At 69.6% G+C, this 57,671-nt stretch carries 53 protein-coding genes (2 of these 53 only partly in view); 13 read left to right on the plus strand and 40 right to left on the minus strand.

Annotated features, from left to right (window positions below; all coding sequences use genetic code 11):
* A protein-coding gene (locus tag DC434_RS14530; protein WP_116636027.1) for an alpha/beta hydrolase crosses the window boundary here: on the plus strand, positions 1-732 show its 3' portion. It extends 111 nt beyond the left edge of the window; 732 of the gene's 843 nt are visible here — the last part of the coding sequence; its start codon lies beyond the left edge, outside the window; its stop codon occupies positions 730-732.
* Between the two features lie 99 nt (positions 733-831).
* On the opposite strand, the gene DC434_RS14535 is transcribed toward DC434_RS14530, so the two are convergent.
* From DC434_RS14535 to DC434_RS14625, 19 genes are all read right to left on the minus strand, one after another.
* Complete coding sequence (locus tag DC434_RS14535; protein WP_116636028.1) at positions 832-1,791, minus strand: siderophore-interacting protein; 960 nt, start codon at positions 1,789-1,791, stop codon at positions 832-834.
* The gene (locus DC434_RS14540; protein WP_116636029.1) at positions 1,781-2,581 is read right to left on the minus strand and encodes an ABC transporter ATP-binding protein; all 801 of its coding nucleotides are present in this window, start codon (positions 2,579-2,581) and stop codon (positions 1,781-1,783) included. Before DC434_RS14540 ends, DC434_RS14535 begins: the two co-directional genes overlap by 11 nt.
* On the minus strand, positions 2,578-3,651 hold the full coding sequence (locus tag DC434_RS14545; protein WP_116636030.1) for an iron chelate uptake ABC transporter family permease subunit: 1,074 nt from the start codon (positions 3,649-3,651) through the stop codon (positions 2,578-2,580). The genes DC434_RS14540 and DC434_RS14545 overlap by 4 nt, the downstream gene beginning before the upstream one ends.
* Entirely contained in the window at positions 3,648-4,691 is a 1,044-nt protein-coding gene (locus DC434_RS14550) for an iron ABC transporter permease (RefSeq protein WP_116636031.1), read from the minus strand. Before DC434_RS14550 ends, DC434_RS14545 begins: the two co-directional genes overlap by 4 nt.
* 32 nt (positions 4,692-4,723) lie before the next feature.
* Positions 4,724-5,749 (minus strand): iron-siderophore ABC transporter substrate-binding protein, encoded by a 1,026-nt coding sequence (locus tag DC434_RS14555; RefSeq protein WP_116636032.1) that lies wholly within the window; start codon positions 5,747-5,749, stop codon positions 4,724-4,726.
* Positions 5,750-5,936: 187 nt separating this feature from the next.
* Positions 5,937-6,140, minus strand: a complete 204-nt coding sequence (locus DC434_RS14560; RefSeq protein ID WP_017831237.1) for a cold-shock protein — start codon at positions 6,138-6,140, stop codon at positions 5,937-5,939.
* A gap of 74 nt (positions 6,141-6,214) precedes the next feature.
* The gene (locus tag DC434_RS14565; protein WP_165808083.1) at positions 6,215-9,094 is read right to left on the minus strand and encodes an AAA family ATPase; all 2,880 of its coding nucleotides are present in this window, start codon (positions 9,092-9,094) and stop codon (positions 6,215-6,217) included.
* Positions 9,095-9,177: 83 nt separating this feature from the next.
* Positions 9,178-9,474 (minus strand): hypothetical protein, encoded by a 297-nt coding sequence (locus DC434_RS14570; RefSeq protein WP_116636034.1) that lies wholly within the window; start codon positions 9,472-9,474, stop codon positions 9,178-9,180.
* Between the two features lie 163 nt (positions 9,475-9,637).
* On the minus strand, positions 9,638-10,093 hold the full coding sequence (locus DC434_RS14575; protein ID WP_116636035.1) for an SRPBCC family protein: 456 nt from the start codon (positions 10,091-10,093) through the stop codon (positions 9,638-9,640).
* 89 nt (positions 10,094-10,182) lie between these two features.
* Positions 10,183-11,730, minus strand: a complete 1,548-nt coding sequence (locus DC434_RS14580) for a hydantoinase/oxoprolinase family protein (RefSeq protein WP_116636036.1) — start codon at positions 11,728-11,730, stop codon at positions 10,183-10,185.
* Positions 11,730-12,866 (minus strand): DUF917 domain-containing protein, encoded by a 1,137-nt coding sequence (locus DC434_RS14585; protein WP_116636037.1) that lies wholly within the window; start codon positions 12,864-12,866, stop codon positions 11,730-11,732. The genes DC434_RS14580 and DC434_RS14585 overlap by 1 nt, the downstream gene beginning before the upstream one ends.
* On the minus strand, positions 12,863-14,212 hold the full coding sequence (locus tag DC434_RS14590) for a cytosine permease (protein ID WP_116636038.1): 1,350 nt from the start codon (positions 14,210-14,212) through the stop codon (positions 12,863-12,865). The genes DC434_RS14585 and DC434_RS14590 overlap by 4 nt, the downstream gene beginning before the upstream one ends.
* Before the next feature lie 87 nt (positions 14,213-14,299).
* Positions 14,300-15,061: an aspartate/glutamate racemase family protein gene (locus DC434_RS14595; protein ID WP_116636039.1), complete on the minus strand. Its 762-nt coding sequence runs from the start codon at positions 15,059-15,061 to the stop codon at positions 14,300-14,302.
* Complete coding sequence (locus DC434_RS14600; protein WP_116636040.1) at positions 15,061-15,852, minus strand: aspartate/glutamate racemase family protein; 792 nt, start codon at positions 15,850-15,852, stop codon at positions 15,061-15,063. Before DC434_RS14600 ends, DC434_RS14595 begins: the two co-directional genes overlap by 1 nt.
* Positions 15,853-15,902: 50 nt before the next feature.
* On the minus strand, positions 15,903-16,481 hold the full coding sequence (locus DC434_RS14605; protein WP_165808084.1) for a TetR/AcrR family transcriptional regulator: 579 nt from the start codon (positions 16,479-16,481) through the stop codon (positions 15,903-15,905).
* Positions 16,482-16,566: 85 nt separating this feature from the next.
* A complete protein-coding gene (locus tag DC434_RS14610; RefSeq protein ID WP_116636042.1) occupies positions 16,567-17,838 on the minus strand; it encodes a Gfo/Idh/MocA family oxidoreductase in 1,272 nt (423 codons plus the stop codon).
* Complete coding sequence (locus DC434_RS14615; RefSeq protein ID WP_116636043.1) at positions 17,835-18,653, minus strand: carbohydrate ABC transporter permease; 819 nt, start codon at positions 18,651-18,653, stop codon at positions 17,835-17,837. Before DC434_RS14615 ends, DC434_RS14610 begins: the two co-directional genes overlap by 4 nt.
* Complete coding sequence (locus tag DC434_RS14620; RefSeq protein WP_116636044.1) at positions 18,650-19,573, minus strand: sugar ABC transporter permease; 924 nt, start codon at positions 19,571-19,573, stop codon at positions 18,650-18,652. The genes DC434_RS14615 and DC434_RS14620 overlap by 4 nt, the downstream gene beginning before the upstream one ends.
* A 3-nt stretch (positions 19,574-19,576) precedes the next feature.
* Positions 19,577-20,899, minus strand: coding sequence for an extracellular solute-binding protein (locus DC434_RS14625; protein ID WP_116636045.1), 1,323 nt, complete (start codon positions 20,897-20,899; stop codon positions 19,577-19,579).
* Between the two features lie 123 nt (positions 20,900-21,022).
* Here DC434_RS14625 and DC434_RS14630 point away from each other — a divergent pair, with 123 nt between their 5' ends.
* The 7 genes from DC434_RS14630 (at position 21,023) to DC434_RS14660 (ending at position 29,649) form a co-directional block, all read left to right on the plus strand.
* Positions 21,023-22,129 carry an ROK family transcriptional regulator gene (locus DC434_RS14630; protein WP_116636046.1) on the plus strand — a complete coding sequence of 369 codons (1,107 nt, stop codon included), beginning with the start codon at positions 21,023-21,025 and terminating at the stop codon, positions 22,127-22,129.
* A 94-nt stretch (positions 22,130-22,223) separates the two neighbouring features.
* Positions 22,224-23,522: a glycoside hydrolase family 16 protein gene (locus DC434_RS14635; RefSeq protein ID WP_165808085.1), complete on the plus strand. Its 1,299-nt coding sequence runs from the start codon at positions 22,224-22,226 to the stop codon at positions 23,520-23,522.
* A gap of 52 nt (positions 23,523-23,574) precedes the next feature.
* Entirely contained in the window at positions 23,575-24,216 is a 642-nt protein-coding gene (locus DC434_RS14640) for a hypothetical protein (protein WP_116636048.1), read from the plus strand.
* Positions 24,217-24,261: 45 nt separating this feature from the next.
* Entirely contained in the window at positions 24,262-25,299 is a 1,038-nt protein-coding gene (locus DC434_RS14645) for an FUSC family protein (RefSeq protein ID WP_116636287.1), read from the plus strand.
* Positions 25,300-25,454: 155 nt separating this feature from the next.
* Entirely contained in the window at positions 25,455-26,123 is a 669-nt protein-coding gene (locus tag DC434_RS14650; RefSeq protein WP_116636049.1) for a DNA alkylation repair protein, read from the plus strand.
* Positions 26,124-26,136: 13 nt separating this feature from the next.
* Complete coding sequence (gene deoD, locus DC434_RS14655) at positions 26,137-26,850, plus strand: purine-nucleoside phosphorylase (protein ID WP_116636050.1); 714 nt, start codon at positions 26,137-26,139, stop codon at positions 26,848-26,850.
* A 165-nt stretch (positions 26,851-27,015) separates the two neighbouring features.
* The gene (locus tag DC434_RS14660; protein ID WP_116636051.1) at positions 27,016-29,649 is read left to right on the plus strand and encodes a DEAD/DEAH box helicase; all 2,634 of its coding nucleotides are present in this window, start codon (positions 27,016-27,018) and stop codon (positions 29,647-29,649) included.
* Here the strand turns inward: DC434_RS14660 and DC434_RS14665 are convergent.
* The 13 genes from DC434_RS14665 to DC434_RS14725 all read right to left on the minus strand — a co-directional run bounded on the left by DC434_RS14665 (position 29,646) and on the right by DC434_RS14725 (position 43,480).
* The gene (locus DC434_RS14665; protein ID WP_116636052.1) at positions 29,646-31,121 is read right to left on the minus strand and encodes an amidohydrolase family protein; all 1,476 of its coding nucleotides are present in this window, start codon (positions 31,119-31,121) and stop codon (positions 29,646-29,648) included. The two genes, DC434_RS14660 and DC434_RS14665, sit on opposite strands and share 4 nt — an antisense overlap.
* 10 nt (positions 31,122-31,131) lie before the next feature.
* Entirely contained in the window at positions 31,132-32,160 is a 1,029-nt protein-coding gene (locus DC434_RS14670; protein WP_116636053.1) for an ornithine cyclodeaminase, read from the minus strand.
* Positions 32,157-32,795, minus strand: a complete 639-nt coding sequence (locus tag DC434_RS14675) for an FMN-binding negative transcriptional regulator (RefSeq protein ID WP_116636054.1) — start codon at positions 32,793-32,795, stop codon at positions 32,157-32,159. The genes DC434_RS14670 and DC434_RS14675 overlap by 4 nt, the downstream gene beginning before the upstream one ends.
* Complete coding sequence (locus DC434_RS14680) at positions 32,795-34,438, minus strand: ABC transporter ATP-binding protein (RefSeq protein WP_116636055.1); 1,644 nt, start codon at positions 34,436-34,438, stop codon at positions 32,795-32,797. Before DC434_RS14680 ends, DC434_RS14675 begins: the two co-directional genes overlap by 1 nt.
* A gap of 3 nt (positions 34,439-34,441) precedes the next feature.
* Positions 34,442-34,954 carry a MarR family transcriptional regulator gene (locus DC434_RS14685; protein ID WP_116636056.1) on the minus strand — a complete coding sequence of 171 codons (513 nt, stop codon included), beginning with the start codon at positions 34,952-34,954 and terminating at the stop codon, positions 34,442-34,444.
* Between the two features lie 40 nt (positions 34,955-34,994).
* Entirely contained in the window at positions 34,995-35,921 is a 927-nt protein-coding gene (locus tag DC434_RS14690) for an ABC transporter permease (protein WP_165808086.1), read from the minus strand.
* Positions 35,914-36,846, minus strand: coding sequence for an ABC transporter permease (locus DC434_RS14695; protein WP_116636058.1), 933 nt, complete (start codon positions 36,844-36,846; stop codon positions 35,914-35,916). Before DC434_RS14695 ends, DC434_RS14690 begins: the two co-directional genes overlap by 8 nt.
* The gene (locus DC434_RS14700) at positions 36,831-38,237 is read right to left on the minus strand and encodes a M14 family zinc carboxypeptidase (RefSeq protein ID WP_116636059.1); all 1,407 of its coding nucleotides are present in this window, start codon (positions 38,235-38,237) and stop codon (positions 36,831-36,833) included. The genes DC434_RS14695 and DC434_RS14700 overlap by 16 nt, the downstream gene beginning before the upstream one ends.
* Positions 38,238-38,262: 25 nt before the next feature.
* Positions 38,263-39,873 (minus strand): ABC transporter substrate-binding protein, encoded by a 1,611-nt coding sequence (locus DC434_RS14705; protein ID WP_116636060.1) that lies wholly within the window; start codon positions 39,871-39,873, stop codon positions 38,263-38,265.
* A gap of 221 nt (positions 39,874-40,094) precedes the next feature.
* Positions 40,095-40,646, minus strand: coding sequence for a GNAT family N-acetyltransferase (locus DC434_RS14710; RefSeq protein ID WP_116636061.1), 552 nt, complete (start codon positions 40,644-40,646; stop codon positions 40,095-40,097).
* 85 nt (positions 40,647-40,731) lie between these two features.
* Positions 40,732-41,694, minus strand: coding sequence for a D-alanine--D-alanine ligase (locus tag DC434_RS14715; RefSeq protein ID WP_116636062.1), 963 nt, complete (start codon positions 41,692-41,694; stop codon positions 40,732-40,734).
* Entirely contained in the window at positions 41,691-42,815 is a 1,125-nt protein-coding gene (gene alr / locus DC434_RS14720) for an alanine racemase (RefSeq protein ID WP_116636063.1), read from the minus strand. Before alr ends, DC434_RS14715 begins: the two co-directional genes overlap by 4 nt.
* Positions 42,812-43,480, minus strand: coding sequence for a M15 family metallopeptidase (locus DC434_RS14725; protein WP_116636064.1), 669 nt, complete (start codon positions 43,478-43,480; stop codon positions 42,812-42,814). Before DC434_RS14725 ends, alr begins: the two co-directional genes overlap by 4 nt.
* Before the next feature lie 87 nt (positions 43,481-43,567).
* Here DC434_RS14725 and DC434_RS14730 point away from each other — a divergent pair, with 87 nt between their 5' ends.
* Together DC434_RS14730 and DC434_RS14735 are read left to right on the plus strand one after the other, a co-directional pair.
* On the plus strand, positions 43,568-44,239 hold the full coding sequence (locus tag DC434_RS14730) for a response regulator transcription factor (RefSeq protein ID WP_116636065.1): 672 nt from the start codon (positions 43,568-43,570) through the stop codon (positions 44,237-44,239).
* A gap of 10 nt (positions 44,240-44,249) precedes the next feature.
* Complete coding sequence (locus DC434_RS14735; RefSeq protein ID WP_116636066.1) at positions 44,250-45,326, plus strand: HAMP domain-containing sensor histidine kinase; 1,077 nt, start codon at positions 44,250-44,252, stop codon at positions 45,324-45,326.
* Positions 45,327-45,510: 184 nt separating this feature from the next.
* On the opposite strand, the gene DC434_RS14740 is transcribed toward DC434_RS14735, so the two are convergent.
* Positions 45,511-46,515 carry a LacI family DNA-binding transcriptional regulator gene (locus DC434_RS14740; RefSeq protein WP_116636067.1) on the minus strand — a complete coding sequence of 335 codons (1,005 nt, stop codon included), beginning with the start codon at positions 46,513-46,515 and terminating at the stop codon, positions 45,511-45,513.
* Between the two features lie 152 nt (positions 46,516-46,667).
* Between DC434_RS14740 and DC434_RS14745 the strand changes: the two genes are divergently transcribed.
* Positions 46,668-47,603, plus strand: a complete 936-nt coding sequence (locus DC434_RS14745) for a dihydrodipicolinate synthase family protein (protein ID WP_207769977.1) — start codon at positions 46,668-46,670, stop codon at positions 47,601-47,603.
* 154 nt (positions 47,604-47,757) lie between these two features.
* Entirely contained in the window at positions 47,758-48,990 is a 1,233-nt protein-coding gene (locus DC434_RS14750; RefSeq protein ID WP_116636069.1) for an Nramp family divalent metal transporter, read from the plus strand.
* Between the two features lie 243 nt (positions 48,991-49,233).
* On the opposite strand, the gene DC434_RS14755 is transcribed toward DC434_RS14750, so the two are convergent.
* Entirely contained in the window at positions 49,234-49,890 is a 657-nt protein-coding gene (locus DC434_RS14755; RefSeq protein WP_116636070.1) for an NAD(P)H-dependent oxidoreductase, read from the minus strand.
* 76 nt (positions 49,891-49,966) lie between these two features.
* On the opposite strand from DC434_RS14755, the gene DC434_RS14760 reads away from it, so the two are divergent.
* A complete protein-coding gene (locus DC434_RS14760; protein ID WP_116636071.1) occupies positions 49,967-50,305 on the plus strand; it encodes a helix-turn-helix domain-containing protein in 339 nt (112 codons plus the stop codon).
* A 182-nt stretch (positions 50,306-50,487) separates the two neighbouring features.
* On the opposite strand, the gene DC434_RS14765 is transcribed toward DC434_RS14760, so the two are convergent.
* The 6 genes from DC434_RS14765 to DC434_RS14790 all read right to left on the minus strand — a co-directional run.
* The gene (locus DC434_RS14765) at positions 50,488-52,056 is read right to left on the minus strand and encodes an SDR family NAD(P)-dependent oxidoreductase (RefSeq protein WP_243408945.1); all 1,569 of its coding nucleotides are present in this window, start codon (positions 52,054-52,056) and stop codon (positions 50,488-50,490) included.
* 150 nt (positions 52,057-52,206) lie between these two features.
* The gene (locus tag DC434_RS14770; RefSeq protein WP_116636072.1) at positions 52,207-52,965 is read right to left on the minus strand and encodes a glucose 1-dehydrogenase; all 759 of its coding nucleotides are present in this window, start codon (positions 52,963-52,965) and stop codon (positions 52,207-52,209) included.
* A gap of 20 nt (positions 52,966-52,985) precedes the next feature.
* Complete coding sequence (locus tag DC434_RS14775; protein WP_116636073.1) at positions 52,986-54,335, minus strand: NAD(+)/NADH kinase; 1,350 nt, start codon at positions 54,333-54,335, stop codon at positions 52,986-52,988.
* Positions 54,332-55,945 (minus strand): aminomethyl-transferring glycine dehydrogenase subunit GcvPB, encoded by a 1,614-nt coding sequence (gene gcvPB / locus DC434_RS14780; protein WP_116636074.1) that lies wholly within the window; start codon positions 55,943-55,945, stop codon positions 54,332-54,334. The genes DC434_RS14775 and gcvPB overlap by 4 nt, the downstream gene beginning before the upstream one ends.
* Positions 55,942-57,336, minus strand: coding sequence for an aminomethyl-transferring glycine dehydrogenase subunit GcvPA (gene gcvPA / locus DC434_RS14785; RefSeq protein WP_116636075.1), 1,395 nt, complete (start codon positions 57,334-57,336; stop codon positions 55,942-55,944). The genes gcvPB and gcvPA overlap by 4 nt, the downstream gene beginning before the upstream one ends.
* On the minus strand, positions 57,333-57,671 hold the 3' portion of the coding sequence (locus tag DC434_RS14790) for a beta-galactosidase (RefSeq protein WP_116636076.1). The gene runs 1,761 nt beyond the window's last position; 339 of the gene's 2,100 nt are visible here — the last part of the coding sequence; the start codon falls outside the window, past its right edge — the gene reads right to left on this strand; it ends in the stop codon at positions 57,333-57,335. The genes gcvPA and DC434_RS14790 overlap by 4 nt, the downstream gene beginning before the upstream one ends.

Here is a 57,671-nt window from a genome sequence, read left to right on the forward strand (position 1 = left end):
CACAGCTGGGAGCGCCAGACCCGCGAGCTCCTCGCCCAGGGCTACCGCGTCATCACCTACGACCGCCGCGGCTTCGGTCAGTCCTCCAAGGTGAACGTCGGCTACGACTACGACACCTTCGCCGCCGACCTCAACACAGTCCTCGAGACCCTCGATCTGCGCGACGTCGTGCTGGTCGGATTCTCGATGGGCACCGGAGAGCTCGCCCGCTACGTCGCGAAGTACGGCCACGAGCGCGTCGCCAAGCTCGCGTTCCTCGCCTCGCTCGAGCCCTTCCTCGTGCAGCGCGACGACAACCCCGAGGGTGTTCCGCAGGAGGTCTTCGACGGCATCGAGGCAGCCGCCAAGGGCGACCGCTTCGCCTGGTTCACCGACTTCTACAAGAACTTCTACAACCTCGACGAGAACCTCGGCTCGCGCATCAGCGAGCAGGCCGTCACCGGCAGCTGGAACGTCGCCGTCGGCAGCGCGCCCGTCGCGGCCTACGCGGTCGTCTCCTCCTGGATCGAGGACTTCCGCGGCGACGTGGAAGCCGTCCGCGCGGCCGCCAAGCCCACGCTGATCCTGCACGGCACGAAGGACAACATCCTCCCGATCGACGCGACCGCCCGCCGCTTCCACCAGGCGGTGCCGGATGCCGACTACGTCGAGGTCGAGGGCGCCCCGCACGGCCTGCTCTGGACGCACGCCGACGAGGTCAACGCCGCGCTGAAGGACTTCCTCGCGAAGTAGCATCCGCCCGCGCGTTTCGTCTCGCTGCGCTCGCTCAACGACCGGAGCACACTGCTCTCGGTCGTTGAGCGAGGAGCGCCAGCGACGAGACGAAACGCGTCAGCCGCGCATCGCGACGGCGCGGCGCCAGTAGCCCATGAAGGCGACCTGCGAGCGGTCGATGCCGAGGTCCTTCACCAGGTGGCGACGAAGAGTCGTGACGACGCCGCTCTCTCCCGCGATCCAGAAGTAGCGCTCCGCCGGAGCATCCGCCACCGTGATGTCCTCGCCGAGACCCGAGTAGTCCGGCGTCTCCCAGAGCAGCTCCTCGGTGTCGATGTCCTTCACGCGGATCTCCTCGGCGGCATCCGCGTCACCTAGGTAGCCGAGCACGGCGGGGATGAGCGTCAGTCCGTGCAGCTCACCGGCATCGCGCGGAAGCCAGTGCACCTCGACATCCGACGGCGCGTCGATCGCCAGGATGTCGGCCGGCGTCGGCACCTCGATGAAGGCGACGCCGCGCAGATCGCGCGGAGCGTCCTCGAGGATGCGGGCGATGGCCGGGGCCGCCGTCTCGTCGCCGACGAGCACGACGGAGCGGGCGCTGCCCGGTTCGTACTCGGCGCCGCCGTGCGCATCGGCATCCACACCGCGGCGCGGCCCGACCAGGAACAACTCCTGCCCGACGGCGGCCCGGCTCGCCCACAGCGAGGCGGGGCCGGTCAGCCCCGGCTCCAGATGCAGCACGAAGTCCACGACGACCTCGGTGCCGGCCTCGGTCACCCGCAGCTCGCGCACGGAGTAGGTGCGCATCGAACCGCGCTCCTCCTCCGGAACGGCGAGGTACGAGCCCCACCAGTCGTGCGAGGACCGATCGATCGGAGGCAGGATGCCGGATGCCGGCGGGAAGACGAGCTTGATGCGGGAGTCGAAGACCTCGCCCGGCGTGCCGAACTCGGACAGCTCGTCGCCCCCGAACGTCACCCGGACGAAGGAGGGCGAGACGCGATCGACCGCGCGCACCTCGGCGCGGGTGAGGATGTAGGTGGGGCGGTCGGTGGTGGTCGTCTCAGCGGACATGATGCCTCCCGATAGGTGTGACCATCGGCTTTCCGGAAACCGGGTCTGTCGTGATCTGGTTGGCGAGGCCGAAGACCTCTTCCACGATGTCGGCGGTGATGACCTCGTGCGGGGCGCCGGTGGCATGCACCCGACCGGCCTTCATCGCGACGAGCTCGTCGGCGTACCGCGCGGCCATGTTGAGGTCGTGCAGCACCATGACGATCGTCGTGCCGCGCGAGACGCTCAGGTCGGTGAGCAGGTCGAGCACCTCGATCTGGTGCGCCACGTCGAGGAACGTCGTCGGCTCGTCGAGCAGCAGGATGTCGGTCTCCTGCGCGAGCGCCATCGCGATCCACACACGCTGGCGCTGTCCGCCCGAGAGCTCGTCGACGCTGCGGTCGGCGAGGTCGGAGACCCCGGTCGCCTCGAGCGCATCCGCCACGACCTCGTAGTCGTGGGCGCTCCACCGGGCGAGTGCCTTCTGATGCGGGTGGCGTCCCCGTCCGACGAGGTCGGCAACGGCGATGCCCTCCGGCGCGATCGGCGACTGCGGCAGCAGGCCGAGGATGCGCGCGACCTCTTTGGTGGGACGCGCGTGCACCGAGGTGCCGTCGAGCACGATCTGCCCCGCCGTGGGAGAGAGCAGACGCGCGAGCGAACGCAGCAGCGTCGACTTGCCGCATCCGTTCGCTCCGACGATGGTCGTGATCTTGCCGGGCGCGATCTGCAGGTCGAGGCCGTCGATGATGGTGCGATCGCCGTAGGCGAGGGTCACCCCCTCCGCCGACAGAGTGTGCGAGACGGTCATAGCGAACCCCCGGAGCGGTTGGTGCGGATGAGGAGATAGATCAGGTACGGAGCGCCCAGCACGCCGGTGACGACGCCCACCGGGTAACGCGTGCCGAGCGCGAACTGCGCGATGAGGTCGCCGCCGAGCACGAGCACCGCGCCGACGAACGCGCTCGGCAGGAGGAGATTCGCGCCGGGGCCGGTGAGGCGTGCGGCGATCGGACCGGCCATGAACGACACGAAGGCGATCGGACCGGTCGCCGCGGTCGCGAAGGCGAGCAGGGCGACGGCGCTGAGGATGAACAGCAGCCGCGTGGAGTTCACGCGCACCCCGAGGCCCGCCGCCGAGTCGTCTCCCAGCTGCATCGCCCCGAGCGCGCGTCCCTGCAGCAGAAGGAAGGGCACGATCAGCGCCGAGGCGATCGCGATCGGCAGGACACGCTCCCAGGAGGCGTTGTTCAGGCTGCCGGTGAGCCACTGCATCGCGACCTGGATGTCCCAGTTCGGCGCACGCGACAGCAGATACGAGATGACGCTCTGCAGCATCAGCGCCACGCCGATCCCGATCAGGATGAGGCGCGTGCCGGCGAAGCCGCCCTTGATCGACAGCAGGTAGATCGTGAGAGCGGTGACGAGGGCGCCGCCGAGTGCGAGCAGCGAGACCACGGGGCCGCCTGCCGAGAGGACGATGATGCCGAACACCGCGGCGGCGCTGGCGCCGTTCGAGATGCCGATGATGTCGGGGGACGCCAGCGGGTTGCGCAGCAGCGTCTGGAAGGCGACTCCCGCGATGCCGAAGCCGATCCCGGTGAGGACCGCCAGGATCGCGCGGGGCAGACGCAGGTCGCCCACCGTGAACGATGCGCCGGGGACGGTCTCACCGAGGATCACGCGGATCACTTCGTCGGGCGTGTAGAACGTGTTGCCGACCATGAGCGCCGTGGCGAACAGCGCGAAGAGCACGGCGCCGAGCACGATCGTCGCCGTCGCATGGCGGCGGTGACGGGCTCGACGGCCCGCCACCACACGCGCGGTGCGGTGCGCAGCCGACTCGTCGGAGCGGTGCAGGGTGTGCTCGGTCGTGCTCACAGCTCACGCACCTTCTGACGACGGACGATCCAGATGAAGAACGGGGCTCCGATGATCGCCGTGATGATGCCGACCTGGATCTCCTCGGATGACGGCGCGATCACCCGCCCAACGATGTCGCTCGCGGTCAGCAGCGCGGCTCCCGCGAGGGCCGAGAACGGCAGCAGCCAGCGGTGGTCGGTGCCGATCAGCATCCGACAGATGTGCGGGACGACGAGCCCGACGAAGCCGATCGGTCCGGCGATCGCGGTGGCGGCACCCGCGAGGATGACGGCTCCCAGAGCCGACATCAGCCGGGTACGGAAGACGTGCTCACCGAGTCCCTTGGCCATGTCGTCGCCGAGAGCGAGCGAGTTCATCCCGCGCGAGCAGAGGAGGCAGATGAGCGCACCGACCGCGAGGACCGGCGCGGTGAGCGCGATGCGCGGCCACTCCGCACCGCCGACGCCGCCGATCTGCCAGGACTGGAAGGTCTGCAGCAGGTCGACGCGCGGGAGCATCACGGCGCTGATGAGGGAGGCGAACGCGGCCGAGGTGGCAGCCCCGGCGAGCGCGAGTTTGAGGGGCGTGGCGCCGCCGCGACCGAGCGAGCCGACGGTGTAGACGAAGACCGCCGCGACCGCCGCGCCGACGATGGCGAAGCCCATCTGCCCGAACGGGTTGCTGAGGCCGAAGAAGGCGATCCCCACCACGACCGCGAGCGAGGCGCCGTTCGAGACGCCGAGGATGCCGGGATCGGCCACGGGGTTGCGCGTCACGGCCTGCATGGTCGCCCCCGAGAGGGCGAGGGCCGCCCCCACGAGGAGCGCGAGCACCGTGCGCGGGATGCGCTTGACGATCGCGGCCTGCTCGATGGTGTCGGTCCGGCCGCCGAGGGCCGCGACGATGTCGTCGAACGTCACGGCGCGCACACCGAAGGAGATCGACAGGATGCTGAGGACGAGCAGGAGTCCGACCCCGGCGAGAAGCCAGAGGGTGCGCACCGGCGCCGGACGCCGCAGATCTGCGGCGTCCGGCGCGATGGCTGTTGCTGAGGTCACTGAAAACTCACTCCGCGGATGCGGACGTGGGATTATGGGGCCAGCGGAGCCGCCAGCAGGGCGAGGTAGTCGCCGAGACCCCACGGGATCGACAGCGGGGACGGGTTGGCGGATGCCGCGATCGGCGAGGAGTCGGGGAGCACCGCGATGCGCCCTTCGGCGATGGCGGGGATCTTCGACAGCAGCGGGTCGGCCTGCAGCAGCGGGATGATCGAATCGTCGCCATAGGTGATGAAGAGGTCGACGTCGTCGAACTTCGCGGCCTCTTCCGAGCTGACCGTGAGGTAGAACTGATCGCTGTCGGCGTTGTCCTCGACGATCGAGGGGAACGGCAGGCCGAGCTCGTGGATGTAGCCCGGGCGCGTGTCGATCGCGGTGTAGTAGCCGACCTGGCTGAGGTCGGTCGGGTCGATGTATGAGAACAGGACCTTCTTGTCCAACAGCGCGCTGTTCGCCTCGAGCGCGGCATCCGCGTCGGCGTGCAGGTCTTCGATCAGCGCCTCGCCCTCGGCCTCGAGGCCGAGTGCCTTCGCGTTCATCTCGATCATCTCGTCGACCGGCGTGCCCCAGGCGACCTCGGGGTAGGCGATGACGGGAGCGATCTTGGAGAGGGTGTCGTACTCCTCCTGGGTGAGTCCGGAGTACGAGGCGAGGATCACGTCGGGAGCGGTGTCGGCCACGGCCTCGTAGTCGATGCCGTCGGTCTCGTCGAAGAGCACGGGCTCCTCACCGCCGAGCTCGTCGAGCTTCTCCTCGACCCAGGGGAGGATGCCGTTGTCGTCATCGTCGCCCCAGGCGGCCTTGCTCATGCCGACGGGCACGATGCCGAGGGCGAGGGGCACCTCGTGGTTGGCCCAGGCGACCGTCGCGACGCGCTCGGGCTTCTTCTCGATGGTGGTCTCGCCGTAGACGTGCTCCACCGTGACGGGGAACGCATCGTCGGATGCCGGGTTGCCGCCGGCGGAGGCGGTCGACTCCGGGGCGTTGGACGAGCACGCGGCGAGGCCGACGGCGAGTGCGGCCGCGGCGCCGATGGCGAGGAGACGGGAGGTGCGCACAGGCGTTCCCTTCGGGTTCGGGATGAGGGGGGTCCGGCGCGGGATCCGCGCCGAGGCTTTGGTAAGCCTGGCCTAATCTAACAGAAAGTTAGGCAAGCCTCAGTCCCGAGGCCGACGTTCGAAGCCGGCGCACGAAAAACCGGCCGGGCCCCGAAGGACCCGACCGGTTCAGGAAGTCAGCGCGCGCTCAGAGAGCGCGGATGTTCGCCGCCTGCATGCCCTTGGGGCCACGCTCAGCGTCGAATTCGACCTTCTGGTTCTCGCGGAGCTCCTTGAAACCGGAGCCGGCGATAGCCGAGTAGTGGGCGAAAAGGTCGTCCGAGCCGTCATCGGGAGCGATGAAGCCGAAGCCCTTTTCCGCGTTGAACCATTTCACAGTGCCAGTGGCCATGTGTTTCTACTTTCTGTTGACTTAGCCGTTCTCACGGCCTACGCCGAGTCGGAACATCCGACACGCGCGCTTGCTCAAGGTACCACGGCTGGCTGACGCGCAGCAGTGAACCTCGGATTCTGTTGGATCAGGGCCGCTTCCGTGCGCGTGCTCACGCCGAGTTTGCGCAGCACCGCCGACACGTGGACGCTCACGGTCTTGACGCTGATGAACAGCCGCTCGCCGATCTGACGGTTGCTCAGCCCCTCGGCGATCAGCTCGAGCACCTGGCGTTCCCGGGCGGTGAGGAGGTCGGCATCCGTCGCGGAGGGAGAGGTGCTGAGCCCCGCAGCGTCGGCGAAGGTCGCGACGGACCGCTGCAGCTGCACGTGCCCGAGGCGATCGGCGATGTCGGCGGCCTCGGCGAGCCCCCGTGCGGCCCCGGTGCGGTCTCCCTCGCTCACGCGCAGGCGAGCGAGCTCGAGCCGCGCCGCGGCACGGAAGACGACCGGCACGTCGTCGCCGTCGGCGAGCGCGACCGCCGCGACGAGCGCCTCGCCCGTGGGCTCCAGGAATGCGTGCAGGATGTCGGACCAGACCGAGACGCGCAGCTCCGAGGTCTGGGCGGCCCACGCCGCGCGGATCGTCTCGACCGCGGCTCCGACGTCTTCGCCGGCGGCACGCAGCTCGGCGATGATCCACCCGGACTGGAGCAGGATCCGACGCTGGTGGAGCAGTGCCGGCCCCTCGTCGGCCAGCATCGCGAGGATCACGTCGAGAGCACCGTCCAGGTCTCCGGCGCTCTCGGCGACGGAGACCTGCATCACGGTGATGTCGTACCAGATCTGCCGTTCGACGGTGCCCGTCTCGCGGAAGGCCGGCAGGGATTCGATGAGCAGCTCGGCGGCTTCCTCGTGTCGTCCGCGCCACGACAGCACACGCACGCGCGTCATCGTGGTGTACATGCGGAACACGCGCAGCGTGCTCTGCGCGAGCTCGCGGGCGAGCATCTCCTCGACGCGCTCGATCTCACCGAGCTCCAGCAGCGGCACGGCCATGTTCTGCGTCATCACCGAGCCGGAGGTGCGTTCGACCCCGTAGGTGCGCGAGCGGGCCAGCCCTTCCTCGGCCAGCTGCACGGCCTCACGGTAGCGACCGAGCAGCGTGAGCAGGTCGGAGTAGTTCACCCGGTACTTCAGTTCGGCGGTCGATCCGCGGCCGAGGGTCCTGGCGAGCTCGTACTCTCGGGAGCCCTCCTCGATGCGGCCCTGGTGCGACAGCGACGCTCCCCGGACGTTCGCGGCGATCGACGCCTCGTCGTCCGACTCCGCACGTCGGGCGATCTCACCGGCCTCGACACCGAGCCGGAAGCTCAGATCGAGGTGACCGGCGATCATGTGCCGACTCGCGAGCGTGTTCAGTATCGTCGCGCGAAGGCGGTCGTCGTCGGCACGGTCGCCGAGCACGGCCAGCGACTCCTGCAGCAGCGGGATCGCCCCTGGACGGCCCAGATTCATCGTGTAGTACGCCTTGTCGCGCAGCAGACGCGCGTGCAGGCGCTGGTCGACGGTCATCGGGTCGAGCTCGCCCAGCGCCAGGTTCACGACCGAGAGCGCACGCTCGCCATCCCCCGCGTTGCGGAGGATCGAGCCGAGCATCAGCAGGAGCTCGAGGCGCTCGATGCCCGCGGCATCCGGAGCATCCGCCACCTGAGGCCACAGCTCCAGGACCAGTTCACCGAAGCGGGCGGCGCTCGCGAAGGCGTACCGGGCCTTCGCATGGCGCATCGCGTGCGCAGCGGCGATGAGCGCGCGACGGTCGTCCTGCGCGAGCTGCCAGTGATACGCCAGGGCCGCGGCGTCGCCGCTGTCGGTGCCCGCACACGCGGCCTCGAGCGTCTCGGCATAGGCGCGGTGCAGCCGGGCCCGCTCGCCCGGGAGCAGATCGTCGTGCACGGCCTCGCGCAGCAGCGCGTGCCGGAACCGGTAGTCGTCGTCGACGACCACGAGGATGCCGCTGCGCGTGGCCTCGCGCAGGGCGTCTTCCAGCCGCAGCTCGGGCAGATCGGCGAGGCGGACGACCAGCGGATGCGACAGGGGCCGCTCGGCACCGGAGACGACCTGCACGACGTGCCGTGCGTCGTCACCCAGGCGGTCGAACCGCGCGAGCAGCAGATCGCGGAGACTGTCGGGCAGCGACCCCTTCGCGCATCCGGCGATCTCCTCGATGAAGAAGGGGACCCCTTCCGCGCGCTCCTGCATGCGCTCGAGGGCGGTCTCGCTGATCGCATGCCCGGTGATCTGCTCGGCGAGCAGGCGCGTGGCGTCTTCGTCGAGCCGGGTCAGGGGCAGCCGCTCGAGCAGGCGCGAACGCGTGGCCTCGCCGATGAAACGGCTCACGGCATCGCCGCGGCGCACGTCGTCGGTGCGGCAGGTGATCAGCAGCAGGATGCGCCCGCGGCTCAGGGCGCGCAGGAGGAAGGAGAGGATGGCGAGCGTGGACTCGTCGGCCCAGTGCAGGTCTTCCACGACGAGCACCTGCGGAGCGGCTTCCGCGGCCGCTTCGATGAGCGAGGCGATCGCGTCGCGAAGGCGCTCCGGACTCGTGCGCTCGCGATCGGTCGGACCCGACGCGAGCTCGGGGAGCAGCATGCCGAGTGCCTCGACGCCCACGCCGACCGCGTCGCGGACGCGCTCGACTCCCATGCGGGTCACTATCGAACGGAGGATGCCGGTGAGCGGGCCGTACGGCGTGCGAGAGGCGCCGAGGTCGAGGCACCAGCCGACGTGCACATCGGCGGTGCGGTCGATCTCGACCCCGAACTCGCGGAGCAGCCGTGACTTGCCGATGCCGGCCTCGCCCTCGACCAGGAGGGCGGCGGGGACGCCGTCGCGCGCGATGTCGAACAGACGGCGCACCTCGGCCAGGTCGGCGTCGCGGCCGACCATCACGACGCTCGGAGCGGACGAGGGCATGGGAACATCGTGCCACTCCCCGGGGACATCCGGGGTCGCGTCCGCTCCCGGCAGAGACGGTGCGCTGACGTCCACCGGAACGGTCACCGCGCTGTCGCGGTCGCCGTCTCGCATCCGACGCGGACGCAGTCCTCGACGGCGCGGGCCTTCGGGGCGCGGGCGCTCCCCGATCGGACGCTCGTGGCCGGCTGCGCCGCGCGCGGCGCCGGATCGGTCCGCCCGGCGACGATCCGGTGCAGCATCCGACGGATCGCGCCCGCCGGACGCGGCACGATCTGGTCGGCGTGCTCTTGCAGGAAGAGACGCCGCTCGGCGGCGCGTACGACCTGCTCCTGCTCGAAGGTGGTGACCTGGTGGCTGAGATACGGGTGCTCGAACATGATTTCTCCTCGGCGGTTCGCTGTATCCCTACACTCCGCTCTGAGGTGCACCGGCCGGATCGGGCGGATGCCCTATCTTTCGGATGCCGATGCCTAGGTGCGCGCACAGAAGAGGCCCGGATGCAGCAGGAAGCTGCAGCCGGGCCTCGATACCGCCGGGCGGTCAGGCCTCGACGTCACCGCGCCAGGCGCCGGTCTCGGCGCCTCGGCCCTCGATGAACTCCTTGAAGTTCTTCAGGTCCTTCTTCACCGCGTGCGAGCCCGCTCCCACCAGGGAGCCGAGCTTCTCGAGAAGCCCTTCCGGCTCCCAGTCGATCTGCACGGTCACGCGCGTGGACGTCTCGGTGAGCTTGTGGAACGTCACCGCTCCCGCGTGCTCGGTCTCGCCACCGGTACTGGTCCACGCAACGCGCTCGTCGGGGTGCTGCTCGGTGATCTCGGCGTCGAACTCGCGCTCGATGCCACCCACCTTGACCTTCCAGTGGGTGTGGGTGTCGCCGGTCTGCGTGATCGACTCGACCTCGTCGAGGAACTTCGGGAAGCTCTCGAACTGGGTCCACTGGTTGTATGCGACGTCGACGGGAACGTCGACGTCGATGGTCTCGATGATCTGCACCATGTGATGCTCCTCACTGCTCGTCTCTCGTGTCCTGCTATTCAGCAGCACACGAGAAGGAAGGGCGATGGGGTTGACACTGCGGTGAGCGATCAGGCTGCCAGCCGCCCCACCGCTCGCGCGCGGATGAGCACCGCGGTCCCGTCGGAGTAGGCGACCGGAAGCTCCTCGACCGCCACCACCTCGATCGTCGCGGGGTCGGCACCGGCGAGCCTCGCCCGCTCGGTCGCCTCGGCGGCGGCATCCGCTCGCGAGGCACGACGGTCCGAAGGGTCGGCGCGGTAGATCTTCTCGATCTGGCCCGCGACCTCGCCCAGCGCGGCACCGACCGCGTTCGCCGCGCCGAAGTGATCCGGGCGGATCAGGGTCGAGACCCCCTCGAGCTCGGCGGGCGCGATGATGCCTCCACCGCCGACGAGGATCACCGGCACCGGGGCGGCGTTCGGCTTCATGCGGTCGATCGAGTCCTCGAGGATCGCGCGCATCGCCGCCCAGGCCACCGAGCCGAGACCTGCCTCGACGTCCGGAGCGGTCAGCCCCTCGATCTCCGCGCCGCCGACGGCGAGCGCGATGTCGGTCGCGGTGAGAGTGGAGCCGCCGAAGGCGAGCCCCTCCTCCGGGAGACGGTAGCCGACGCTGTCGGGGCCGACCGTGACGCTGTTGCCGTCCGTGCGGACGATCGTGCCGCCGCCGAGTCCGACCGAGAGCACATCCGGCATCCGGAAGTTCGTGCGGATGCCGCCGATCTCCACCGCGTGCGCCGACTGACGAGGGAAGCCGTCGACGAGCACTCCGATGTCGGTCGTGGTGCCGCCGATGTCGACGACGAGCGCGTCCGTCGCCCCCGAGAGATGTGCCGCCCCGCGGATGGAGTTCGTCGGCCCGCAGCCGATCGTCAGCACCGGGAACTCCAGCGCGTACTCGAGCTGCATGAGCGTGCCGTCGTTCTGGCCGAAGTACGGCGTCGCCGGGATGCCGCGCGCACGCAGCGCCGCCACGAAACCGCCGGCCATCCGGGTGAGCGTCTGCATGAGCGCCGCGTTGAGCACGGTCGCGTTCTCGCGCTCGAGGAGTCCGAGCGAGCCGATGCGCGCCGAACGCGAGACCGGCACTCGCAGTTCCTCCGCGACGATCTCGGCGACGCGCTCCTCCTGGCTCTCGTCGATGGGCGAGAACACTCCGACGACCGCCACGGCGTCGACCTCACCGCGCATGCGAGCGCACGCCTCGCGAACCGCCCGCTCGTCGAGCGGAGCCAGCAGACGGCCGTCGACCTCGAATCCGCCGGGCAGCAGGTACGCGTGGTCGCCGATCGCCTCTCGCAGGTCGGCGGGCCAGCCCTCGAGCGGCGGCACGGCGGTCGTCGCCGGGGCTCCGAGACGCAGGATGCCGACACGACCGAGTCCGCGGCGCTCGACGATGGCGTTGGTGCAGTGCGTGGTGCCGAGCATCGCGTGCGCCACGAGGGCGGGGTCGACGCCGGATGCCGCCAGCACGGCGTCGATCGCATCGGCGACCCCTTCGCCGGTGTCGCGGGTCGTCGGACGCTTGACCGAGGCCACGACGGAGAGGCGGTCGTCGAGGATCACGGCATCCGTGTTTGTTCCGCCGACGTCGATCCCGATCCGGTACCCGACCATCAGGCGGCCTTCCCTTCGGCGTCCCGCCCCTTGCCGGGGCGGGGGATGTCCTCGACCGGGATCCAGTCGACGTCATATCCGAAGTGCGCAGGCCCTGCGGTGAGGAGCCCCATCGGCGTGCGCCACTTCTCGTGGCACGGGATCGCGATCACCGCGACGCGGGCGCCGTAGCGCAGCGACTCGGTGGTGATCGGCATCCCGGTGGCGAGGTCGAGCACGGTGATCAGGTCGGGCGTGACCGCGGCGAGCGCGCCGTCACGACGCGCGAGAAGCATCTCGTTCTGGAAGTCGAGACGGAACGCGCTCCCCCGGTCTGCTCCCACGCCGTCGAGCTCGGCGGCGCCGCGGGTGAACCCGCCGTCGACCGCGCGCTGCAGGTCGGCGACCTTGCCCTCGAACAGGCGCACCGCGTCGAGATCGGCGCACAGGGCGTCGATGCGCTCGTCGTCGCGGAGCGCGTTGCCCCCGGCATCCCGTCCGCGCAGGATGCGGCCGATGCGCTTCGCGAGGGTGAGGGTGCCGGGGATCGCGCACTCCCGCACGACGTCGCCGCCGTAGGCGTAGTCGATCATCGTCGCTCCTCCCCCCATCTCGACCGTCACAGCGCGGGCGATGCGCTCGGACCACGCGCCGTCGACCGGCCGGCTGACGACCTCGTTGCCGTGATGGTCGACCATGACGGTGGCGCCGGGTCCGTATCCCGCGAGATGGAAGGTCACCATCTGCGCCTCGGGGAACGCCCGGCCCATCGCGTCGCCGTCGACGACGGGAAGACCGGCGAGCGCAGCCGTCGCGATGGGGATCATCGAGTTGCCGCCGCCGACCTCGATCGGCATCACCGCGGTGGGGCGGCGGCCGACGGCACGCTCGATCGCGGAGAGCGCTGCGAGCAGTTCCGACTCCGCCTGGATCCGCTCCACGCTCACCGACGGCGCGCCGATGCCGCCGATCGGAATCACGAAGTCGTCGTCGGTGAGGTCGTCGACCGCGCGGAGGGCGACCGGTCCGTGCAGGCGGATCAGGCGCTTCGCCATCAGCGACCCGACGTGCGGGTCTCCCCCGCCTCCGGTGCCGAGCACCGCGGCGCCGAGGGCGATCTCGTCGATGTCCCCTTCGGTGATCTGCGCGCCCGTCATGCGCTCACCCCGCCGTCGAGGCGGGCGGGCTGTTCCTCGCTCGCGACCGGGGCGGATGCTGCGGCATCCGGGTCCACCTTCCGACGCAGTGGGACCAGCGCGAGGTAGACCAGGAAGCCGACGATCATCCCGTCGAGAGCCGGGACCGCCGTCAACGTGAACCAGCCGAAACCCGGGCCGTGGCTCGGATCCGTCGTCGCCACCGCGACGAGGATGCCGACGAGCCACGCTGCAATCGACCAGACGTCGACCGTGGGGACGGCCGCGCCATGTGCCCAGCGAGGCCCCTTGCGGCCGGAGGCGAACGCTGCGACGTAGACACCCCCGAACGGCGCGATGACGATGCCGATCACGAGGATGAATTCGACGAAATAGTCCGCGGCACCGATCACGCCGACGGCTATGCCGATGATGCCGAGTACGACGGTGGCGGTACGGCGGTCGATTCGGGCGCTGATGGCCGCGAACGCGAGACCCGCCGAGTACAGGTTCGTCGTGTTCGTGGTCCACTGGGCGAGGATCAGCACGACCACAGCGACGGCGCCGAGGCCGAGCGCGAAGAAGATCGCCATGAGCTCGGTGCCGTCCATGATCCGCGCGAGCACGACCGAGACGACGATGATGATCGAGTTGCCGAAGAAGAAGCCGACGAACCCGGAGAGCATGGCGTGCTTCGGGGTCTTCGCCCAGCGCGCCATATCGGGGGCGGTGGCCACGCCGAGGATGAAGAGGCTCATCACCAGGGAGATCGCGCCGCCGAAGCTGTACAGGCTCTCGACCGGGGCGTCGAGAGCCGCCGTACCGTTCATGGAGAAGGCGACGACGATGCTCACGAGCAGAAGCAGGAGGAGCAGCGGAACGGCGAGCATGCTGAGCTTGTTGATCGAGCGGTAGCCCCAGAACGCCGTGACCGCCATCAGCACACCGCCGATTCCGGTGAAGATCGGCACGGGGATGTCCATGCCCGTGAACTCGGTGAAGGCAATCTGGGCATTCGTGCCGAAGAAGCCGGCCTGCACCGCGAACCAACCGAGCAGGCTGATCGACATCGCGAAGGCCAGGATGCCGCCTCCCACCTTGCCGAACACGGCGCGCGAGATCATCGCACTCGACAGCCCTGTCACAGCGCCGACGTATGACGTCGCGATCGCGATGAGTCCGAGGAGGAGCGAACCGGCGATCGTCGCCCAGATGGCCGGCCAGAACGCCATGCCGGAAGCGAGCGCGACGCCGAGGAAGGCGCCGGAGAGATCGATGCCGATGGCGATCCAGATGGTCGCGATCGAGAGCCAACCCTTGCGCTGGTCCTGGGGCACGACACCGTGCTCGTAGTCGTCAGTGGTCATTGTCTTTCCTTCGAGAGGGGCTCTGCGCGGCGCCCGGGACTTCGGGTTCCTTCGGGCGACGCGCAGAGCGGATCAGGGTCCTGCTTCTCACACCATCGGCCGGGCGTCGCCGGCTCCTGCTGGTTCCGGCCAGGAGCTCGTGGCTCCGGGTCGGCGGGCGAAAGTACGGCGACTGCTGCGCAAGCCCATCTCGACGATCGACTCGAGCATCCGCAAAGCCGTGACCGACGGATCGATGACAGGCACGTCGATTCCGTCCTGGGCGAGTCGAGCGGTTACAGCGGGGGCGTGGCCGCCGACGCCAGTCAGCCCGAGAACGATGACCTCGGCCCCGTCGAGCTCGACGGCCGCGCGGGCGCACCGCACCATCGATGCGAGGGCCGCCTCGGGATCGCGGCCGATCTCCGCGGTCGGGATGTCGAGCGAACGGGTCGATGTCAACTTCGGCGCTACGCCGAAACGTCGCGCGTGCTCGATCACCGGATCGCAGGTGCTCCTGGTGGCGGTGATCACTGCGAATCGGTGCCCGAGCGTGGCGGCCAGGTGCATCGACGCCTCTGCCGAGCCGAGGACGGGCACATCGACGACCTCCCGGGCCGCGTGCACGCCGGGATCGAGCATGTCGTCGACCAGAATCGCGTCGCATCGGTCGGCCTCCGCCTCCCGCGCCGCGCGCAGGACCCACGGAGTGACGAGCGCGTCGTCTCGCCGCGATTCGATGGACGCGACGCCGGCGGGCAGAGTCGCCGCGGACACCCGGGTGCCAGATGCGGCCGCCCCCGTGAGCAAGGCGAGAGTCGTGGCCTCGCGCTCGGTGCTGACGGTCGGATTGATCACACGCAGGTGCATCAGCTGTCACCCCTCTCGAAGCCGGCGACGCCGAACCGCATCTCCGGCCCGGGCCAGACGATGGGTGTCGGCGGGGGCGCTGGGTAGGAGACCGCACTGTGCGAGAGGCCGAGACGCACCAGCATCCGCGCGTGGTGGGCGGCAGCTTGCCGAGGGTCGATCACGGGAACGTCGAGGCCCACGTCCACCAGATGCTCGGACAGCCGGTCGATGAGATCGGAGAGGAGGGTGCAGCCGGCGATGATCGCCTCGGCCCCGTCCTCGCGGACGGCGATGGTGGCGACCTCAGCGAATCGCCGGAACGTCTTCTCGGGATCCTCGTGCAACTGCAGCGGGGAGATTCCGATGCCTCGGATCGACGCGCTGCGATGCTCGAGACGATTGCGCTCGACGATCTCACGGACGACGGGGATGTCCTCGTCTGCGGTCGTCAGAATCGTGAACCGGCCGGCGAGGCACAACGCGAGGTGCATCGAAGCCTCGGCCGGGCCGACCACCGGGATGCGGACGACCTCGCGCACGGTATCCAGGCCGGGGTCGTCCATGCAGTCGATGATCACGGCCTCGGCCCCGGCGCCCTCGGCGCGCATAGCGGCGTCGATGATTCCGGGAACGGAGAACTGATCATCCCATCGGCTCTCGATCGAGTCCGTCCCGGCCGCGAGTGACCGGTGATCGAAGACGACGCCTTCGACGACAGGGAAGAAGTCATCGCTGTCCTCCGGCAGCACCACCGGTGCGATGACCGTGATGCGCACGGGCTCATCGACGGGACGGAGGGAGGGGATCATGAGGTTCCTTCACGAGGTGTCGGGCGCCGCATCGTCACGGCACCGCGGGCTCAAGCGGAGATGACGGTGGACAGGTGTCGCCACGCCTGCTCGAAGCGCTGACGGTAGACCTCGGGCGTGTAGTGGGTCAGCTGCAGGAAGAGGCCGTCCATGATGACGAACACGAGGGCGATGAAGCCCTCCGCGTCGCCTGCGCCGAACCCTCCCGAGGCGACACCGGCTTCGTAGGTCTGACGAACAGCGGTGGCGAGTCCGGACTCCGCGTCCAGGAAGATCTCGCGCAGGTGCTGACCGCCTGGGCCGTACTCGGTCACCGCCGCGCGCAGACTGAACTCGGCGAGGTCAGGGCGGTCGCGGTAGTAGGCCTCGATGCCGCCGAGGATGTGCCGCAGGCGGGCCAGCGGTTCGAGCTCGCCGCTGCTGCGGGCCAGATCGTCGAAGAACGCCGTGTGCTCGATGGCGACCTCGGCGTACACCGTCTCGTACAGCTCCTCCTTGCTCGAGAAGTGCGCGTAGAGAGAGGGCGTCTTGATTCCGACGGCTTCGGCGATCTCGCGCAGGCTCGTCTCGGCGTACCCCTGGCGCGCGAAGATCGTGCGGGCCTCGGAGAGGATCGTTGCTCGGGTCATCATCTGCCTAACGACTATTAGTTAGGCAGAGAGTAACCCCGTTTGCCGGACTTGCACAAGACCCGCGAGGCCGCGGCCCCACTGATCAGTGCGTCGGGGAGGGAATCGGCACCACCGCGTTGCGCGTCCGCGCCTCCTCGGCGAGCCAGACGATCCGGTGCGTCGCCAGGCTCTCCTGCGGCCCTGACAACAGCCCCGACCGGTCGCCGGTGCGGACAGCGTCGAGGAACGCCTGGACGAGCGCGTCGTCGGCGCCGCCGTGTCCGTCCGCCGCGCTCGCGTTGCCCCGGGACTCGGGGACGACGTCGTACTTCTCGTCCCGAGCGAAGTCGTGCACCACCAGCGTGCGCCCATCGCCCTCGATGCTTCCGTCCGTTCCGAAGAGGCGGGTCTTGCGGAAGTCGAGTTCCGTGAACGCGGTGACGGTGAAGGATGCCGTCACCCCGCCCTGATACTCGATGTTGACGACCTGGTGATCGACCACGTCGTTCTGGCCGTCGAAGACGCAGCGCCCGTACGGCCCTTCACGCAGCGCGCGGTCGACGCCCTCCGCGGAGACGTCGGTCGTGAGCACCGCGAGCGGCCAGCGCTCGAACGTCTCGTCGCCGAGGAAGCCGCGGTAGATCCGTGTCGCGGAGTACGCGCAGGTGTTCTGCAGCGGGCAGTCGAGGCAGCGGTCGGTGGCTCCGACCGGCTTGCTCTCCGGCCGGAAGTGCAGGAGGCTCCCGAAGGACGAGACGCGCTCGGCCGGGAGACCGATGATGTAGGAGAGCCAGTCGATGTCGTGGCTGCTCTTGGTGAGCAGCATCGGACCGGATTCCGCCTCTCGCGCCCAGTTTCCGCGGACATACGAGTGAGCGAAGTGCCACCACCCGATCGGCTCCAGGTGCTCGACCGAGACCAGACGACCGATCACACCGTCGTCCAGCAGGCGCTTGAGCGTGCGCGAGTAGCTCGAGTACCGCATGACGTGACACACCGCGAGCATCACACCCGCGGCTTCGGCGGCCTCGACGATCCGGGCGGACTCCTCCTCGGTCGGCGCGATCGGCTTCTCCAACAGCAGGTGATAGCCGGCGCGGGCGAGACCGATCGCGGGTTCGGCATGCAGACGATCGGGAGTGGACACGACCGCCGCGTCGGCGACTCGCTCGCCTCGCGCGACGATGTCCTCCCACGTCGCGAAGCACTCTATGCGCTGTCCGGCGAACTCGGCCAGGAAGGCGTCCCGTCGTGCGCTGTCGGGCTCGACGACCGCGGTGATGGCCGCGCCCTGTGCCACCGCGCGCCGCGCGTAGCCGGTCCCCCGCGATCCGGCCCCGATCACAGCGAGGCGGACGGGATTCGAGAGGATCATTTGAGGGCTCCTTGGACGAGGCCGGCGACGAACTTGCGCTGGAAGATGAAGTAGAGGATCACGATCGGAGCGATCACGATGATCGTTCCTGCCGCCAGGAGGGGGATGTTCTCGCCGTACTGCTGCACGAACGTCCCCAGACCGGACGGTGCCGTGCGCCGGGAGGGATCACGGATGAGGATGAGCGCGAGCAGGAACTGGTTCCACGCCCACATGAACGTCAGCAGCGCGTAGGTGATGATCGCGGGCTTCGCCCCCGGAACCAGGATCTGCACCAGGGTGCGGAACCGGCCGGCGCCGTCGAGTTGGGCGGCTTCGATCATCTCCGCCGGGACGGACTCGAAGTGCGTGCGCATCCAGAAGATCCCGAAGGGCATGAACGCGCCGGCCAGCGGGAGGATGACCGCCCAGTAGGTGTCGATCAGGCCCGTCGACCGCATGGCGAAGTAGAGCGGGATGACGATCGCCTCGTAGGGGAGCGTGAGTCCCGCCAGGAAGAACGCGAAGAGGAACCCCTTCGCCGGCATCCGCATCGTGCCCATCGCGTAGCCCGCGAGCGTCGCGCACACCACGGAGACGGGCACGACGACGAGGGCGATGATCGCGCTGGAGGCCAGCAGCGAGCCGAATCCGGCCATGCTCCAGGCGCTCGCGAAGTTGCCCCACTGCGGGTCGGTCGGCCAGGTGAGCGTCGGCGCGAGAGTGTCCGCCGGCTGCAGCGCAGCCGAGACGAGCGCGAGGAAAGGCACGATGACGCTGAGCACCGCGACCAGAAGGAACGCGACGGACAGGATGCGGGAGCCGGCGGATCTCATGCGCCTCGCCTTCCGATTCGGCCGATCACGGCGACGAAGACGAGGATGATCGCGCTCAGCACGGTGGCCAGCGCACATGCGAGCCCGACTTCGTTCGAGGTGAAGACGAGCTTGTAGATCAGCACGCCGGGGACGATGGTCTGGTAGCCGGGACCGCCGCCGGTCGTCACGTAGACGATGTCGAAGCTCGCGAGTGCCGAGATGAGGGTGACGGTGACGGCCACGACGATCTCCGCCCGCACCCCGGGAACCGTGACATGCCAGAACTGGCGCACCGGGCCGCAGCGGTCGAGGCGTGCGGCTTCGTAGAGCGAGGGATCGATCTTCTGGATGCCGGCGAGCAGGAGCATCATGCACAGCCCGGTCGTCACCCAGGTGCCGATCACGCCGACCGCGGGATACGCCCAGGTGAAGTCGCCGAGCCACGCCCTGGCCACATCCCCCAACCCGACCGCTCGCAGCATCTGATTGATGGGGCCGTCTGCCGCATACAGGTAGCGCCACACGACGCCGACGGCGACGAGAGGCAGGATCTGCGGAAGGAAGAGCACGGTCCGCACGAACCCCGATCCGCGGCGCGGACGCGCCGCGATCACCGCGGCGATGAGAAGCCCGAGGATGACCGGGAAGACCGTGTAGAACACGATGAAGCCGAGACCGTTGCGCAGCGCCACGACGAGCCGTTCGTCGGTGGCGACCTTGATGTAGTTCTCGAACCCGGCCCAGGTCGCGGCCCCGATGCCGTCCCACTCCCAGAAGGAGAGCCAGACGCTCTGGACCCACGGCGCGATCGTGAAGGTCCCGTAGAAGACGAAGGCGGGAACCAGGTAGAGCAGTGAGCTCCAGCCCCGTCGCGTCCGCCGGGAGGAGCCGGTCACACGACCGGACTCCCCCCGTGTGCGGGTCAGCGGTTCGGTCATGGATCAGCCGGCGTGCGCTGCGGCCCAGTCGGCCTGGATCGAAGCGATGAAGTCGCCCACCGACATCTGCCCGGCGATGAGCTGCTGCGTGCCCGCCTTGAGGGCATCGTTCATCGTCGCTGTCGCGTTGTTGTTGAATGCGACGAGACCGTCGGCTTCGGCGATCTCCGCCCAGGCGGCGACGATGTCGCCCTGGAGGGTCCCTTCCTCTGCGACGGCGACCGTCGGGTCGTCGGGCATGAACCCCTGCGCGAACTGCTGCTCACTCGCCTCCGGCGAGCGGAGGAAGTCGAGGAAGGCCGCGGCCTCGTTCGGGTGCTCGCTCTGCGTCGAGATCGCATAGGCGACCGACGTGCCGATCCCGGTGGTGTTCTCGCCCGGGAAGGGGAGGAAGCCCGCGTCCTCACCCAACCCCTCACCGATCTTGCCGGCATCCCAGATGCCGTCCACCAGGAACAGGCCCTTGCCGCCGATGAAGTTGTCCACCGCGCCCTGGAGGTCGGTGCCGTTCACGGTCGTCGGGTCGCCCAGGTAGCCGGCCTTCTGCCAGTCCGTGAGAGTCTGGGCGGCGGCGTGGTTCGCCTCCGTGTCGAAAGTCGCACCTTCATGCCCGAAGGCCCACGCATTGGCCGTGTCGGCTCCCGACATGCCCTGTCCCAGCAGCTGGACGACGAACGCCGCGTGCCCTTCGGCATTGCCGAGCTGCACGGGGAGCGCACCGGCCGCCTTCGCGGTCTTCAGAGCCGCCTCGAACTCGGCCAGCGACGTCGGCGCCTCGATGCCCAGCTCGGCGACGATCGCCTTGTTGTAATAGGTGCCGACGAGCGAGAAACCGGCGGGGGCCGCGTAGAGCGCTCCCCCGTCGCCGAGGGTCGTCCCGTCATCGGCGACGCGCCACTGGTTGAGCTGGTTGGCAGGGAAGAAGTCGTTCCAGCCGTAGAGGTCGGCGTAGTCGTCGAGCGGCAGGACGAGCTTGTTCTTGACCGTGTTGGCGACCGCGTTCAGGAGCACGATGTCGGGCGACTGATCGCCGGAGAGGTTGAGATTGACGCTCTGGTTGTAGTCCTCGTAGTTGGTCTGCGAGTACTCGATGGTGATGTTGGGATGCTCGGTCTCGAACGCGGCGATCGTCGCTTCGGTGGCTGCACCGGATTCCGGCGTGGACATCAGGGTGAGCGTGATGTCGTCGGTCGTCAGCTCGGTGCTGGCGTCGGTGCCGGCGCCGGCGCCGGTCGTGGTCGCGCCGGGCGCGCAGGCCGTGAGACCAAGGCCGAGGAGGGCGCCCGCCGCCAGAGGGGCGAGGACGAGTCGCGTGCGTCTTTGCATGGAGTGTCGCTTTCGGGTGGAGGAGAGATTCTATTTTGCAACTCTCCGGGGTAATTCCCAAAGATAGGTCAGCGGTCCGATCGTGTCAAGCCGCACTGTCAGCGGATGTGGTAGTCAGGACACGTGACCTCACCCGCACTCGGAACCGATCTCGCCGCCATGCGGCGACTCAACGGTCAGGCCGTGTTGACCACGCTCTGGGATGAGGGCGGCCCACTCACCGCGAGCCGCCTCGCCGCGTCGACCGAGCTCTCCCGCACCACGGTCGAAGCCGTCCTCGCCGAGCTGCTCGACGCTGACTTGATCCGCTCCGAGCAGCTGCGTCCACGAGGGGCGGGGCGACCCGCACGCGGATACCGGCTGGCTGCCGACCGGGGCGTATCCGTCGGGATCGACATCGGCCCGCACGGGATCGCCGGGATCGCGGGCGACCTGCGAGGCACGGTCGCCGCACCGCACAGACGCATCGAACAGGATCTCTCCGGCGGCGCAGACGCCGTCACGGCCATCACCGAGATCGTCGAATCACTGCTCGAGGAGTCGACAGCCTCGACCCGCGAACTGGCGGCGCTCACCGTCGGGATCCCCGGCATCGTCGACGCCGACGGTCACCCCGTGAAGACGACGGTGGTTCCCGACTGGCTGGCTGTCGACATCGATGCGCACCTGCGGCGGATGTTCCCCGGCGCCACGATCGCCTTCGACAACGACACCAAGCTCGCCGCCTTCGCCGAGATCGAGAACGGTACGATCGGCGCCGACGAGACGGCCGTGTTGCTGCGCATCGGGAATCGGATCTCCGCCGCGTCGGTCGTCGAGGGAAGGGTGGCTCGAGGGGCGCACGGAGCTGCCGGTGAGATCGGCGCTCTGCAACGGGTGGCCTGGCCACAGGCGCAGCAGCGCCTGTCCGCCCGAGCCGAGGACGGTCTGGAGCTCCTGTTCCGCCGGCACGGCGGCAGCGACGAGGCGATCGCCGAGTTCGCCGCCGGTATCGCCGACGGTCTAGGTGCGCTCGTGCTCGCCATCGACCCGCACGCGGTCGTCGTGAGCAGCAGCATTCCCGAGGCATCCGATCGACTCGCCGATGCCCTGCGCTCCGAACTCGCCGGACGGGCGCTCTTCGTGCCCGAGCTCCGCACCTCGTCGCTCGGAGCAGCCGCCCCCTGCCTCGGCGCCCTGGCCGTCAGCAGCGTCGCAGCGCGAGAGCGGTTGTTCTCGCAAGAGTATTGACAATTACGTCAGAGTCCGGGTTAATTGTCCTCGCTGGTCGATGAGTGTTCTTCGCGACCAGATCCACGATCAGAGTCGATCCCGAGGAGCCCCCGTGACCCGCCGAAACCCTGCCCGTATCCGCACCCGCAGACTCGCCGCATCCGCGATCATCGCGACGACCGTGGGCGCGCTGGTCCTGTCCGGACCGGCCGCCTGGGCGGCGGACACGCCACCGAACCCGGACTCGAAGCCGGGCTACACCCTGGACTTTGCCGAGGAGTTCTCCGGGACGACCCTGAACACCGACAAGTGGATGCCGAACTACCTGCCGCACTGGGTCCCCGCCGAAGACTTCGCAGACACCGCCGCGCGCTACACGATCTCCGACGGCACCATCAAGCTGCGCGTCGAGCAGAACCAGCCGCCGTGGAACCCGGATCAGGACGGAACGGTGGTCTCGTCGGCCATCCAGACCTATAACCAGAACAACTGGCACCCTTTCAACTCCTCGGCGGTCAACCGCAACAACCTGCCGACGTTCAACGGCTACTCCACCAAGTACGGGTACGTCGAGGTCAGGGCGAAGAACTCGAACGCCGGCGGCGGCGGCCACCAGGCGCTCTGGCTGGTCGGGACCAACACGACCGGCGGGCAGTCCGAGATCGACATGATCGAGACGTTCTTCAGCACGCCGAACAGCTGGCGCATCGCCGCGTATGGCTGGGGAGACCCCAACTTCCTCGGTTCCTGGTCCCTCGACACGGTGCCGGTGTCCGGATCGCCCACGACCGAGTTCCATGTCTACGCGATGAACTGGACGCCCACCGAGCTGAAGTTCTACTACGACGGCCAACTCGTGAAGACGCTCAACGATGCTCCGAACACCGCGATGGGCATCATCATGAACATCTACACCGGCGCGGGCTCCGGCCAGCCGAACGGAGTCTGGCCCAAGCAGTGGGAGGTCGACTACCTGCGGGTGTTCAAGGACAACGCCGGGTACTCCGAGGCCGTGTCGCCGACGTGGAAGCTCATCAACAACCGGCACCGCTCCGGCGCGGTCAACGTCGAGCCGAACGACGGCCTCGTCCGATTCGGCGACGTTCCGAGCACGTACTGGAGCGCACAGTGGGTGCCCGAGCCGACCTCGTCCGGCGCGACCAAGTACCGCAACCGGTGGACGAACCAGTACCTGTACGCGAGCGGCTCGACGGTGCGACACGGCACAGCGGCGACGGCCGGCACCGCCGCGGAATGGTCGACGCCGTCGGCGGGCAGCGGGTACGTCCGCATCCAGAACGCCTCCGGAGCACTGCACGTGGAGAACGGCACCGGAAAGGTCGAGTTCGGCAACGTGTCGAGCTCCTGGTGGTCTTCTCACTGGCAGTTGAACGCGGCGCCCGCCAACTGAGATGACACCCGTGGGAGGGGCGCTTCGGACCCCTCCCACGAAAGGAGACGTGATGAATCCCACCCGCCGCCGCACCACGGCCGCCCTGTCCTTGGCGTTGGCGCTCATCGTGGCGGCCGGGCTCACCGGCTGCACGGAACCCGCGGCGACCGAGGCGGCGAGTGCTGCACCGAGCGCCTCGGCGACACCGCGATCCGACCCCGACGCGACCCTCTGGAGCATCTCATCGACCGAGGAGGCCCTGGGTCTCGACGACCCGGACGTCCAGGCGCTCCAACAGGTCGTCGCGCTGCACTCCGGCGCATCCGACAACCGCTCCCCCGCGACGGTCGCGGAGTCGGTGGCCGCAGAGGAGACGTACTTCACGCCGTTGTTCACCGAGAAGCTCGCCGCGCAGGGATACCGCGATGCCGTGGTCGCGATGTACGACGACGCCGACCTGACGATCGAACAGACCGGGGTGGCGTGGCTGCGATCGACGATCGACGCCGATCGCCTGCACGCGACCGTGGGCTTCGAGTCGCTCTTCGCCATCGTCGAGGCCTCGGAGGGATACCTGCACGAGCTCGACGTCGACCTCGGCGCGGAGTTCGCCCAGCCGCGCGAGTACTCGCTGACGAAAGTGGACGGCGTCTGGCTCATCGACGACATCTCGAAGGGACCGCTCCGCAAGTCTGCGGAACCCACCCCCTGACGACGCAGCGACGTCGAGCGGCGGCGCAGGACTACCGTGGACGACATGCGCATCCCCGCCGCCATCCGCGCCTCGCAGCGCTCCCCGCTGCTGCAGGTCGTGAAGTCGGCGGCGGCGACCATCGCAGCCTGGATCATCGCGGGCTGGGTCTTCCCCGCCCAGCTGCCGGTCTTCGCCGCGATCGCCGCACTCCTGGTGGTGCAGCCGAGCGTCAACCAGTCGTTGTCGAAGGCGCTCGAGCGCAGCATCGGGGTGATCGCCGGCGTGCTGGTCGCCGTGGCGCTCGGCCTGTTCCTCGGGTCGTCGAGCTGGGTCGTGCTGCTGGCGATCGTCGTCGCGATGCTCGTGGCCTGGCTGCTCCGGACCTCCCCCGGCACCGGCAACCAGATCGCCATCTCGGCGATGCTCGTGCTGGCGCTCGGCTCCTCCAGCCCCGAATACGCGTTCGCCCGCATCGTCGAGACTCTGATCGGCGTCGCGATCGGCCTCGTGGTCAACGCCCTCATCGTGCCACCCGTGCTCGTCGCGCCAGCGCGCCGTGACCTCGGACTGCTCGGGCACGAGCTGGCCGCGAGCCTCGACCGCCTGGCCGACGCGCTGCCCGAGCCGCAGACGCCCGCCCGGCTGCAGGAGCTGATGCTCGAGGTCCGTCTGCTGCGGCCGATGAAGAACGTCGCCGAAGCATCCATCGCCGCCGGCGAGGAGTCGCTCACCCTGAATCCGCGCCGCTCCACGCACCGGGCCGAGCTGCGCGAGATGAGGCAGCTCCTCGACCGACTGTCGCCGATCGTGACCCAGACGATCGGCATGACCCGCGCGTACTTCGACCACTACGACGACTCGATCGGCGAAGAGCCCGTGGTCGCGGCCATCGCGGATCAGCTGCGTCGGGCAGGGCACGACGTGCGCCTCGCGGTGCAGATCGCCGACGTCGCCCCGGAGCCCGAAGCCCTCACCTCGGCGATCCCCGCGCTGACCGCTCCGCTGGTGGTGCGCCCGCCGTCGTCGCAGCACTGGATCCTCATCGGCTCGCTCATGGAGGACCTGCGCCGCATCCACGGCGGGCTGCTCGACGAGGACTGACTCCGGCTGCCTTCGCCGACGGGGTTGGATGCCGCGAGTCGGGCGTTCACAATTCAGCCATTTCTCGCCGGATCGCCCGATGCATCCGCTTACATCGGACTGGGCGCCAGGTTCTTGCTGAGTTGCGCACGGGGTGGCCGCCTACTCTGGACCTCATGCACGACATGACGCTCGCGGAAGCTCTCGGGGAACTCGCTGCGCTCGAAGACCCGAAGATGCGCGCGGCCAACGAGAAGCGCGGCGACGACCACGGCATCAACCTCAGCCGGATGCGCGCTGTGGCGAAGAAGATCAAGACCGATCAGCCGCTCGCGCAGGAGCTGTGGTCGACCGGCGAGACCGCCGCCCGACTGCTCGCTCTGCTGATCTGCCGTCCGCGCGACTTCACCGCCGACGAGCTCGACGCGATGCTCCGCGAGACGCGCCCACCCAAGGTCAACGACTGGTTCGTGAACTACGTCGCGAAGAAGACCCCGCTCGCCGAGGAGATGCGGCTGCGCTGGTTCGACGACCCCGACCCGACCGTCGCCGCGGCTTCCTGGTCGTTGACCTCCGTCCGCGTCGCGAAAGACCCCGACGGGCTCGACCTCCCGCACCTTCTCGACCTCATCGAGCGGAACATGAAGGATGCCGCGCCGCGACCGCAGTGGTCGATGAACGAGACGCTCGCCACCATCGGCATCCACCACCCGTCGCTGCGCGCGCGGGCACTGGAGATCGGCGAACGCCTGCAGGTGCTCGCCGACTACCCCACCGCTCCCGGATGCACCTCCCCCTTCGCCCCGATCTGGATCACCGAGATCGTGCGCCGGCGCGAGGGCTGATTACGCTGGGCTGATGAGCACGCACATCGCCGCAGAGCCCGGCCAGATCGCCCCCGTCGTCCTGTTCCCCGGCGACCCGCTGCGGGCGAAGTGGATCGCCGAGACCTTCCTCGACGACGCCGAGCTCTACACCGAGACCCGCGGGATGCTGGGATACACCGGCACCTGGAACGGACACCGCGTCTCGGTGCAGGGTTCGGGCATGGGTCAGCCGTCGATGGCGATCTACGCCAACGAGCTGTTCGACTCGTACGGCGTCGAGACGATCGTGCGAGTCGGATCCTGCGGCGCGCTGACCGAGAAGCTCGCGGTGCGCGACATCATCATCGCGAACGGCGCGTGCACCGACTCGGGCATCAACCGGGTGCGGTTCCACGGCCTGGACTACGCGCCCGTCGCCGACTTCTCGCTGCTGCGCGCGGCCGTCGAGGCGAGTGAGGCCGAGCCCCCGGCATCCGCTGTGCACGTGGGCCTGCTGCTGTCGAGCGACCAGTTCTACAGCACCCGCCCCGAACTCAACCAGCCGTTCGTGCAGCACGGAGTTCTCGGCGTCGAGATGGAGACGAGCGGCCTCTACACGCTCGCCGCCTACTACGGACGGCGGGCGCTCAGCATCTGCACCGTCTCCGATCACATCGTCACGGGCGAGGAGACCAGCGCGCAGGAGCGGGAGCAGACCTTCGCCGACATGATCCGCATCGCGCTGCGCGCGGCGACTGCGGGCTGACCGGGCCGCGACGCGTCAGCGCGACCGGACTCCGCGTTCACAATTCAGCACATCCGCGCGGTTCCCGCCCGATCTGGGCCGAATCACGCGGTTCAGCGCAGTTCTTGCTGAATTGTGAACGGCCTTCGGCGATGACGGGCGCGCCCGGTAGGGGATGATCGAAGGATGCTCCTCGACTCCCTGCCGGACAGCGCCGACCCGGATGCCGTCTACCTGGCGTTCGTCGAGTGGGCGGAGTCGACCGGCATCCGCCTGTACCCCGCCCAGGACGAGGCGGTCATCGAGATCGTCTCGGGCAACAACCTGATCCTCTCGACGCCAACCGGGACCGGGAAGTCGCTCGTCGCGGTCGGTGCGCATTTCTCGGCCCTCGTATCGGGACGCCGCAGCTTCTACACCGCGCCGATCAAGGCCCTCGTGAGCGAGAAGTTCTTCGCCCTCGTCGACGTCTTCGGCGCCGAGAACGTGGGCATGATCACCGGTGACTCCTCGGTGAACGCGGATGCCCCGATCATCTGCTGCACCGCCGAGATCCTGGCGAACCTCGCGCTGCGTCAGGGCTCCGACATGAACGTCGGCCAGGTCGTGATGGACGAGTTCCACTTCTACGCCGATCCGGAGCGCGGCTGGGCGTGGCAGGTGCCGCTGCTGGACCTTCCGCAGGCGCAGTTCATCCTGATGTCGGCCACTCTCGGCGATGTGACCGCGCTCGCCGCCGACCTCACCCGGCGCACCCACCGCGAGACGGCATCCGTCACGGGCGTCGAGCGGCCCGTCCCGTTGCACTTCTTCTACGAGACCACGCCGATCCACGAGACGATCGACGATCTGCTGAACACCGGCCAGGCGCCGATCTACGTCGTGCACTTCTCGCAGGCGGCCGCGATGGAGCGCGCGCAGGCCCTGTCGAGCACCAAGGTCGCGACGCGCGAGCAGCGCGATCGGATCGCCGACCTCATCGGAGAGTTCCGGTTCACGACCGCATTCGGCAAGACTCTGTCGCGGTTCCTCCGCGCGGGAATCGGCGTGCACCACGCCGGAATGCTGCCGAAGTACCGGCGCCTCGTCGAGCAGCTCGCCCAGCGCGGGCTCCTCCGCGTCATCTGCGGCACCGACACCCTCGGTGTCGGCATCAACGTGCCGATCCGCACCGTGCTGCTCACGGCGCTGACGAAGTTCGACGGCACCCGGATGCGGCAGCTGAACGCCCGCGAGTTCCACCAGATCGCCGGCCGAGCAGGGCGCGCGGGCTTCGACACCGCCGGCACCGTCGTCGCACAGGCACCCGAGCACGAGAGCGAGAACGTCGCGGCGGTCAAGAAGGCCGGCGACGATCCGAAGAAGAAGCGGAAGATCGTCCGCAAGAAGGCGCCGGACGGCTTCGTGTCGTGGGGCGAGCCGTCGTTCCGGAAGCTCATCGACGCCGTCCCCGAGACGCTGACCTCGCACATGCAGATCACGAGCGCCATGATGCTCAACGTGATCGCCCGTGGCGGCGACGTGTTCGCCAATATGCGCTCGCTGGTATATGACAACCACGAGCCGCGATCTCGCCAGCGAGAACTGGCGATACGCGCGATCGGCATCTACCGCACTCTCCGCGAATCGGGCATCGTCGAGACGTTCGACGCTTCGACGGGCTCCGCGTCCCAGGGCGGCTCGAAGGGCGTCAGGCTCACGGTCGACCTGCAGCCGAACTTCGCCCTGAACCAGCCTCTGTCGCCCTTCGCGCTGGCGGCGTTCGAGCTGCTCGACCCGGACGCTTCGACAGGCTCAGCGACCCAGGGAACGGGCACAGGCTCAGCGACCCAGGGAACGGGCACAGGCTCAGCGACCCAGGGTGGGGTGGGAACGGGGAACTACGCCCTCGACATGATCTCGATCGTCGAGTCGACGCTCGACGATCCACGGGCCGTGCTGAGTCAGCAGGAGTTCCTCGCTCGCGGCGAGGCGGTGGCCGCGATGAAGTCCGAGGGCATCGAGTACGACGAGCGGATGGAGCTGCTCGAGCAGATCACGTATCCGAAGCCCCTCGACGAGCTCCTCACCGCCGCCTTCGAGACGTTCAGCGCGGCACAGCCCTGGATCCGCGACTTCGAGCTGCACCCGAAGTCCGTGGTCCGCGACATGTACGAGCGAGCCATGTCGTTCGGGGAATATGTCGCGTACTACAAGATCGCCCGTTCCGAGGGCGTCGTGCTCCGGTACCTCTCCGACGCGTATCGCGCCGCCTCGCAGACCATCCCGGAGGAGCTGAAGGACGAGGATCTCCGCGACCTCATCGAGTGGCTGGGAGAGCTCGTGCGCCAGGTCGACTCGAGCCTGCTCGACGAGTGGGAGGAGCTGCGCGCCGGCATCGACAACGGACGCTTCGACGACGGGTCCCCGAGCCTGTCGAAGGGTGACGAGCCGATCGTGCCGCCCGCGCCCAAGCGCCTCACGAGCAACGTGCGCGCCTTCCGCATCCTGGTGCGCAACGAGCTGTTCCGGCGCGTGCAGCTGGCAGCTCGCGAAGACGTGGATGCTCTCGCCGAGCTCGATCCGGCGTTCGGCGCCGACGCCTGGTCGGCTGCGCTCGACGGCTACTTCGACGACCACGACGAGATCCTCACCGGCGCGGACGCCCGCAGCTCGAAGCTCCTGATCCTCGAGCAGGGCAGAGAGCAGTGGACCGCGCGTCAGATCCTCGACGACCCTGCCGGCGACCACGACTGGGGCATCTCTGCGACCGTCGACCTCGCGGCATCCGACGAGGCCGGCGAGGCCGTGCTCACCGTGACCGGGGTGGACCGGCTCTAGATCGTCCGCCAGGTGAAGCGCCCGCCGAGCAGGGTGGCCGCGACCGGCATGTCGCGCAGCCCATCGCGGTCGCTCGCGTACGGGTCGCGATCGACGATCACGAGATCAGCCGGCTGTCCGACGGCGACCGACGAGCGGACGGATGCCGCCAGCGCCACGTCCAGCGGCAGACGCTGCTCCGGATGCCAGGCGTCGCGGTCGCCCCGGCTGCGCGACGTCGCCGCGCTGAGCGAGATCCACGGGTCGAGCGGCGCGACCGGAGCATCCGATCCCAGCCGCAGGGACGCCCCGGCACGATGCAGCGACCCGAACGCGAACGCGCGGCCTGTGCGCCCCGCCCAGTGGTGGTCGGCGACGTCACGGTCGTCCATCGCGTGCTCCGGCTGCACGCTCGCGATCAGCCCCAGCCGCGCGAACCGCGCGAAGTCCTCCTCGCGCACGAGCTGCGCGTGCTCGATCACACCCTTCATGCCGAGCGCCTCGAACGTGTCGAGCACCTCGGTGTTCGCCCGGTCGCCGATAGCATGAACGGCGGCCTCGACCCCCGCGCCCCGCGCGCGCTCCAGCAGACGCCGAAGCTCCGCGATCGGCACGCTCTCCAGACCGCACGCGTGCGGATGCGCCGGGTCCATGGTCGGGTACGGATCCCAGCACCAGGCCGTGCGGGTGTTCAACGACCCGTCCACGATCACCTTGAGGCGTCCGAACCGCACGAGGCCGGCCGTGTCGACGATGTCGCCGGTGCGCAGCCCGCCCGCGATCACGCCCTCCAGCCGGTCGGCCCACACGGCGATGTCCACGCGCAGTGCGTCGACGCCCTGAGCGGTCCGGTCCCGCCAGTCCGTGACATTGTCGGCGTTCTCGTAGTCGACCACGCCGACCACGCCGCGCGCGGCCGCGGCGTCGGCGGCCGCACGATACGCCGAGAGCGGGAGATCACCGGCCTGATCGAACGAGTGCAGCAGATCGATCCACGGTCCCTCGCGCAAGAGCCCGGTCTCGTCGAGGGCCAGGCCGAAGCGGGCTGCGGCCGCGCGGTTCATCCACCCGCAGTGCAGATCGCCGCTGACGAGCACGACGGGAACGTCGGAGACCGCCGCGTCGAGGGCGTCGAGCGAGGCCGGCACGGGCCACAGTCCGTCGCGGAAGCCGTAGCCCATCAGCATCCCGTCGCTGAGCGGGGCCCCGTCGGCGCGGGCGCCGCGCACGGCGTCGAGCACGTCGGCGGCGCTGCGGGTCTCGGTCAGGTCGATGCGGCTGCGGCGGATGACGTGCTGGGTGAAGTGCACATGCGCGTCCCATAGCCCCGGCCCGACCCAGCGGCCTGCGCCGTCGACCGTCTCGCCTTCGGCATCCGTCGTTCCGGCGGGGGTGATCCTCGCGATGACGCCGTCGCGCACGACGAGGTCGATCGGCTCACCGCCGTCGTAGGGGCGGACGTTCTGGAGAGTGAGTGCGGGGGCGTCGGTCATGGTGCTCCGGTCAGGCGACGGGGACGGGGACGGTGGTGAAGCCGAACAGATCCTTGGGATCGTCCGGTGCGGCGACGAGGTCGATCTCGCGGCCCAGGTCGGTGCCGGCGATGCTCGCGCGCAGGTGCCGCAGAGCCGAGAAGTCCTCGATCGCGAACCCGACGGAGTCGAAGATCGTGATCTGCTCCGGCGATGTGCGGCCCGGCGCTGTGCCGGTGAGCACTCGCCAGAACTCGGTCACGGGGAAGTCGGGAGCGACGTTCTGGATCTCGCCCTCGACGCGCGTCTGCGGGGTGTATTCCACGAAGACCGGTCCGCGCTCCAGGATCCGCGGGTCGAGCTCGGTCTTGCCGGGGCAGTCGCCGCCGATCGTGTTGATGTGCACGCCGGGTGCGACGTCGGCATCCGTCAGCACCTGCGCGACCGCTTTGTCCGCCGTGCAGGTCGTGATGACGTCGGCACCCGCAGCCGCCTCGGAGGCCGATGCGCAGACCGCGATCTCGAAGCCGTGCGGGGCGAGGTTGCGCACGAGCTTGGCGGAGGCCGCCTCGTCGACGTCGAAGACGCGGAGCGTGCGGATGCCGAGCACGGCCCGGAACGCGAGCGCCTGGAACTCGGCCTGACTGCCGGCGCCGATCATCGCCATGACCTGCGAGTCGGAGCGGGCCAGGGTTCGGGCGACCATCGCGGACGTCGCGGCGGTGCGGAGTGCGGTGAGCACGGTCATCTCGGCGAGGAACACCGGATACCCGTTGTGCACGTCGGCGAGCACGCCGAACGCGGTCACCGTCTGATAGCCGCGCCCCGGATTGAACGGGTGCCCGTTGACGTACTTGAACGCGTAGAGGTCGGGATCGCTGATCGGCATCAGCTCGATCACGCCGAACGGGGTGTGGTCGGCGACCCGGGGGCTCTTGTGGAACGACTCCCAGCGGCGGAAGTCCTCCTCGATCGTGTCGGCCATCTCGGCCATGATCCGCTCGGCGCCGTGACGTCCGATCCAGGCCACCATGTCGGCCACTCCCACGAACGCGGTCATGCGCCCTGCTCCCTTCCGTGCACGCGCGACATCCGCGCCGCCAGGGCGGGGTTCCGATAGGGGCCCGGTTCGCCGAGCGCATCGATCACGCGGTCGACGACCTCGGCCGGCTTGTCCTGACTCATCTTCTCTTTCGCCTCGAATCGCTCGACGCGCAGTCGGAAGCCGACCGTGCCGTGCACGATACGCTCCGCGTATGCCGCGTTCTCCAGGGTGTGCCGCATCAGGTACGGCTGGGGCAGCACGTTCTCGAAGTGCGCGACGAGCCGGTCGAGCACCTGCAGGTTCTCGTCGTCCGACAGGATCTCGGGTGTGCCGTGCAGGTGCGCCACGGCGAAGTTCCACGTCGGCACGGCGGGCGCGGTGCCGTACCACCCCGGCGAGACGTATCCCTGGGGGCCGTAGACGATCACCATCAGCTCGTGCGCGCCGAGCTCGTGCAGGCGCTCGTCGGGACGGCCGACATGGCTCACGAGCACGATGCCCTCGGCATCCTCCTCGAGCAGCAGCGGGTAGTGCGAGGCGACGAGACCCCTGCCGGGCACGAAGCTGACGATCGTGCCCCAGGGGTTCTCCCGCACGAGCGCGCGCACGGTCTCGACGTCATCGAGGACGTAGTCGGGCGTGTGCCGCATCAGGCACCCGCGATCGCGGCGAGTCGTGCGGCCCGGCGTGCCTGCTGCACGTCGGGGTCCGGCACGGGAGCTGCGGCGAGGAGACGGCGCGTGTACGGATCCTCCGGATGCTCCAGCACCCGCGTGCGTGACCCCGCCTCGACCACGCGGCCGGTGTTGAGCACCATGACGCTGTCGCACAGCTCGTCGATCACCGCGAGATCGTGGCTGATGAACACGCACGCGAACTCGAGCCTCGCCTGCAGCTCGCGGAACACCTCCAGCACCTGCGCCTGCACCGAGACGTCGAGGGCGCTGGTCGGCTCGTCGGCGATGAGCAGCGCGGGGTCGAGCGACACCGCGCGGGCGATCGCGACCCGCTGCCTCTGGCCGCCGGACAGCTCGTGCGGGTAGCGGTCGGCGCGATCGGAGAGCCCGACGGCGTCGAGAAGCTCCTCCACTCGCTCGCTCAGCGCGCGCCCGCGCAGCCCTCGGATGCTCTGCAGGGGCTCCTCGACGCTCTGGCGCGCGGTGTACCTCGGGTTGAGCGACAGGGCCGGATTCTGGAAGACGACCCCCACGCGTCGACGGGTGCGCCGGCGATCGGCCCGCGACGCGGTGCGCATGTCGACGCCCTCGATCCGGATGGTGCCCTCGGTCACGGGAGCCGCGCCGATCACCGCTCGCCCGATCGTGGATTTGCCGCTGCCGGACTCGCCGACCAGCCCGAGGATCTCGCCCTTCTGCACCCGCACGCTCACGCCGTCGACCGCGCGGAACGCGCCCCGCAGACGATTGCCGTAGCTGACCACGAGGTCGTCGATCTCGAGCACTGCGGGGGCCGCGTCCAGCGAGGCGCCCGCGCCACGGGTGCCGATCCTCGGCACGGCGTCGAGCAGCTCGCGGGTGTACCCGGCCGACGGTGTGAGCAGCACGCTGCGGGCGGTGCCCTCCTCGACGCGTTCGCCGTGCCGCATCACCACGACACGGTCGGCGAGCTCCGCCACCACACCCATGTCGTGCGTGATCAGCAGGATCGCGCGGCCCTCCCGTCGCCCGAGCCGGGCGAGCACGTCGAGCACCTCCGCCTGCACCGTCACGTCGAGCGCCGTGGTCGGCTCGTCGGCGATGAGCAGCTGCGGGTCGGATGCCAGGGCCATCGCGATCCCGACCCGCTGGCACTGCCCGCCGGAGAGCTCATGGGGATACTGCTTCATGCGTCGGGCGGGGTCGGGGATGTCGACCAGCTCGAGCAGCTCGATCGCCCGTCGGCGCGCGGCGCGCGTGCTCAGCGACCGATCGTGCGAGCGCACCGCCTCGACCACCTGGAATCCGATCGTGAAGACCGGGTTGAGCGAGGCGACGGGGTCCTGCGAGATCAGGGCGATCTCCGCACCGCGCACCTGCCGCAGCTCGCGCGGGGACAGCCCCAGCAGCTCGCGCCCGTGGAGCTTCACCGATCCGGTGGCCCGTGCTCCGTCGGGCAGCAGGCCGATCACGGACAGCGCGGTGACCGACTTGCCCGAGCCCGACTCCCCCACGACGGCGACGACCTCGCCGGGGGCGACGTCCAGATCGAGACCGTGCACGACCTCGATGGGTGCGCGCGTGCCGAAGGACACCCGCAGGTCGCGCACGCGCAGAACGGCTTCAGTGGAATCCATCGATCACGCTTCGTCCTCGCCCGCGTCGCGGGCGCGCTTGTGCTCATGCCAGTCGGCGAGCATCTTGTGGTGGTAGTCCTGCACCCATTCGAGGTAGTCGCGACCGTTGCGCAGACGCACGGCGGCGTCGGTCTCGGTCGGGCTCAGCCACCGCAGGGCGGTGTCGAGCGAGCGGATCTCCCTGTCGAAGTAGCGGCGCTCGTTGGCGAGGAAGCTGCCCCAGGGGTCCTCCTCGGCCATGAAGTAGTGGTTCCGGTCGCCTGGCAGCGAGTGACGCCGGATGAAGTTCGTGTCGATCAGCCGCCGGGTCGCCATCGACACCGCTCCGGTGCTGGCTCCCAGCGCAGCGGCGAGGTCGGCAGAGGAGATGAAGGGGCGATCCATGATCATCAGGTAGCCGAGCACGCGTCCGTCCATGCGAGACGTTCCGGCCATCTCCCAGATGAGCGAGATCTCCTCGGCGAACTGTCGACGGTACTGCTCGCGCTCGGCGGCTGCGGCGTTGTCCTCGGTCATGTGCTCTTCCCTTCCGGCGGCGTCCCGATCAGCATGCCACTCACCGTCGTTCCCTCGGATCGAAGACGCCGCGCAGCTCCTCGCCGATCGCCACCACGGCGAGCACGGTCAGCGCCAGGAGCACGCTCGGCAGCACGAGCACATGCGGCGACGCCTGGAAGACCCGCGATCCGGCCGCGATCTGCAGGCCCCAGGAGATCGCCGGCGACGACAGCCCGACACCGAGGTAGGTGAGGGTGCTCTCGGCGACGATCACGGCACCGATCGTCAGCGTGGCGAGCAGCAGCACCGGCTGCACGGCGTTGGGCAGCACGTAGCGCCCCACGATGCGTCCGGTGCTCAGCCCCATGGTCCGCGCTGCGAGCACGTGGTCGGCCTTCGCGACCGACCGCACCGACCCGCGCATCAGCCGGGCCATCATGGGCCACCCGAAGATCCCGAGCACCAGCCCGACCGTCAGCACGTTGCGGGCGCCGAGCATGTTGAGCACCACGATCGCGGCGAGCAGGAACGGGAAGCCGAGGAAGACCTCGGTCAGGCGCGAGATGATCCAGTCGGCGATCGAGCCGCCCATCCCGGCGAGCGTGCCGAGCAGCAGCGCGATCGCGAGGGCGATCGCCGTGGCGAGGAAGCCCACCGAGAGCGAGCTCTGCGCGCCGTAGACGGCGTTCGCCCAGATGTCGCAGCCCTGCACGTCGAAACCGAACGGATGCCCGGCGCTCGCGGTTCCCGCGCTGTCGGCGAGGTCGCAGGCCCGGGGGTCGCCATTGCCGAAGAGCCAGGCGAACGGCGACGGAGCCACGGCGAACGCCACGACCACGAGCAGCACGACGGCGGCCATCCAGAAGAGCGGGCGGCGCACCAGCATCCGCCACGCGCCCTCCCGTCGCGCGACGATTGCGATCGCGGTGGTCTTCGGCATCGTGATCTTCGCGGTGCCCGGAGTCGGGTTCTGGGGATCAGGCACGACGGATCCTCGGGTCGAGCATCGCATGGAGGGCGTCCACGATCAGCGAGGTGAGCAGGAAGATGATGATCAGCGCGGTCGAGATGCCGACGACCAACGTCGCCTCGTGGTCCCGGATCGCCAGGAACAGCAGGTTGCCGACGCCGGGGAGGTTGAAGATCCCCTCGATCACCACGGCACCGCCGAGCAGGAACCCGAGGTCCGTCGCGAGGAAGGTGGCGGTGGGGATGAGCGAGTTGCGCATGACGTGGAGACCGATGACCCGGGACTCGCTGATGCCCTTCGAGCGGGCGGTGCGCACGTAGTCGGCGTCGAGGTTCTCGATCATCGACCCGCGCACCAGGCGCGAGACGGATGCCAGCCCGAACAGCGCGATCACGAGCGCCGGCAGCAGGTACGCGAGCGGCCACCCCTCGCGGATGCCGGCGACCGGCAGCCAGTCCAGTCGCACCCCGAACACGATCTGCGCCGTGATGCCGAGCACGAACACCGGGATGCAGCTGAGGCCGATCGAGATCACCAGGAGGCCGCGGTCGATGACCGTGCCGCGCTTGAGCGCCGACACGATGCCGACCGTGAGCCCGAGGACGATCTGGATCGTCCAGGCGGTGAGCGCGAGCGTGATCGTGACCGGCCACCGGGAGGCGAGCTGATCGGCGACGGCCCGTCCGCGCAGATCCACCCCGAGATCGCCGGTGAGCAGGTTGCCGATGTAGTTCGCGTACTGCACGAGCAGGGGCTGATCGAGCAGGTACCGCGCGTTCAGGGCGTCGATGACGGACTGCGGCAGCTGGCGATCGCCGGCCAGGGCACGGATGGGATCGCCCGGCAGGCTGAAGACCGTGAAGTAGATGATGAACGTCACTCCGAAGAAGACGATCGCGAATCCGACCAGTCTCTGCAGCAGCTTCAGTCCGAGGCCCACCGGCTCGCCCCTTCGAGCTGTGCGTGCGCGGCGAGGATCGCGCCGTACTGCACGCCGACCACGGCGCTCAGCGGCAGCGGTCGGGAGCTCCCCGCCTGGAGGGCGCCCTCGAGCCAGCCGTCGAACAGGTCCTGGGCCTCGACGGCCGCGCGGCGCAGCTCGGGCGCCGCGGTCCCCGCCTCGACCTCGGCGCGCAGCGCCCGCACCAGCATCCCGCCCCAGCGCAGGCGATGCAGGCGCACGAGGCCGGACAGCGCCTCGACCTCGGAGACGGTCGCGAATCGGTCGGACTCCTGGGCGGCGCGGGCGACGTTCTCCTCCCCGGCGGCGGTCGCGGCGGGGGCGAACACCCGGGCGGCGCGCAGCAGCGGGGTGTCCAGGCGCAGGAAGGGCGTGACCCGGTCGACGAGCGCGGTGAGCCGGGTGCCCGTCTCCTGCAGCGCCTCACCGGACTCGCGCAGCACCTCGCGGTAGAGCGTCTCGGTCGGGGTGGTGTCGTCGGCGAGCGGGTCGCTGAACTGCGGCAGCTCGGCGATCAGCGAGAGCGTGCCGTACTTCTGCGCATACGAGGTCGAGGCGTCGCCGGCGGAACCCGGCGGGTAGGGATCGAGTCCGTAGGCCTCGGTCCAGTCGTACGCGTCCTGCAGCGTGCCCATCTCGTAGATGGCCGGCGCGAGGACGGTGAAGTGCGCGCCCTCGGCCTCCCCCGTGTGCAGCGGCACGCCGAGGGCTGCGGGCAGCGCGTGCAGCAGCGGATACAGGGCGGGAACCGCACGCGAGAGATAGAAGTACGCGCCCCCGCCCTCGCTGTTGTGCAGCGGGACGTACAGGTCGGGCTTGGCGGTGTCGATCGCGCGGGCAAGGGCCTGGGTCTCGGGCATCATCGCGTCGAAGTACGCCTTCTTGTACGAGAACGGGAAGGTCCACTCGACCTGCTCGTCCGGCGCCGGGCGGTAGAACTCCCGCGCGTACCGCTCGCGGTCCGAGGGGTCGGCGAACCAGCCCTCGTTGAGCCGCATGCCGTCGGGGTCCGCGCACGGCACGATGTGCCAGGTGGTGTCGAGCTGCGCGCGGAACGCGGCATCCGACGTCAGCTGTTCTGTCAGGTGCAGGATCGTCAGCGAGCCGATCGGCTCGTTCGGGTGCACACCGCCCACGATGAGCGCCGAGCGCGCGCCGTCGCCGATCGAGTAGAGCGAGATCGGCTCGCCGAGGCGGCTGGTGCCGATCCGCTGCACGCTGATCAGTGTCGGATGCTGCGCGCGGAACGACTCCATCTGCTCGTTGAGCGCGTCGACGGTGGGGAAAGAGGTGTGGTCCGGTGCCGCGCCGGCACGACGGAGGATGTCCTCCGTCGTGCCGGCGGTCGGTGCCGCTGCGGAATCGTGCACGGGGTGTAATTCTCTCTGGATCGGATCAGGATGCCGCGGAGGCGGTGACGACCTTGGTCAGGTCGACGCTTCCGGACACCGTGTACAGCTCGGAGATGCGATCCGAGGTGACGTACAGGTAGCGGTTGCCGAAGAGCGGCACCGTGGGGAAGTCCTGGAGGATGCGCTCCTGCACCTTCACGTACCCCTCGGAGGACTCCTCGAACGTGTCGGCCGCGTTGGCCTCCGCGAGGAGGGCGTCGACCTCGGGGTTCGAGTAGCCGCCGGATCCGAAGTTGCCTTCGCCTGTCGCCGTGTACACGGCCGTCAGCGTGTTCTGCTGGCTCGGGTACAGCGCACCCCAGCGGGCACGGAACGGCCCGTTGACCTCATGGGCGCCGACGCTGTCGACGAACGCGGCGAAGTCGACCGACGGGGTCGCGACGACGCTCTCGATGCCGAGGTTCTGGCGCAGCTGGTTCGCGATCGCCTCGAACAGGTCGTCCTGACCCCAGTTCGCGATGTAGTGCACGGCCAGCTCGCCGTCGAAGCCGCCGGCCTCCTCGAGCAGCGCCTGCGCGGCCTCGGGGTCGAACTCGCAGTACTCGCCGCAGACGCCCTCCGGATCGCCGGGCATGCTCGGCGCGGTGAGCGAGGTCGCGGGAACCTGGGAGCCGCCGAAGATCGCGTCGTTGATCGCCTCGCGGTCGATGGCCATCGAGATCGCCTGACGGATGCGCGGATCGGCGAAGCGCGGGTCCGTCAGATCGAAGCCGAGGAAGTCGACACCGGGTGCGTCGAGTTCGTAGACGTGCTCGCCGAAGTCGGTGCGCGCCTGGGCGACCTGCGATCCGGCGATGGCGACGATGTCGACCTCGCCGGCCAGGGCGTCGGTGTAGGCGGTCGCTGTGTCGAGATAGGGCACGAAGGTCACGGCGCCGATGTTCGGCTCCGTGCCCGCGTAGTCCTCGTAGGCGACGGCCTCGATCGGGTCGGTGTCCGACCAGCCGTCGACGAGGGCGAACGGACCGTTCCCGACGGGTGCCTCCTCCCAGGCGGCGATGTCGGCGAGCGCCTCGGACGGGAGCGGGTAGAGGCCGGTCTGTCCTGCGGTGAGCTGCAGCGGGAACTGACGGTCCGGTGCGTCGAGCTCGACGGTGAACGTGAGGTCGTCGACGACGGTGAGACCTGCGAGTTCGGTCGCGGTCGGCTCAGCTCCCTCGGCGGGGTTGAGGTCGGCGTACCCGACGACCCCGGCGAGCTGTGCGCCGTTCACCCAGGCGTTCGGGCCGTATGCGGCATGGTTCCAGGTGTCGACATAGTCCTGAGCGGTGACCGGAGTCCCGTCGTGGAACGTCCAGCCGTCGCGAAGCGTGATCGTCCACAGCTTCGCGTCGTCCGACTCGACGGACTCGGCCGCGACGTAGGTGATCTCTCCCGCGTCGTCGATCGCGGTGAGCGGGGAGAACATCGCGATGACGATGTTGTACGACGTGAACTGGTTGGCCGGGACGAGGCTGTCGGGCTTCTCGACCGCGAAGCGGACCGGATCGGCGTCACCGCTGTCGTCCGCGTCCGGCGACGACGCGGAGCAACCCGCGAGCGACAGAGCCAGGACCGCGGAAGCGGCGATCATCAGTCTTGCAGTGCTGTGCATAACTCCTCCTTGAGCCACACCTGACGGGTGCCGCATCGAGTGTGGGCTGGCTCGTTCCTGCGGGCTTTCGCAGGGCTTTCCAGCACCGTAGATCGCGGCACTTCAACAATCAATGAAACTTCAGTAGAAATTGAAAGTTGTAATAGGAGTGAAACAGGAGGGACTCACGCACGCAACAGAGGGAGCGCTCCGTTACCGAAACGTGACAGCCGATGAGGAGCTCAGATCACCGGCCGGTCGATCCGCGAGACCACGTGCAGCGGCTCGTCGATCGGGTTGTCCGGCTCCATGTCGCCCTCGCCCACGCGGCGGAATCCCGCCTTCTCCAGCGCGCGCCACGACCCGACGTTCCCGGCGACGACCGGCACGATGATCGCCGGAGCATCCGGGTACGAGAGCCAGGTCTCGGCGACCACGGCGCGGATGAGAGCTGTACCGAGGCCGCGCCCGGTGTTCCCGAGATCCGCGATCAGGTAGTCGATCGTCACCGCGTGCTCGGGGACGTCGACGATCGCCGAGAGCTCCTCGAGATCCTCGGCGTAGTCCGCGATTCGCGAGCGCTGCACCAGCGCCGCGGGCACGCCGTCGAACGATACGAGCAGATCCTCCCCGGCCTCCTCGCCCCGCGTGCCAGGGCCGAAGTCGCGCGCCACACCCTCCGGCGAGAAGTCGTGATGCCAGTACCGGTGCACGTGCGGCCGCGACAGCCAGTCCGCGAGCAGCGCGAAGTCGCTCTCGACGACGGGACGCCAGGTGATCTGCGGGGTGACCATCCGCCCATGATCCCAGGGGAACGCCGGGTGCGGGCGTTTCGTCTCGCTGCGCTCGCTCAACGACCGAGAGCAAAGCGAGACCCGCTCAACGACCGGGGTCGAGCGCCGCCCGCACCATGCGCGAGACGAGGTCGGTGTACTCGACGCCGGCGGCCGCGAACATCCGCGGCACCTGCGACGCCGCGGTCAGCCCCGGCATCGTGTTGACCTCGTTGAGCACGGCACCGTCGTCGGTGAGGAAGAAGTCCATCCGCGCCACCCCGGCGCATCCGATGGCGTCGAACACGGCGATGGCCGCCCGCTTCAGCGCCGACGTCTGTGCCGCGTCGAGCTGCGCCGGAACCGTGAACCGCGCACTGCCGTCGTACTTCGTCGCGGTGTCGAACGGTCCCGTCGTGTGGATCTCCAGCGGAGGCGCCGCCCAGCGGATGCCGCCCGCCTCGCGGAGCACGGCGACATCGATCTCCCGCGCCCGCACGACCTCCTCCACGAGGATGCGCCGATCGAACCGCGCCGCGGTGCGCAGTGCCTCGAGCAGCTCGGACTCCTCCGTGACGAGGCTCACTCCGAAGCTCGACCCGGCCGACACCGGCTTGACGACCACCTCGCCCTCGAACTCGGCATCCCCGATGTCCTCGACTGCGATGACCTTCCCCCGCGCGGTGCGCACGCCGACGGCATCCGCCACCAGCTTCGTCGCCCACTTGTCCATGCCGATCGCTCCTGCGCGCAGGTCGGAACCCACGACCTTCGCGCCGGCGAGCGCCCCCAGTGCGGCGAGGGCTCCGTCCTCGCCGAGCGCTCCATGCACGGCGGGGAATATGACGTCGGCCTCGGCGATCATCGGCAGCGCGAGACCGAGGGATTCGACCGGAGACGCCGTCGCCGGCAGGCCGTCCGCACGCCAGATCCCCTCTCGGTCGATGGTCACCGTGCGCACGGCGTGGCCGCTGAGCCGGAGGGCGGCGGCGACCGCGGCGGCCGACGCCAGCGAGACCTCGTGCTCGGCGTTCTGCCCTCCCCCGATGACCAGCACGTGCGGCATCATGCGATGCCCCGCTGCACCCGTGCGCCGATGCCGGTCACGATGGTGTGCGGGATCGTGCCCGCCCACCGCGCCCACTCCTGCGCCGACGGGACCGCGCCGCCCTCCGGCCCGAACACGGTCGCCGTCGTGCCGCGCGGGAAGAGCACGTCCCCTGTGTCGACGACGATCTGGTCCATCGACACCCTCCCGACCAGCGGATGCCGTACTCCGCCGATCTCGACGGACGCCCCCTCGCCGAGCTCCCGGGGGATGCCGTCGGCGTACCCCGCACCGATGACGGCGAGACAGGTCGACCGCGTCGTGACGTGCGTCGAGCCGTACCCGACGGGTGTGCCCGCCGGCACCGTCGAGCTGTGCACGACCGACGCGGTGAACCGGGACGCACCCGTCAGCGCGATCGAATCCGAGGGGTCGATGCCGACGAGCCCCGCGCCGATGCGCACCATGTCGAAGTGGGTCGCCGGATCGGTCAGCGCGCCCGCGGTCGCGGCCAGGTGCACGAGCAGGGGCCCGAACCCCGCCCGCAGCACCGCATCGCGGGCCTGCCGCATCCGCAGCACCGCCGCCTCGTTCGCCCGGGGGTCGCCCTCGTCGGCGCGCGGCAGATGCCCCATGACGCCCACGACCTCGACCCGCCCGCGCCCCTGCCTCGCGACCCGCAGCAGCTCGGTCCACTGGTCGATCGGACACCCCTCCCGCGCCATGCCGGTGTCCATGTGCAGGTGCACCCGCAGCGGAGACTGCGCGTCCGCGATGAGTCTTCGCAGCTCGTCGACCGAGCCGACCGCGATGTCGACGCCCCGCAGCGCCGCCTCGGCCGCGTCCACCCCCGCGGGGTTCAGCCACGACAGGATCGGCGCCGTGAGTCCGCCGTCGCGCAGCGTCGCGGCCTCGGCGACATCGGTGACCCCGAGCCATTCCGCTCCCGCGGCGACCGCCGCCCTGGCGACCGCGACCGCTCCGTGTCCGTAGCCGTCGGCCTTCACCACGGCCATGATGCGGGCGTCCGTCCCGGCCCGCACCCGGCGCACGTTCTGAGCGACGGCATCCGGCAGCGTGCGGAGCAGGGGAGCGGGGAGAAGGGAGACCGCGGCGCGCTCCGTGGCGACCAGGACGGTCACGGCGTCATCCTCGGGTCTTCGGTGGGGTCGGAGTACATCTCGGGGCACCCCTCCGTGACGGCATCCGGACGCAGCTCGTAGTGCCAGGACTCGTTGGCGTAGGTCTGGCAGAGACCGTAGTCCGCGCCGTGCTGGGCGAGCCAGTCGAGGGTGGGGAGCGGGCCCATGTCGACGGCGTCACCCGACACGTGGGCCGAGGTCTGCGGGGTGGCGACCCAGCGCGCCGCCTCGGTCTCCGAGCCGTACTGGACGATCGCGTCCTGCAGCATCCGCTCCTGCAGCACCGCCGATCGCCACCCGCTGTTCACGCGGAACTCCAGGCCGTCGGCGGCGGCATCGTTCGCGGCGCGCTGCAGCGCATCGAGCAGGGCCGGATCGAGGTTGGCGATCGCGACCCGGTCGGTGTCGAAGACGGTGGGCTCGTCGCCGTCGCGGATCACGCCGTCGGCGTCGCTCGGGGCGAGGACCGAGCCGGCGAGGGCCTGCGGTGGCAGTCCGCCGGACTCGTCCGTCGGCGTCTCCTGCGAGGAGACCGAGGCGGATGCCGCGACCAGCGACTGCTGCACGGCGAACGCGAGGATCAGGACGGCGACGAGCGCGATGGCCGTGACGAGGAGTCGTCGGCCGCGGCTGCTGCGGTGGAGGGGGCGAGTGCGGGTGTTCATGTCTCCAGTGAAGAAGGGCGGCTGTTGCCCGGTCGTATGAGCTTTTCCATACGCTCCCGATATACGCGGGTGCGTAGGATCGCAGCCATGCGTGTGCTGATCGTCGAGGACGAGCCCTACCTCGCCGAGGCGGTTCGCGATGGGCTGCGCCTGGAGGCGATCGCCGCCGACATCGCGGGCGACGGCGACACGGCCCTCGAGCTGCTGAGCATCAACGCCTACGACATCGCCGTCCTGGATCGCGACGTGCCCGGCCCTTCCGGCGACGACATCGCGCGGTGGATCGTGGCATCGGGCAGCGGCATCCCGATCCTCATGCTGACCGCCGCCGATCGGCTCGACGACAAGGCCTCCGGGTTCGAGATCGGCGCCGACGACTACCTCACGAAGCCCTTCGAGCTGCGGGAGCTGGTGCTGCGCCTGCGGGCACTCGACCGTCGACGGCAGCGCGCCCGCCCGCCGGTGCTCGAGGTCGCGGGGCTCCGCCTCGATCCGTTCCGCCGCGAGGTGTACCGGGACGATCGCTACGTCGCCCTGACCCGCAAGCAGTTCGCAGTGCTCGAGGTGCTCGTCGACGCCGACGGCGGAGTGGTGAGCGCGGAGGAGCTGCTCGAGCGCGCCTGGGACGAGAACGCCGACCCCTTCACGAACGCCGTGCGCATCACGGTGTCGTCGCTGCGCAAGCGCCTCGGCGAGCCCTGGCTGATCCTCACCGTGCCCGGTGTCGGGTACCGGATCGGGACGGATGCCGATGCCTAGGCGGGCCGGGATGAGCGCCCGCCTCAAGCTCACGCTGAGCTACGCCGGGATCGTCGTGTTCTCCGGCATCCTGCTCCTCGCCGCCGTCGGCCTCTTCCTGCTGCGGTATGTGCCGGACGCGCAGATCGTGGCCGACATCTTCGTGCCCAACCGCTCGGATCTGCTGCGGGCCTTCGTGCCCGTCGCCGGTGTCGTGATGGTCGTGTTGATCGCCCTGGGGCTCGGCGGCGGCTGGCTCCTCGCCGGACGGATGCTGGCACCGCTTGACCGGATCAGCGACGCGGCGAAGCTCGCGACGCAGGGCTCGCTGTCGCATCGTGTCGCGCTCGAAGGGCCGCGTGACGAGTTCCGTGACCTCGCCGACGTCTTCGACTCGATGCTCGAGCAGCTCGAGGCGCAGGTCGCCGAGCAGCAGCGGTTCGCCGCGAACGCCTCGCACGAGCTGCGCACTCCGCTGGCGATCTCGCAGACCCTGCTGGAGGTCGCCCGTACCGATCCCGAGCGCGATGTCGATGCGCTGATCACCCGACTGCAGGAGGTCAACGCTCGCGCGATCGAGCTCACCGAGGCGCTGCTGCTGCTCAGCCGCGCCGAGCGCCGGTCGTTCACCCGCGAGGTCGTCGACCTGTCACTCCTGGCCGAGGAGGCGGTCGAAGCCCTCCTCCCGCTCGCGGATCGACGCGGTGTCGCCGTCGAGGTGGGAGGCGTCGCCGCTCCGGTGCTGGGGTCGTCGGCTCTGCTGCAGCAGCTCGTCACGAACCTCGTGCTCAACGCCGTCGTGCACAATCTGCCCTCCGGAGGCGCCGTGGCGGTGCGCACGCACGCGACGCCGCACGCCGTGGCGCTGGTGGTCGAGAACACCGGCGAGGTGCTGCCCGCCTATCGCGTGGCGACGCTCACCGAGCCGTTCCAGCGGGGTGCCGAGCGCACGCGCGATGAGGATCATGCCGGGGTGGGGCTCGGACTCGCGATCGCACAGCGCATCACCCAGGCCCACGGCGGTTCCCTCGTGCTCACCCCGCGGGCGGACGGCGGTCTGATCGTGACGGTGTGGCTGCCGCATCCGTACCCGTCGCCGCTCGGCTGAGGGCAGGCCGGCACACCCGTCGGGACTTCGCACGGATGTCCGTCCAGACACGCACTTCATCCGGCATCCGTTCTTTGTCCCGACGAGCGTGCCGGGCGGATGCCGGGGCGGCCCCGGATACCAGGACGGGACACGGGTGCCGAAGCCGGGCGGACGCCGGACAGGGCTGCCGCTGAGCCCGCCGTCAGCGGCCGAGCGCGGCTGTCGACGCCCGGGGGATGAGGGTCGGCAGGGCGCGGGTGATGGCCCCCGGGCCACCGAGCAGGTCGAGCGCGCTGGCGGCGATCTGATCGAAGGCCGTGCGCACCGACGTCAGCGGCACGGGGAGCCTGGCTGCCAGCGGGATGTCGTTGTATCCGACGACCGACACGTCGCGCCCGACGGTCAATCCGGCGGCGGATGCGGCGGCGACGACCCCGATCGCGAGGTTGTCGTTGGCCGCGAAGATCGCGGTCGGGCGGGATGCCGCAGCGAGAAGCTCACGCCCCGCGATGTGGCCCGACTCGATGCCGTACCCGGTCGAGATGACGCGCTCCTCCGCGAGCTCGATCCCGCCCTCGGCGAGCGCCCGTCGAGCCCCGGAGAGGCGATCGCGCGCGCTCGAGGTGAACCACGGCCCGGTGATGACGGCGATCTCCCGGTGTCCGAGGTCGACGAGATGCCGGGCGGCGAAGTAGCCGCCGGCCTCGTCGTCGCCGAGCGCCGACGGACTGACGCCGTCGGTGCGGAGGACGAGCGAGTGCGCGACTCCACGCTCGCGCAGCGACGCCGGAAGGGTGTCATCCAGCCGCGCGGTCGCGAGGATCAGGCCGTCGACGTTCCGGTCGAGCAGGGTCTCGGTCGCCCGCCGCTCCTCGACCGGGTCGTCGCCGCAGGTCGCCACCACGGCGAACGAGCCGCGGGAACGGGCAGTGCGTTCGATCGCCTCGAACATCAGCGCCATGACGTGGTCGGTGAGCCGGGGGACGAGCACGCCGATGGTTCCGGTCGCACCGCGGCGCAGCCCGGACGCGAACATGTTGCGGCGGTAGCCCAGCTCGTCGGCGATCCGGCGCACCTTCTCGGCCGTCGAGGAGCGCGACGGCGGCGTGCGATCGTCGAGCACGCGGCTGACGGTGGAGATGCTGACGCCGGATGCCGCGGCCACGTCCTTCAGCGTGACGACATGTCGCTCCTGCTGCTCGTCCACGGCGTCCCCCTCGACTGATTCCGGATCCGGGTGTTGACATCCCCCGTGCCTCCGATCATACTTGCAATCGTTCCTGCAAACGTTCCCGCGAACGTTCCCACAATCTCGAAGCCGAGAACATCAGCGAAGAAGCTCCAAGGAAAGGACCGATCATGACTCTCGACCTCCGCGGCCTCAACCCCGCCCCTGTCACCCCGTTCACCGAGGACGGAGCCGTCGACTACGACGCCATCCAGCGCCTCGGCTCCTGGCTCGGCTCGATCGACGGCGTCAAGAGCCTCGTCGTGCTCGGCCACGCCGGCGAGGGCACGTTCCTCACCGAGGAGGAGCAGCTCGACGTCATCCGCGCGTTCGTCGCCTCGACAGACGGCCGCGTCCCGGTCATCGCCGGCATCACCAAGGAGGGCAACAAGACCGCTGCTCTCGAGGCCAAGGCCGCCGTCGACGCCGGCGCGACCGCCGGTCTCGTGTACCCGTCGCACGGCTGGCTGCGCTTCGGCTACCAGCAGGGCGCCCCGCAGTCCCGGTACCGCGAGATCTACGAGGAGTCGGGCCTGCCCCTCATCCTCTTCCAGTACCCCGACAACACCAAGGCGACGTACGACCTCGACACGCAGCTCGAGATCGCCGGGCAAGAGGGCGTGTTCGCCACGAAGAACGGCGTCCGCAACATGCGCCGCTGGTACACCGAGATCCCCGCGCTGCGCGCCGCCTACCCCGACCTGCAGATCCTGTCCTGCCACGACGAGTACCTGCTGCCGACGATGTTCGACGTCGACGGCCTGCTGGTCGGCTACGGCAACGTCGCTCCCGAGCCGCTCATCGAGCTCATCGCCGCAGGCAAGGCGCGCGACTATGAGGCAGCGCACGCGATCCACGAGCGCCTGCTCCCGGTGACGCAGAACGTGTACCACCGCGGCTCGCACATGGAGGGCACCGTCGCCCTGAAGTGGGGCCTCGTGCAGCGCGGCATCCTCGATCACGCGACCGTCCGCACGCCGCTCCTCCCCCTGCCGGACGGGGCGGATGCCGAGATCGCCGCCGCCTTCGCTCTCGCCGGACTCGGCAAGGTCACCGTCTCCGCGTGACGACCAGGGCGGGGCGGTCGCCCGAGACCGCCCCGCCCATCACCCCCCTGCAGTCAACGACGACTCGAAGGACACGAACATGAACGAACGCACGAAAACGCGTCACGCCTCGCCCACACCCGGCACTGGCTATGGGCGGGTCTCCACTGAGACGATGAAGAACATCGTCACCTCACGCAAGCAACGGCGCCCGTTCTGGCAGCACCTGGCCCTCATCGGCCCGGCGTTCGTCGCGGGCGCCTGGCAGTTCGGCCCCGGCAACCTGACCACCGCGGTCCAGGCCGGCAGCGGCTACCAGTACGCCCTCATCTGGGTGATCGTGGTCTCGACGATCCTGATGATCTTCCTCACCGACATGGCCGTGCGCCTCGGCATCAAGTCGCCCACGTCGCTCATCTCCTCTATCAAGGAGCACCTCGGCGGTTGGGTGGGCGTGCTCGCCGGCATCGGCGTCTTCCTCATCACGCTGTGCTTCTCGGTCGGCAACGCCGTCGGCTCCGGCCTCGGCCTGTCGATGCTCTTCGGCGGCAGCCCGATCATGTGGACGGTCATCTGCACCGCCGCGGTCGCCGCGCTGCTGCTGCTCCGCAACGTCTACCGCGTCGTCGAGAAGGTCCTCATCGTGATCGTCGCGCTGATGGCGATCGCGTTCATCGCCTCGGCGTTCATCTCGAACCCCGACTGGGCCGCGGCCGGAGCAGGACTCCTCCCCACGTTCCCGGGCGGCGCGTGGCTTCTCATCGTCGCGCTCGTCGGCACGAACTTCTCCATCAACGCCGCGTTCTACACGGCCTACGGCACGAAGGAGCGCGGTCGCACCGAGGCCGACTACCGCGACGTGACGATCGTCGACACGATCCCCGGCATCGTCGCGCCCGGCATCATGACCGCGCTGGTCATCGTCGTCGCGGCATCCGTCCTGGGCAAGACCGGAGAGGCGGCGCCGACCGTGGTCGCCCTCGCCGGGATCTTCGAGCCGCTGGCCGGCCCCGTCGGCTCGACGGTGTTCGCGCTCGGATTCTTCGGCGCTGCGTTCTCATCCATGATCGCGAATGCGACGGCCGGAGGCACGATGCTGTCCGACGGACTGGGTCGTGGCGCGTCGTCGAGCTCCCTCACCGCGAAGCTCGTGAGCGCCGGCATCCTCGTCTTCGGCATCGCCGTGACGGTGATCTTCCAGGAGTCTCCGGTGCAGCTGATCGTCATCGCGCAGGCGCTGACCGTCTTCGTCGCGCCGGTGCTCGCCGCGCTGATCATCGTCATGGCGAACCGCGTGAAGCTCATGGGCGACATGCGCAACACCTGGTGGCAGAACGCGGCAGGCATCATCGGCCTCGTGGCCGTGCTCGCCCTGTCGGTGCGGCTGTTCCTGACCCTGATCGGGTAGCCGCCGGCACAGTCGTCGGGACATTTCACGGATGCAGGTCCAGAACGCGCTTTCCGGACCTGCATCCGTGTTCTCGACCTGCAAAGTGCGCCGAACGGATGCCGGGGCCGGGCGGATCCGGAGCCCAGGCGCAGCCTTCCGCCTCAGGTTCTGCGGCCGATATGAACTTCTGCGGCCGGAATCCCCCGATCCGGGCCGCAGAAGTCGCGGATGGCCGCAGAAGTTGCGGCCGGATGCCGTGACTCAGGCGACCTGCGAGCCCCGCAGCGCGGCGACCTCGCGGCCGTACGTGACCGCGTCGGTCTCGGCGGCCTCCTTGAGCTCCTGCGCGGTGTCGGCGAACGCGTCAAGCGCCGGGTTCACGCCCACGAGGGTGAACGGACGCTGCACGACGCGCAGGTCGAGGCCCCAGACATCCTCGAGCACGCGACGCAGCCATCCGGTCGAGTGGTCCCAGCCGTCCTTGGGCGTGCCGGGGGCGTAGTTTCCGCCGAGCACCGTGACGAGGGTCGCGGGCTTGCCGTTCAGGGCCGTGCCCGTCGGGTCGATCCGCGGATCGGTGTAGGCGAGGTCGAACCAGGTCTTGAAGTGCTGCGAGACGCCGTAGTTGTAGAGCGGCACGGCGAACAGCAGCGCATCGGCGCCGATCAACTCGTCGGCGAAGCTCGTGGCGAGCGCGCGGGCCTCGTTCTGCGCGGGGGTGCGCTGGGCTGCGTCGACGAAACCGCCGGTGACGGCATCCGCCCACGCCGTCGCGGGAACGGGGTCGGCCGCGAGGTCGCGGCGCGTGACCGTCGAGTCGGGGTGTGATGCCGTCCACTCGGCCTCGACGAGGTCGGCGAGTGCGCGGCTGGCGGACGACGCGGGAAGGATGCTGGCATCCAGGCGGAACAGGGACATGTCAAACCTCTCGTTTTCGTAGTCGCTAGGTTTTTCTTAGCGGCAGTGGTTAACGTAGCACGAGTAGGATGGAGGCATGCCCGAGCTCGAGGAGGCAGTGCAACGGTGTGACGCCGCCGTCACACTGGCCTTCAGCGTGCTCGGAAAGCGATGGAACGGCATGATCGTCGCCTCGCTCGGCGCCGGGCCCTCGACCTTCGTCGCGCTGCGCCGCGCTGTGGCCGGGATCAGCGACACCGTCCTCTCCGACCGGCTCGCCGAACTCGCCGAGACCGGGCTCGTGGCCCGCACCGTCGACGCGGGCCCTCCGGTCACCGTGTCATACGCCCTGACCGCGAGCGGGCAGGGTCTGCTGCCGATCCTCGATCAGCTCGGCGCGTGGGCCTCGGCGAACCTCGAGCGTCGCGAGGCCTGAGACCCTGATCAGATCCGGCATCCGTCCCCGGCATCCGTCCCCGGCAGGCCCACTCCCGGCATCCATCCCCGGTTTGCAGGTCGAGATCACATTTGCAGGTCGAGATCCTCGATTCTGACCTGCAAAGTGCGATCTCGACCGACATCCTGCCCCAGATCGGACAACACCGGGCCGGCCGCGGCTCACCAGGGGCTGGGCTCGTAGTCCTTCAGGAACACGCCGTGCACGTCTTCGCCGGCCTCGCCGCGCACGATCGGGTCGTACACGCGGGCGGCGCCGTCGACCAGGTCGAGCGGAGCGTGGAAGCCCTCCTCGGCCAGGCGCACCTTCGTGTAGTGCGGGCGTTCGTCGGTGATCCAGCCGGTGTCGACGGCGGTCATCAGGATGCCGTCGGTCTCGAGCATCTCCCCGGCACTCGTGCGCGTGAGCATGTTCAGCGCGGCCTTCGCCATGTTCGTGTGCGGATGCCCCGGGCCCTTGTACCGGCGGGAGAACTGCCCCTCCATCGCCGACACGTTGACGACGTACTTGCGGTGGGAATCGGATGCCGCCATCGACGCGCGCAGGCGGCTGATCAGCAGGAACGGCGCCGTGGTGTTGGCGAGCTGCACCTCGAGCATCTCGAGCGGATCGACCTGGTCGATCGACTGCACCCAGCTGTTCACGCGGTTGACGTCGGGCACGAGTCCGCCCGCGTCGATCGCGGTGCCGTCGGCGTGCTTCTCGAGCGACGACGACCCGGGTGCCATCGCCAGCCTTGCGAGGTCTTCCGCGGTGAGCGCCTGACCACCCTGCTCGGCGACCGTTCCGCCGAGGGCGGCGACCGAGAGCAGCGGGTGCGAGTCGACCGACGCCTGCAGCGCCTGGGGGTGCGGGTCGACGGTGTGCCCGAAGGTCTCCATCTCGGGGAGCGGTCCGTCGGGGAGCGGCTGCAGCTCGGCATCCGCCAGCAGCGAGTAGGCACCGGGCGAGCGGCGCACGGTCTGCGCGGCGTTGTTGATGAGGATGTCGAGGGGTCCCTGCGCAGCGACCGAGTCGGCCAGCCCGATCACCTGGGCGGGATCGCGCAGGTCGATGCCGACGACGCGAAGGCGGTGCAGCCAGTCGGCCGAGTCGGGCAGGGCCGAGAAACGGCGCACAGCGTCCCGCGGGAAGCGCGTCGTGATCGTGGTGTGCGCACCGTCGCGCAGCAGCCGCAGCGCGATGTGCATGCCGATCTTGGCGCGGCCTCCGGTGAGCAGTGCGCGCTTGCCGGTGAGGTCGGTGCGGGCGTTGCGCTTGCCGTGGCTGAAGCGCGCGCAGTCAGGGCACAGCTGGTGGTAGAACGCGTCCACGAGGGTGTACGGCTGCTTGCAGATGTAGCAGTTGCGGGGCTTCAGCAGCTCCCCCGCGATCGGGGCATCCACCACGCTCGTCGCGAGGTCATGACCGCGGGTCTCGTCGTCGATGCGATCGGGAGCACCCGTGGCCGTGCGGGCGACGACGGCCTTGTCGGCCTCGGCGATCGCATCGCGGATCTCCTTGCGGCGCACGCGCTTGACGGCCTTGAACATCGCGGCGGTCGCGTGGCGCACGGCGACGAAGTCCGGATGCTCGTTGTCGATCTCGTGCAGGTGCGCGAGCACGCGGAGGGTCGTGGCCAGATCGTCGGGGTCGATGCCGGCGCCCAGCACGTCGCGCAGCCGATCGCTCGCGGTGACCTCGCCCGCGGGGTCTCCGAGCTCGTCGAAGGGTCCAGGCGCATCGGTCATTGTGCCGATTTTACGCGAGTGCCCTGGGGGTTCGGTGCAGCCGGGTGCGCGTGCACAATTCAGCAAGAACGCGCGCGATCCGGCCGGTTCGGCTCCCAGCGCCTCGATCGGACGGATTCTTGCTGAATCGTGCACGCCCTCCACGAGTCGTCAGGCGATCCCGCCCCCGTCGACCACGAGCGCCGAGCCCGTCACGTACGACGAGTCGTCGCTCGCGAGCCAGACCACGGCCTGGGCGACCTCGTGCGGCTCGCCCATCCGGCGCAGCGGCCGGTCGGCGGCCTCGGCGAGGAACGCGTTCGTGTCCTGCGCAAGCTGGCGAGCCTCTTCGCGCAGCATCCCGGTGTTCACATCGCCCGGGTTGACCGAGTTCACCCGGATGCCGGCCGGCCCGTGGTCGATCGCCAGCGCACGGGTCATGTTCACCACGGCGCCCTTCGAGGCACAGTACGAGATGGCCTGCCCGCCGCCCTTGAGGCCCCAGCCCGATCCGGTGTTGATGATCGAGCCGCCACCCGCAGCCTCCATGATCGGCACGATGTGCTTGCACATGAGGAAGATCGAGCGCACGTTCACGCCGAAGACGCGGTCCCACTCCTCGACGGTCGTCTCGACCGCGGTCGTGCGGCGGATGATGCCGGCGTTGTTGAAGACGACGTCCACCCCGCCGAGCTCCGCGACCGCGGTCGCGACGACCCGCTCGATGTCGGGCTCGCTCGCGACATCGGCCGCGATCGCCAGGGCCGTGCCGCCCGCCCCGCGGATCTCGACGGCGACCGCCTCGGCGGCCTCGACGTTCAGGTCGACGACGGCGACCGCGGCGCCTTCCGCCGCGAGCGCGATGGACGTGGCACGGCCGATGCCGCCGGCGCCACCGGTGACGATGGCCTTCTTGTTCTCGAGTCGCATGGGATTCCTTTCGCGTTCGTTCAGACGGGGGTGAGTTCGGGGGCCGTCACGGCGTACTGGCTACTCGAGCCGACCCCGGTGACGACGCGGACGTGCCCGGCGAGCCGCGCATCGAGATCGAGATCGCCGGTGTCGACCAGCAGGGGACGGCCATGCAGGTCGATGAGCTTCTGCTCAGGCGCGACGACGAGCAGCGGATCGTCTCCGAGGGCGCGGAGCACGGACGCCGAGAGCTGCTGGTTGCCCCGGCCGAGAAGGAAGCCCTGCCCGCCGATGACCGTGACCACGGCCTGAGCGGGCCCCCGGGCGATCTCGGCGAGGAGCTGCTGCTCGCTCGCGCCGCGCACGACGACTGCGCCGTCGAGGATCACGTCGACGCCGAGCGGACTGCCCTGCACGCCGAGCTGCCGGGCGACTTCGGTGGTGGTGCCACCGGGACCGAGCAGATAGCGGATGCCGGGCCGCATCTGCGACACCGCCCCCCGCGCAGCTGCCGCGACGGCCGCGGCTTCGGATGCCGGCGTCGCGGCCTTGCGCGCCTGGGTGCGCCCCGGAAGGTAGGGCACCCGGAGCATCGCGTGGAGAGTGGGTTCGACGCGCGCCCGGCGCATCGCGGCCTCGTCGATGTCGAGCACCTCGCGGTCGTCGGTGGGCAGACCGCCCCGCGTCGCCCAGTCCGCGGCGAGCGCTCCCGCCGCCCGTGGGCTGACGGCGAACACGGGAGAGTACATCTTCACGCCGGCCGGGATGCCGAGGATCGCCGGCATCCGGGCGTCGGGCTCCCGGTCGGTCGGTTCGCAATTCAGCAAGGATTCGCCGGAACCGGTCTCCAACCTCCCCGAACCCCTCGGCACCGGGGATTCTGGCTGAATTGCGAACGCGGCACCGGCCGCACCGAGTCCGGCCGCCGCATCCCGCAACGTGCCGTCGCCGCCCACGACGAGCACGAGGTCTGCTCCGGCAGCAGCGACTGCCGCGACAGCACGAGAGGTGTCCACCCTCTCGGTCGTTGAGCGAGCCGCAGGCAAGACGAAACGCGTGCCTCCGAGGTCGACCGCGGCAGACGGCGTTTCGTCTCGGTCGCCAAGGGCTCTCTCGCTCAACGACCGGGATGAGCACGGCGCATACACGACGCACGGAACGAGGCCCGCGGCGCGCACGGCATCCGCGCCCATCTCGCCGGCTGCGGTGGCCACGACGAGACCCGGATGCTGCGCCGCCAGCACCGTCAATGCCAGGGCCGCCCGCTCCTGCACGCGCGAACGCGCACCTCGCGACACCGCGAGACGCTGCACGTCCGCGCCGTCGGAGCCGGCCAGGCCCGCAGGCCCGCCGACTCCGGCGACAGGGTTGACGACCAGTCCGATCACGAGGCGATGGACTCCTCGAGGATCGATTCGACAGCATCCGCAGGGACGTCATTGAGGTACTTCCGACGGTACGCGCGCCAGGTGACGGCCCAGAGCGCCGGGTCGTCCAGGGAATCGTGATGCGTGTGGTGCACGGTCTGGTTGTGCGGGGCCGTGCGGACCAGCTCCGGATCCTCGCGCGCCTCCTGTGCCACACGGGCGAGCGCCGTGACGTACTCGTCGATCTCGGCCTTCGAGTAGCACTCGGTCGGCTCCAGCGTGAACGGCTGCGGCACCACGTAGGGGTGGTGGCTCGTCCAGTAGTGGAAGCCGTAGTCGGCCATGCGGATGCCGATCTCCTCCGACGTGATGCCGGTGTCCTCGAACAGCTCCTGCCAGGAATACCGCACCTGCTCGATGCGGCGTCGTCCGGTCGCGTACGGCGCCGAGGCCCCGGGGATCTCGAGCACCTTCTTCAGCAGGTAGTTGTTGTTCAGCACGGCGATCTGCGACGCGGTCAGCAGGCCTTCCGCGCCGAGCGCCATGATCCACGCGTACGCGCGCACCACGTGCAGGATGACTCCGTGCGCCGGCGCGACGTGCCCGATCGACAGCTCGCCGGGTTCGCGCACCACGAAGCGACCGTCGACCTTCTCGACCCGCGGTCCGGGGAGGAATGGCGCCAGCGCCGCAGAGACCGCGTTGGCCGCAGCTCCCGGGCCGCCGCTGCCGTGCGGGGCTGAGAACGTCTTGTGCAGATTGAACTGGCAGACGTCGAAGCCGGCGTCGCGCGCACGGGTGATGCCGAGGATGCCGGCGGCGTTGGCCTGGTCGTACGAGGCGAGGGCGCCGACCGCGTGCGCGGCGTCGACCCACTCCCGGATGGCCGGGTTGTAGATGCCGGTGTCCTCGGGGTTCGTCACCATGATCGCGGCGGTCCGCTCAGACAGCGCGGCCTTCAGCGCGTCGAGGTCGGGGTAGCCGTCGGCATCCGGGTAGATGGTGATGATCTTGTACCCCGCGACCTTGGCCGCGGCGGCGTTGGACGGGTGGCTGAAGATCGTCGTGATGACCTCGTCGCGCTGTTCCCCCTCGCCGCGGGACTCGTGGTACGCCCGGATCATCGCGATGTTCGTCCAGATGCCGGCCGATCCGCCGGGAGAGGCGAGCGAGACGGCATCCATCCCGGAGATCTCCTGCATCATCTGCTCGAGTCGCCAGATCAGCTCCAGTGCGCCCTGGGTGTCGGCCGGGTCCTGCGCCGGATGCAGAGCCCGCAGCTGCGGCACCTCGATGAGCTGGTCGTTGATCTTCGGCGAGTACTTGATGGTGCAGGTTCCCTGGCCGATGTCGACGTTGAGGTCGGAGCCGAGGTTCTCCTGCGACAGCCGCAGATAGTGCTTGAGCACGCGCATCTGCGCGATCTCGGGCAGCGCAGGTGGTGCGGCCCGCCGCATCCCCTCGGGCAGATCGGCGAGCACATCGCCGACCGCGTCGCGCACGTTCGGCTCGACGGGCGTGATCGACACTCCGCGCTCGCCCGGCGTCGACAGCTCGAAGATGATCGGCTCGTTCCAGCTGGCCTGGTGGAAGCGGCGCGGGCCGGTGGTGTGTGCGATGGGGAGGCTCATGCGCCGTGCTCCTTCGTCGTGTCGGAAGATCCGGTGTCGGAGGTGAAGGCCGCGATCGCGTCGGCGAGACGGTCGATGTCGGCGGCCGAGGTGGCCTCGGTCACGCACACCAGCAGCGTCCGCTCGTCGAGCACGACTCCGGGCTCGATGCCCTGGGCGCGCAGCGCGGTGACGACGTCGGCGGTACGCGCGGCGACGAACCTGACCGTGAACTCGCGCAGGTGCAGCGCGGTGTCGCCGAGCTCCACGCCCGGGATCGCCGCGAGCTTCTGCTGCGCATAGCGCGTGCGGGCCAGCAGCAGCTCGCCCAGCTCGGCCATGCCGGCTGGGCCCATCAGCGAGAGGTAGACGCCGGTGGCGATGCCCCACAGCGCGGCTGCCGTGCCGACCCACTCCTTACCCTCTTCGCGCTGCGCGAACGAGGTGCGCTCGTAGGCGACGTCGCCGAAGCCGTACTCTCCCGGCACGTCGGTGGATTCGAGCCCGAACAGGCGCGAGGGCATCTCCATGACGAAGCGCTCGTCGTCGTGCACGGCGATGAAGCCGGCGTGCGCGCCGCCGAACCACTGGTGCAGTCCCAGCGACTGGATGTCGCCGGTGACGATGTCGGCGCCCTGCATCGACGGCGGCGTCAGCACCCCGTAGCCGATCGGGTCGGTGCCGACCACGACGATCGCGCCGACCGCGTGCGCGGCCTCGGCGATCGCGGCCAGGCGGGTCTCGACAGCGCCGGTGGCGCTGGGCGTCTCGATCCAGACGGCGGCGACGTCGTCGCCCAGCAAGCCCTTCAGGGCGTCGAGGTCGGCGGTGCCGCCGGAGGGCGCGACCTGCTCGATCGCGAGGCTCGTGCGGATGTAGTCGTGCACCTTCGAGAGCTTCTCCGGCAGCACGTCGCTCAGCGCCAGCACGCGGCCGCGGCCGGTGAGGCGTCCGGCCATCGCCAGCCCCGTGGCCGTGGCCTGGTATCCGTCGTAGGTCGGTACGTTCACGACATCCATCGCGAGCAGCTCGGCCATCAGCGACTGGTACTCGAACAGCGCCTGGAAGCGCCCGTGATCTTCGTAGGGCTCGCCGGCGTACGCGGTGAGGAACTCGCTGCGGCGGATCACCTCGTCGACGACGGCGGGCACATAGTGGTTGTAGGTGCCGGCGCCGAGGAAGCTCAGACGCTCCTCGGTCGAGCGGTTCGTCGCGAGGATGCCGCGCACGTGGCGCGCGAGATCCTGCTCGGCGATCAGGGGGGCCGGCAGGTCGAGGGGGCGGTTCAGACGGAGCGACGCCGGGACGTCGGCGTAGAACTCCTCGACGGACTCGGCGCCGACGGCCTCGAGCATCGCCGCGCGCGATTCGGGTGCCGTGTTGGGGATGTACGGATGCACGAACGTCGTCATGCTTCCTCCTTCGGATCGTGGTCGTGCAGAGGCGGGGCCAGGGTGGCGAACGGGATGGCGTCGGACCGGGGCGCCGCGAGGACCGCGACGTCGTAGCGGTCGAGATCCAGACGTCCGGAATGACGGATGCCGGTGAGCAGATCGGTGCCCGCACCGGCAATCTCGACCGAGACCGGAGCGCGTCCGTGGTTCAGGTAGAAGGTGTAGTCGGTGTCATCGTCGGCGCGGGTGACGACCTCGACGTCGACGTCGGTGCGGTCGCGGGCCGGGAGTCCGGCCGTGAGCAGCACATCCCGGAAGATCGGCAGCATGCCCTCGGGCTCGACGATCGCGCT

The organism is Microbacterium sp. TPD7012, from assembly GCF_003075395.1.
GTDB lineage: Bacteria > Actinomycetota > Actinomycetes > Actinomycetales > Microbacteriaceae > Microbacterium.

Coding starts and splice junctions, on each gene's coding strand:
- DC434_RS14535 (WP_116636028.1), bottom strand. CDS start 1,791: ATGTCCGCTGAGACGACCACCACCGACCGCCCCACCTACATCCTCACC.
- DC434_RS14540 (WP_116636029.1), bottom strand. CDS start 2,581: ATGACCGTCTCGCACACTCTGTCGGCGGAGGGGGTGACCCTCGCCTAC.
- DC434_RS14560 (WP_017831237.1), bottom strand. CDS start 6,140: ATGGCCACTGGCACTGTGAAATGGTTCAACGCGGAAAAGGGCTTCGGC.
- DC434_RS14565 (WP_165808083.1), bottom strand. CDS start 9,094: ATGCCCTCGTCCGCTCCGAGCGTCGTGATGGTCGGCCGCGACGCCGAC.
- DC434_RS14570 (WP_116636034.1), bottom strand. CDS start 9,474: ATGTTCGAGCACCCGTATCTCAGCCACCAGGTCACCACCTTCGAGCAG.
- DC434_RS14575 (WP_116636035.1), bottom strand. CDS start 10,093: ATGGTGCAGATCATCGAGACCATCGACGTCGACGTTCCCGTCGACGTC.
- DC434_RS14580 (WP_116636036.1), bottom strand. CDS start 11,730: ATGGTCGGGTACCGGATCGGGATCGACGTCGGCGGAACAAACACGGAT.
- DC434_RS14585 (WP_116636037.1), bottom strand. CDS start 12,866: ATGACGGGCGCGCAGATCACCGAAGGGGACATCGACGAGATCGCCCTC.
- DC434_RS14590 (WP_116636038.1), bottom strand. CDS start 14,212: ATGACCACTGACGACTACGAGCACGGTGTCGTGCCCCAGGACCAGCGC.
- DC434_RS14595 (WP_116636039.1), bottom strand. CDS start 15,061: ATGCACCTGCGTGTGATCAATCCGACCGTCAGCACCGAGCGCGAGGCC.
- DC434_RS14600 (WP_116636040.1), bottom strand. CDS start 15,852: ATGATCCCCTCCCTCCGTCCCGTCGATGAGCCCGTGCGCATCACGGTC.
- DC434_RS14605 (WP_165808084.1), bottom strand. CDS start 16,481: ATGACCCGAGCAACGATCCTCTCCGAGGCCCGCACGATCTTCGCGCGC.
- DC434_RS14610 (WP_116636042.1), bottom strand. CDS start 17,838: ATGATCCTCTCGAATCCCGTCCGCCTCGCTGTGATCGGGGCCGGATCG.
- DC434_RS14615 (WP_116636043.1), bottom strand. CDS start 18,653: ATGAGATCCGCCGGCTCCCGCATCCTGTCCGTCGCGTTCCTTCTGGTC.
- DC434_RS14620 (WP_116636044.1), bottom strand. CDS start 19,573: ATGACCGAACCGCTGACCCGCACACGGGGGGAGTCCGGTCGTGTGACC.
- DC434_RS14625 (WP_116636045.1), bottom strand. CDS start 20,899: ATGCAAAGACGCACGCGACTCGTCCTCGCCCCTCTGGCGGCGGGCGCC.
- DC434_RS14640 (WP_116636048.1), top strand. CDS start 23,575: ATGAATCCCACCCGCCGCCGCACCACGGCCGCCCTGTCCTTGGCGTTG.
- DC434_RS14645 (WP_116636287.1), top strand. CDS start 24,262: ATGCGCATCCCCGCCGCCATCCGCGCCTCGCAGCGCTCCCCGCTGCTG.
- DC434_RS14650 (WP_116636049.1), top strand. CDS start 25,455: ATGCACGACATGACGCTCGCGGAAGCTCTCGGGGAACTCGCTGCGCTC.
- deoD (WP_116636050.1), top strand. CDS start 26,137: ATGAGCACGCACATCGCCGCAGAGCCCGGCCAGATCGCCCCCGTCGTC.
- DC434_RS14660 (WP_116636051.1), top strand. CDS start 27,016: ATGCTCCTCGACTCCCTGCCGGACAGCGCCGACCCGGATGCCGTCTAC.
- DC434_RS14665 (WP_116636052.1), bottom strand. CDS start 31,121: ATGACCGACGCCCCCGCACTCACTCTCCAGAACGTCCGCCCCTACGAC.
- DC434_RS14670 (WP_116636053.1), bottom strand. CDS start 32,160: ATGACCGCGTTCGTGGGAGTGGCCGACATGGTGGCCTGGATCGGACGT.
- DC434_RS14675 (WP_116636054.1), bottom strand. CDS start 32,795: ATGCGGCACACGCCCGACTACGTCCTCGATGACGTCGAGACCGTGCGC.
- DC434_RS14680 (WP_116636055.1), bottom strand. CDS start 34,438: ATGGATTCCACTGAAGCCGTTCTGCGCGTGCGCGACCTGCGGGTGTCC.
- DC434_RS14685 (WP_116636056.1), bottom strand. CDS start 34,954: ATGACCGAGGACAACGCCGCAGCCGCCGAGCGCGAGCAGTACCGTCGA.
- DC434_RS14705 (WP_116636060.1), bottom strand. CDS start 39,873: ATGCACAGCACTGCAAGACTGATGATCGCCGCTTCCGCGGTCCTGGCT.
- DC434_RS14710 (WP_116636061.1), bottom strand. CDS start 40,646: ATGGTCACCCCGCAGATCACCTGGCGTCCCGTCGTCGAGAGCGACTTC.
- DC434_RS14715 (WP_116636062.1), bottom strand. CDS start 41,694: ATGATGCCGCACGTGCTGGTCATCGGGGGAGGGCAGAACGCCGAGCAC.
- DC434_RS14725 (WP_116636064.1), bottom strand. CDS start 43,480: ATGAACACCCGCACTCGCCCCCTCCACCGCAGCAGCCGCGGCCGACGA.
- DC434_RS14730 (WP_116636065.1), top strand. CDS start 43,568: ATGCGTGTGCTGATCGTCGAGGACGAGCCCTACCTCGCCGAGGCGGTT.
- DC434_RS14735 (WP_116636066.1), top strand. CDS start 44,250: ATGAGCGCCCGCCTCAAGCTCACGCTGAGCTACGCCGGGATCGTCGTG.
- DC434_RS14745 (WP_207769977.1), top strand. CDS start 46,668: ATGACTCTCGACCTCCGCGGCCTCAACCCCGCCCCTGTCACCCCGTTC.
- DC434_RS14750 (WP_116636069.1), top strand. CDS start 47,758: ATGAAGAACATCGTCACCTCACGCAAGCAACGGCGCCCGTTCTGGCAG.
- DC434_RS14755 (WP_116636070.1), bottom strand. CDS start 49,890: ATGTCCCTGTTCCGCCTGGATGCCAGCATCCTTCCCGCGTCGTCCGCC.
- DC434_RS14760 (WP_116636071.1), top strand. CDS start 49,967: ATGCCCGAGCTCGAGGAGGCAGTGCAACGGTGTGACGCCGCCGTCACA.
- DC434_RS14765 (WP_243408945.1), bottom strand. CDS start 52,056: ATGACCGATGCGCCTGGACCCTTCGACGAGCTCGGAGACCCCGCGGGC.
- DC434_RS14770 (WP_116636072.1), bottom strand. CDS start 52,965: ATGCGACTCGAGAACAAGAAGGCCATCGTCACCGGTGGCGCCGGCGGC.
- gcvPB (WP_116636074.1), bottom strand. CDS start 55,945: ATGAGCCTCCCCATCGCACACACCACCGGCCCGCGCCGCTTCCACCAG.
- gcvPA (WP_116636075.1), bottom strand. CDS start 57,336: ATGACGACGTTCGTGCATCCGTACATCCCCAACACGGCACCCGAATCG.